The sequence below is a fragment of the Streptomyces sp. NPDC058678 genome (assembly GCF_042714835.1).
Classification (GTDB): Bacteria; Actinomycetota; Actinomycetes; order Streptomycetales; family Streptomycetaceae; genus Streptomyces.
On the sequence record NZ_JBHXSG010000014.1, the window covers coordinates 1 to 52551 of the forward strand.

A 52551-nucleotide genomic window follows, 5' to 3' on the forward strand; every position below is an offset into this window, starting at 1 on the left:
CCCCGTAGGTGGCGCTCGCGCCGTATGGAACGCCGTCGAGGGGCCGAAAACACCTCCTTGCCTCCCCGCGCCCCTCCATTGAAAATGCGCATGACAAAACTACGGGTGGCCGGAAGATCTCCGGTCACCCTCGTCATGCAGAGGGGACCCCCACATGAGAAAGCCTCTCGTCGCCGCACTCTTCGCCCTGGTGATCGCCGGGGCGGGCGCGGCACCCGCGGTCGCGGCACCCGCACCCACCGCACCCGCGGCCAAGGCGGACACGAAGACGGCCGCGTCGCCCACGCTCCAGGCCGTGACCCTCGCCGGGACCGTCGCGCTGAGCAACTGTTCCGGCTCGGTCGTCCGCTTCCCGAACTCCCTGGACACCGCCCCCGCGCTGGTGCTCACCAACGGCCACTGCCTGGAGAGCGGCTTCCCGGAGCCCGGCGAGGTGATCGTCAACCGGGCGTCCAGCCGCACCTTCGGCCTGCTCAACTCCGCCGGCACCCGCGTCGCGACACTCCGGGCCAACAAGATCGCCTACTCGACGATGACCGACACGGACGCCACGATCTACCAGCTCACCACCACCTACGCGGCGATCAGGAACTCGTACGGCATCAGCGCCCTGACGGTCCAGGACACGCACCCCACCGCCGGCACCGCGATCACCGTCGCCTCCGGCTACTGGAAGCGGCTCTACAGCTGCAGCATCGACGGGTTCGTGCACACCATGAAGGAGGGCGACTGGACCTGGAAGGACTCCGTCCGCTACACCTCCGCCTGCAACACCATCGGCGGCACCTCGGGCTCGCCGGTCGTCGACCAGTCCACCGGCAAGGTCGTCGCCGTCAACAACACCGGCAACGAGGACGGCGAGAGCTGCACGGTGAACAACCCCTGCGAGGTCGACGCGAGCGGCAACGTCACCGTCCGCCAGGGCATCAACTACGCCCAGGAGACCTACCGGTTCCCGGCCTGCTTCACGACCGGCAACCAGCTCAGCCTGAGTGCGAGCGGCTGCGTCCTGCCCAAGCCGTAAGGGGGCTCAGGGAGTCCTCCGCACCGCACGCCCCGCCAGTACGTCCGTCCGCCGGCCGTCCTCGATGACGAAACGGCCGTCGACCAGGACGTACGGGATGCCCGTCGGCAGCACCCGGGGATTCTCGAAGGTCGAGCCCGCCGCGACCGTGGCCGGGTCGAACAGCACCAGGTCCGCCCGGTGACCCTCGCGGACCAGCCCGCGGTCCGGCAGTCGCAGCCGGGCCGCCGGGCGTGCGGTGAGGTGGGCGACGCACTCCTCCAGGGACAGCACCCCCAACTCCCGTACGTACCGGCCGAGATAGTGCGGGAACGTGCCGTACGCGCGCGGGTGCGGCTTGGCGCCCTGGAGGATGCCGTCCGAGCCGCCGGTGTGCACGCGGTGCCGCATGATCGCCCGCACGTTCTCCTCGTGGCCGACGTGCTGGAGGATCGTCGACCCGAGCCGGTCCTCGAGGAGGAGCCGGCGGGTGGTGACCCAGGGAGCCTCGCCGCGCAGATCGGCGGACTCCTGGACGGTACGGCCGACGTGGTCGGTCAGCCGGGGATCCGTCACGCCGGAGATCTCGATCGTGTCCCACTCCACGGGCACCCCGTGGCAGCCGTCGGCACCGACGACCTCCAGGTGGTGCCGGATGCGCCCCGCGGTCTCCTCGTCCGTCAGCCGCTTCAGGACCTCCCGCGGGCCGCCCTCGCTCGCCCAGCTCGGCAGCAGCGCGGCCAGCGTGGTGGAGCCCGGCGTGTAGGGGTACGTGTCGAGGCTGATGTCGGCTCCGTCGGCGAGCGCGTCGTCCAGGAGGGACAGCAACTCGGGCGCGCGGCCCTTGTTCACGCCGAAGTTCATGGTGGCGTGGGCGAGATGGAGCGGACAGCCGGCTTCCCGGGTGAGCGTCACCATCTCCTCGTACGCCCGCAGGGCCCCGGCCCCGTACGAGCGGTGGTGCGGGCAGTAGTAGCCGCCGTACGACGCCACCACCCGGCACAGCTCCGTCAGTTCGGCGCCCTTGGCGTACATGCCGGGGGTGTACGTGAGGCCCGACGACATGCCGACCGCCCCCTGCTCCATCCCCTCCGCCACCGACCGCCGCATCCGGTCCAGCTCCTGAGGCGTCGCCTCGCGGTCCTCCCACCCGACGGCGAGCGCCCGGACCGTGCCCTGGGGAATGAGGTACGCCGCGTTCACGGCGATGCCCCGTCCTTCGAAACCGAAGTCGAGCCGGTCGAGGTACTCGCCGACCGACCGCCAGTCGAAGTCGATGTCGTCGCCGTCGCCGTTCCAGCCGGTGATCGCGCGGCGGACCTCGGCGAGTGTGCGGTCGTCCACCGGCGCGTACGACAGCCCGTCCTGGCCGAGGACTTCGAGGGTGACGCCCTGCGCGGCCTTGGCGCTGTGGTCGGGGTCGCGGAGCAGGGCGAGGTCGCTGTGGGCGTGCATGTCGATGAAGCCGGGCGAGAGGGCGAGACCCTCGGCGTCCAGCTCGCGGCGCGCCTTGGGGCGTTGACAGCCGGCCGCCGCGGCCTCCTGGACGATCGACGCGATCCGGCCGTGGTCGATCACCACATCGGCGCGGTACGAGGGGCCGCCGGAGCCGTCCACGACGTCCGCGTCCCGGATGACGAGCTCTTCCACGCCGGACCTCCTAGAAGAACGTACGGATGTAGTCGACGACCGTGCCGTCCGCCTCCGCGACCGGGATCAGCGGCCACTTGTCGAAGGACGTGCACGGGTGGGACAGCCCGAGGCCCAGCCAGTCGCCGACCTCCAGGTCCGCGTCCGGGGCCGTCCGCAGCCAGGCGTGCTGGTCGGACAGGGCCGTCACCTCGATGCCGGTGGCCGGACGCTCGACGCCGTTCCGGCGGACCACCTGGGCGAAGGGCAGATCGAGGTCGTACGCCGCGTCCCGCTTGCCCGCGTTCACGAAGGCCTGCTCGGCGGAGGGCCGGGACACCACCTGCGTCCAGAGCCGGAAGGCGGGCTCCAGGGCACCCTCCTCGGGGACCCGGTTGAAGGGGGTGATCTTGCGGTAGTGGCCGTCGTCGTGCGAGACGTAGGCGCCCGAGCGCAGCACCTTCAGTACGGGGGCGGAGAGTTCGGGAACCTCCGCGAAGACGTCGGCGACCGCGTCGAACCAGGCGCTGCCGCCCGCGCTGACGACGATCTCGTCGGTGTGCGTGAACCGGCCCGCCTCGTCGAAGTCCACGGCGAGCGCGATCAGCCGCCGCAGCCACGCGTGCACCCGCTCCGGGGTGGCCTGCGGAACCTCTCCCTCGTAGCCCGCGACACCGACGAGTCGCAGGGTCCGCGCCCCCGCCACGGCGTCCGCGACCGCCGCGCACTCCGCCTCCGTGCGGACCCCGGTGCGGGCGCCCTCACCGGCGGCGAGCTCGACCACGACGTCCACGGGGCGGCGGGCTCCGTGCAGAGCCGCGTCCATCAGCTCGACGCCGCGTACGGAGTCGACGTAGCAGATGAGACGGAAGTCGTCGTCGGAGTCGAGCTCGGCGGAGATCCAGCGCAGGGCGGCCGGGTCGACCAGCTCGTTGGCGAGGAAGACCCGCCGGATGCCGAACGCCCGGGCCACCCGCACCTGATGCGGCACCGCGAGCGTGATGCCCCACGCCCCGTGCTCGATCTGGCGCTGGAAGAGCTGGGGGGCCATGGACGTCTTGCCGTGCGGGGCGAAGGCGAGGCCGTGCCGGGTCGCGTACGTCTCCATGAGTCCGAGGTTGTGCGCCAGGCGCTCGGCGGACAGAGCCAGTACGGGGGTCGCGAAGCCGTCGGTGAAGAGGTTGCGGCGCCGGGCGGCCAGTTCGCCGACGGTGAGGCCGTCGGCGTCCGGGGGGAGGCCCTTGAAACGGTGGTCGACGCGTTCCGCTGCCAGGCGGGCGAGTGCTTCGCTGGCCATGGAGCCTCCCTGATCAGGTGCGTTGCGTACGCGTTGCGCATACTGCAACGCTCATTGCGTATATCGCTTACCGCTGTCTAACATCTCGGCCAACGCGGGGTCAACGGAGCCGCCGACCGCGAACGAGGTTCAGGAGCTACGACGATCGTGACCATCAGCGGACCCCGCAATGCCCCCGACGTCGTGGACGTCGTCGCGCTCGGCGAGTCCATGGTCACCTTCCTGCCCTCCCGACCGGGCCGCCTCGCCGACGTCCCCTCCTTCGACCGGGCCATCGGCGGAGCGGAGTCCAACCTCGCGTGCGTGCTGGCGGCCGCGGGGCACTCCGTGCGATGGGTCAGCCGGGTCGGCGCGGACGCCTTCGGCGCCCACCTGACCGACACGATCGGGGAGTACGGCGTCGACGTCTCCGCCGTGCACCGGGACCCGGCCCGGCCCACCGGCATCTACTTCCGCACGGCGGGGGACCGGTCCACCGACGCCCACGAGGTGGCGTACTACCGGGCGGGGTCGGCGGCCTCGGCGATGACGGTGGACAACGTGGACCCGGTGCCGGTGCGGGCGGGCCGGATACTCCACCTGTCGGGGATCACGGCGGCCCTGTCCGAGGGCTGCCTGACGCTGCTGCGCGAGCTGACCGCCCGACGGCCCGGCCGCCCCCTGGTCTCCTTCGACGTCAACCACCGCGCCGGCCTGTGGCAGGACACCGAGGGACCGCGGGTCCTGCTGGAGCTGGCACGCGGCGCCGACATCGTGTTCGTCGGGGAGGACGAGGCGGAGGAGGCGTGGGGGGTCACAGGCGGACCGCCGGCGATCCGATCCCTGCTGCCGGAACCTGCCGTGCTGGTGGTCAAGGAGGGAGCGCGGGGGGCGACGGTGTTCGAACGCGGGGGCGGAAGCGGGGACGAGGTAGCGCGTGATGCCCAGCTTCCTCTGCCTGCGGGCGAGCGTGCCGCCCAGCTCCCTTTGCCTGCGGGGGAGGGTGGCGTTCAGTCGTTCCGTGCGTCCGCGGGGGAGGGTGGCGTTCAGTCGTTCCGTGCGTCCGCGGGGGAGGGTGGCGTTCAGTCGGCCCGTTCACCCGCGGATGCGAGTGGCGCCCGGTCGGCCGAAGGCGATGCCTCGTGCGCGTCGGGCCGCGCGACCCAGCCCTCGGCAGCGGCCGTGGCCGGCGTAGTGCCGGCCGAGTCGGCCCCGCCTCGTCTCTCCGCCCCGTGTGACGCCCTCTCGGACCGTTCACCCGCGGATGCGAGTGGCGCCCGGTCGGCCGAAGGCGATGCCTCGTACGCGTCGGGCCGCGCGGCCCAGCCCTCGGCAGCGCCGGCCGGGTCGACCCCGGCTCACCGCTCCGTCCCCGACACCGTCACCTTCGTCCCCGCTCTCGATGTCGACGTGGTCGCACCCACCGGTGCCGGTGACGCCTTCGCCGCCGGATTCCTCTCCGCCACCCTGCGCGGACTGGCGCTGAGGGTCCGCCTGAGGCACGGCCACCTCTGGGCCGCCGCCACCCTCACCGCCCCCGGCGACCTCGCACCGCCTCCCACCCGCGACCACGCCGACGGCCTGGCCGGTCTCGACGACGACGCGTGGGGGAGACTTCGACTCGGCCCCGGCTGGACACAGGCCGCACAGCGGGCCGAGGAGGAGGTACGTACGCCATGAGCCAGACCGTCGACCGCGCGCTGAACATCCTGCCGCTGCTCGCCGAGGGCCCCGCCGACCTGGGGCAGGTCGCCGACCGCCTCGGAGTGCACAAGTCCACCGCCCTGCGCCTCCTCCGCACCCTGCACGAGCACGGCATGGTCTACCGCCAGTCCGACCAGCGCTACCGCCTCGGCGCCCGCCTCATCGCGCTCGCCCAGGAGGCGATGGAGAACCTCGACATCCGCGAGATCGCCCACCCGCACCTGGTACGCCTCAACGAACAGTGCGGACACACCGTCCACCTCGCGGTCCACGAGGACGACGAGGTCCTCTACATCGACAAGGTGGAGAGCCGGTACCCGGTGCGGATGTACTCGCGGATCGGCAAGCCCGTCGCCATCACCGTCGCCGCCGTGGCGAAGCTCCTCCTCGCCGACCGGCCCGAACCCGAGCGCCGCGCCCTCGCCGACAAGCTCGACTACCCCATGTACACGGCCCGTTCGACCCCCAACGCCCCCGCATTCCTGAGGGAGTTGGACAAGGTCCGCGAACAGGGCTGGGCCACCGACCTCGGTGGCCACGAGGAGTCCATCAACTGCGTCGCCGCGCCGATCCGCGGCGCCGACGGCCGGGTCGTCGCCGCGATGTCGGTCTCCGCGCCGAACGTCGTCGTCACCGCCGACGAACTCCTCACCCTGCTGCCGCTGGTCCGCCGCGTCGCGGATGCGATCAGCGGCGAGTACTCCGGCAGATCCCCCGTCAAGGAAGCCACCTCATGACCGAGAAGACCGCGCTCACCCCGAAGACCCACACCACCCCGCCCGCGAAGTTCTCCCACGGCGTGAAGAAGGGCAACATCCTCCAGGTCGCCGGCCAGGTCGGCTTCCTGCCCGCCGAGGCGGGCAAGCCGCCCACGCCCGCCGGCCCGACCCTGCGCGAACAGACCCTCCAGACCCTCGCCAACGTCAAGGCGATCCTGGAGGAGGGCGGCGCGAGCTGGGACGACGTGATGATGATCCGCGTCTATCTGACGGACGTGGACCACTTCGCCGAGATGAACGCCATCTACAACACCTACTTCGAGGAGCAGGCCCTCACCGCTCCGCCCGCGGCCCGCACGACGGTCTACGTCGGCCTTCCCGCCGGGCTCCTCGTCGAGATCGACGCACTCGCCGTCCTGGGCTAGGCCCCGGACCCGGCTGACAGCCCCTCAACTCCCGCACCCCGTACACGGCATGGCGCCCAACGACCCGACGGGCGCCGTGCCGCGATCCCCCCTGCCCGAAAGCAGTATGTACTTACCCAGAGGACCCCCCAATGTCCTATCCGCTCGCCGCGTCCACCGCCCCCGAAACCCCACCCCACACCGGAGGCCTGCTCCTCGTCATGGACGGTACGGCGGGTCTCCTGACCGTCGCCGCCCTCGGCATCGGTCTTCTGCTGTTCCTGATCATCAAGGTCCGCCTCCAGCCCTTCGTCGCCCTCCTCGCCGTCTCCATAGCCGTCGGCCTGCTCGCCGGTCTGTCGGTCACCGAACTCTTCGGCACGGTCCAGCGGTCCGACGCCGTCTCCACCATCGAGTCCGGCATGGGCGGCATCCTCGGCCATGTCGCGATCATCATCGGCCTCGGCACCATGCTCGGCGCGATCCTCGAAGTCAGCGGCGGCGCGGAGGTGTTGGCGTCCCGCCTCCTGAACCTCTTCGGCGAGAGGCGGGCGCCGCTCGCCATGGGCCTGACCGGCCTGATCTTCGGCATCCCGGTCTTCTTCGACGTCGGCATCTTCGTCCTCGCGCCGATCGTGTACGCGGCGGCGAAGCGCTCCGGCAAGTCGATCCTGCTCTACTGCCTGCCGCTGCTCGCCGGTCTGTCGATGACCCACGCCTTCCTGCCGCCCCACCCCGGCCCGGTCGCGGCCGCCGGGCTCCTCCACGTCGACCTCGGCTGGGTCATCCTGATGGGCATCGTCTGCGGCATCCCGGCCGTGCTGGCCGCCTGGGCGTACTCGGCGTGGATCGGCCGCCGCATCTTCGTCGCCGTACCGCAGGACATGGTGGAGGCGGCGGCGGAAGCCAGGCTCGCCGTGGTCAACGAGCAGCGCGCGTCGGGCGTGGAGCCGCAGGAGACTCCGGTACCGCTCGGCACGGTCCTCGGCATCATCGGTACGCCGCTGGTGCTGATCCTCGCGGCCACCTTCTCGTCGATCGCGCTGGACCCCTCCACCGGCCGCTCGGTGATCGAGTTCTTCGGCAGTCCGTTCGTGGCCCTGACGATCGCCCTGCTCCTCGCGTACTACCTGCTCGGCATCCGCCGCGGCTGGTCCCGCAAGTCCCTGGAGACGGTGTCCACGGCGTCGTTGAAGCCCGTCGGCAACATCCTGCTGGTCGTCGGCGCGGGCGGCGTCTTCGGCGCCGTCCTCAAGGCCAGCGGCGTCGCCCAGGCACTCTCCGACACCTTCAACGACGTCGGCCTCCCGGTGATCGCCCTCTCCTACCTGATCTCCGTGGTCCTGCGCGTCGCCCAGGGCTCGGCGACGGTCGCCATCGTCACCACGGCCGGCATCGTGGCCCCCCTGCTCGCCGAGGGCGACCACTCCCAGGCCTTCGTGGCCCTGGTCATCATGGCCATCTCGGCCGGCTCGATCTTCGCCTCGCACGTCAACGACGGCGGCTTCTGGATGGTGGCGAAGTACTTCGGCATCAGCGAGCGGGACACCCTGAAGACGTGGACCGTGCTGGAGACGGTTCTGTCGGTGGCGGGGTTCGTGGTGGCGGCGGTGCTGAGCGTGTTCGTGTAGGCGTCTGATAACGAAAATGGGGCTGGCTGTGTCCGACACAGGATCGTCGACCATACTGCCCGCTGTGGAGCAGCGCATAGGTTCGAGCAGCCAGCCCCTGGAAGGCGCCGGATTCGACCCGGCATTCATCCCCGGGCTCACCTCACCCGCGTCCGGCGAGCCGGCGGATGTCGATCCGGCGGACGCCAAGTCGAAGGGCGCCAAGTCGACGGAGGCCGTGGAGACGGAGGCCGTGGAGACGGAGGAAGCCGCCCCCGGGGGGACGGCAGACGTCGACGAGCCGGAGGAGTCCGAGGACTCCGAGAGGTCAGAAGAGGCCGAGGAGGCCGGACAGGCCCCCGACGGCCCGGTCTTCGAGGCCTCCGACCGCCGCGCGAAGATCGTCGCCGACCACCGGGGCGTCCGCCTGACCCTCGACGACCAGCAGTGCGAGTTCCGCTGGGACGAGATCGGCGCGGTCGAGACGGAGTCCCCCCGCTTCGGCAAGCGGTTCACCATCACGGTCCACACTCCTGACCGCCGCTGGTACCCGATCGAGATCGAGGCGACGGCCAGGAGCCGGTTCACCGAGTGGGAGTCACAGCTGGACGCGGTACTGGACGCCTACTTCGAGGAAGACGCGGCATAGGGGCACGGGAGAACCGCGCGCCTAGCCGCAGTACTGCGTCTCCTTGCCGATGGACCGGTACATGCAGTCCGAGTTCTCCAGCAGCTGCAGCACCGCGTCCCGGTTCCGCGCGGTCTCCCGCTCGATGACCTCGTCGGGCGGGTAGAAGCCCCCACCCGCACTGGACGACGGATACATCTCGAACGTGTATCCGAAGATCTTGTGCGTACCCCACAGGTAGTCGTCGATCGACCCGTCGGTGATGTACAGGTCGCTGGACTGCTCCGGCGTATAGCCGTTGCTCGCGGCCATCTTCTGCCCGATGGCCGCGAAGGCGTTCCGGTCGTCGGCCGTCATCCCGGTGGTCGTGTTCGCCGTGGTGTACCCGAAGGGCCACAGCACCAGTTCGCTGTACGTGTGGAAGTCGATGCCCGCCTTGATCTGCTGGACCCCGCCGACCACCCGGCTGCGCACGAAGTCGGCGACGACCTTGACCTCGGGCGCCGACTCGGCGGCGGTGCCCCGGTACGTCTCGGAGGACGTCGAGCCCGACGAGCCGCCGCAGCAGCCCCACCGATAGGCCCAGTTCCGGTTCATGTCCGTACCGACGTACGACGAGCCGCTGTTGGGCTGCCGGTTCTTGCGCCACGAGCGGTAGGACCCGGTGGCGATGTCGTACTCGCCGCCGTCCGGGTTGAGGTCGGGCACGATCCAGATCTCGCGGTTGTTCACCATGCTGGTGATCCGGGAGTCGGAGCCGTAGCCCGCCCCGAGCTCGCGGATCAGGTACAGCGCCATCTCCACGGTCAGGTGCTCGCGCGCGTGCTGGTGGTGGGTGAACAGCACCTCGGGCTCGGACTCGTCCGTCGCCACGTTGTCGCTGATCTTGATCGCGACGATGTCCCGGCCCTGGTACGACTTCCCGATCACGCGCCTGCTCATGATGTTCGGGTAGGCCGAGAGGCGCGTGGTGATCTCCGAGTTCATCTCGGCGTAGTTGTGGTAACGCGAGTCGGCCGAGGGGAAGTCGAGGAGCCGTACGTCGTCCTCGCCGTTCGACCGGTCCGGCACCGCGCCCGACGGGGTGACGTCGTACCCGAGTTGCTTCAGCTTCTTGACCTGGTCGGCGCGGCCGGAGATGTAGACGGAGTGGTCGTCGGCGTCGTCCACGGTCACGCCGGATTGCTGGAGTGCCGTACGGGACGCGGAGTCGGAGTGCAGGTGCACCTCGTACTGGCGGATGTCGTCGGCCGAGGGGGCCGCCTTCCGGGCGCTGTCGGCGTTCGCGGACAGCGGGGCCGCGAGGGCGAGGGCGAGAACGGCGGCGAGAGCGGCGTACCGTCTGCCGCCGCGGGTGCCCGAGCCTCGTGTGCGAAGTCGCATGAAGTCTCCTGGTTTCTCCGGGAATTCCGGGATCTCCGGAAGTGGGGAGTGGAGCGGGGGGGGGGGGGTGGTTCAGCGACGAGCTGGTGCGGGTGTGCCGCTCATCGTCCGTGCGTGGCATGAGCAGGTCAAGAGTGAATAAAGACGCGATGGCGCGAACTGTTCGGCGCGAAAAGCCGTGCAGTGTACGCGGATTGCCGTCCGGTGGGGCGGACCCCGGTGAAGTGCACTCGCGGGTGTGACCGTCGCGTGCATATATGCCGGGCTTCGGGACAAGGTGAGGCATCACCGAAACCCCCAGAGGACTGGCTGATCATGGGCGGATCAGCGCCACGACGGGACTGTCACCTGCCGGTCGAGACGACCAGCTTCGTCGACCGGCGCCGTGAACAGGCCGACGGCCGCGAGCTGTTGGCCCGAGCACGGCTGGTCACACTGACCGGGCCCGGCGGCGTCGGCAAGACCCGCCTCGCCGCACGCATCGCGGCCCGCGTCGAGCGCGCCTTCCCGGACGGTGTGCGCTTCGTGCACCTGGCCGGCCTCGACGACCCCGCGCTCGTCCCGCTCGCCGCCGCCGACGCCCTCGGCCTGCACGACCACTCCGCCCGACCACCGCTGAACGCCCTCGTCGAACACGTACGGGACCGGCGCCTCCTCCTCGTCGTCGACAACTGCGAACACCTCCTGCCCGCCTGCGCCGACCTCGCCGCCGCCCTCCTGCGCGGCACCCCCGGCGTCCGCGTCCTCGCCACCAGCCGGCACCGCCTCGGCCTCACCGAGGAACACCTGCTGGAGGTCAGACCGTTGCCCGTCCCCGACCCCGACGGCGACCTCTCCGCCGCCGACGGCTACCCGGCCCTCGCCCTCTTCGCCGACCGCGCCGCCGCCGTCGCCCCTGGCTTCCGGCTCACCGCCGCCAACCGGGCCGCCGTGGCCCGCCTGTGCCGCCGCCTCGACGGCCTCCCGCTCGCCATCGAACTCGCCGCCGTCCGCATGCGCGTCCTCAGCGTCGAACAGCTCCTGGAACGCCTCGACGACCGCTACCGCCTCCTGTCCGCCGGCAGCCCCGCCGTCCTGCCCCGTCACCAGACACTGCGTGCGGCGATCGACTGGAGCCACGAACTGTGCACCGAACGGGAGCAGTTGGTCTGGGCCCGGCTGTCGGTCTGCGCCGGCGGCTTCGACCTGGAGACGGCCGAGGTGGTCTGCGCCGACGGCGAGCGGATCCGGTCGTACGACGTCCTCGAAGCGGTCGCGGGCCTCGTCGACAAGTCCGTACTGTGCCGCGAGCCCGGCCCGGACGGCGTGCGCTACCGCCTCCTGGACACCCTGCGCCACTACGGTCTGGACGAACTACGGCAGTCGGCCGGCGAGGAGCCCGCCACCCGCCTCCGCCACCGGGACCGCATGCAGGCCGTCGCCGCCGCCTGCGAGCGGGCGTGGTTCGGTCCCGGCCAACGGGATGTCGTCGCCCGGCTCCGCGCCGACCAGGACAACCTGCGGGCGGCGCTGGAGCACAGCCTCACGGCGCCGGGGGAGGCGCTCGCCGGACTCCGGCTCGCCGGCACCCTCTGGTTCTACTGGCACGCCTGCGGCGCCCCCCGCGAGGGCCGCTACTGGCTCGATCGCGCCCTCGACGCCAACCCCGAGCCCACCCGCGAACGGGCCCGTGGCCTGTGGGTCGCCGGACTGCTCGCCGGGTGCCCCGAAGACCTCACCCGGGGCCTGCGCAGAGCCGAGGAGGCGCACGCCCTGGCGGGCAGCCTCGGTGACGGCGCCGAGGCCGCCCACGCCGACTACGTCATCGGCGTCATCCGGCTCTTCAGCGGAGACCTCCCCGCCGCCCTGGCCCACTTCGAGGCCTGCGTCGCCCGTGGCCGCGTCGCCGGTCAGCACCTCAGCCTCGTCGGCCTCGACCAGGTCGAACTCGCCTGCGCCCTCGGCTTCCTGGGACAGGCGGACCGTGCGGTCGTGGTCTGTCACCGGGCCCTTCGACTCTGCGAGGAACACGGCGAGGAGTGGGTGCGCTCCTACGTCCTGCGGATACTCGCCCTCGCTCACACCGTGAAGCGCGACTGGCCACGCGCCGAACGGCACGCCCGCGAGGCCCTCCGCCTCAAACTCGCCGTCCACGACGTCATCGGCATCGCCCTCACCCTCGACCTGGCCGCCCTCATCGCCACGCAGGGCGGCGCCCACGAACGCGCGGCCGTCCTCCTCGGCGGCGCCGACCGCGTCTGGACCGCCGTCGACCGCGACCGCTGGGGCGCCCAGACCCTGATCACCACCCGCCTCGACAGCGAACGCCGTGCCCTCGACGCGATCGGCCGGTCCCCCTTCCGACAGGCCTACGACCGCGGCGCCGGCCTCGACCTCGCCGAGATCGTCGGCTACGCCCTCCAGGAACCCGGCCTCCCCGCACACCCGCCCGCCACACCACCGTCGAACGGCGCCCCCGAAATCCGCCTCACCCGCCGCGAGACCCAGGTCGCCGAACTCGTCGCCGAAGGACTCGCCAACCAGCAGATCGCCGACCGCCTGGTGATCGCCCGCCGCACCGCCGAAGGCCATGTGGAACGCATCCTCAGCAAACTCGGCTTCAACAACCGCAGCCAGATCGCCACCTGGGTCACAGCCCAACGCTGACGACCCACGCCGTCACCCCGAGCGCCCTCGGCGCGGCACGGGTGGGAGTGGCGGCACCCCGTCAGCGGGATGCCGTCGCGCCCCCGGGGCCGTGCGCGCCGCGCAGATCGCCGGCGCGGCATGGGTGGGCGTGGCGGCCCCCCCGTCAGCGGGATGCCGTCGGCCCGAGCGCCGCCGGGGTTGTGCGCGCCGCGCAGATCGCCGGCGCGGCCATGCCGCCGAAGTCGTACCCGCAGAACCGCCGGCGCGGCCATGCCGCCGTAGCTGCGGGCAGTCGTGCCGCTGGGGCGGCACGGGTGGGCGCAGCGGCACCCCGTCAGCGCCGGACTGCGCCACCCACCCCCCCAGCCCCCACCCACCGCACCCGTCACACCAACCGCACGAAAGGGAAGGACCCCCGTGACCCACCAACGCACCCCCACCCCCACCACGAGCCCCTTCGACCACCGCATGACCGCCTTCGGTGCCGACGACGATTTCCTCGCCACCGCCCTCCCCTTCCTCGCAGAAGGCCTCGCCGCGACCGACGAACCCCCACCCGTCGCCATCGTCGCCCCCGACAAACTGAGCCTCCTGCACGACGCCCTCGGCAGTGACGCCGCGAACGTCGGCCTCATCCCGCACACCGACTGGTACACGGGATCGGCAGCCAACGCCGTCGCGCAGGGCGCCGGTTACCTCGCCGCACACGCCGGCCCCGGCGGCCGCGTCCACCTCCTCATGGAACCCGTGTGGAACGGCCGGGCCGGCCGCTCCCCGCGCGAGACCGCCGAGTGGATCCGGTACGAGGCCCTCGCCAACCTCCTCTTCGCCCCGTTCGCGACCACCGCCCTGTGCGCCTACGACACCCGCACCGCTGGCCCCGCCATCGTCGGCGCGGCCCGCCGGGCCCACCCCGACACCGGCGCCTACGAGGACCCGGCACGCATCGCCGCCGAGCTGGACGCCGTACCACTGCCGCCGCCCCCGGCCGACGCGGAGCCGCTCGCGCGGCCGGACGCCGAAGTCGTACGGCAGCGGGCGCGGGCGCGTGGACTGGCCGTCGCGGACGCGGAGTTGTTCGCCGAGTCGGTCACCGCCGCGGCGGCCGCCGTCGGCTCGGTCACCGCCACCCTCCTGTGGGGCGAGGCCCCGTCCTGCGTGTGCGAACTGCGATCCGCCCGCCGCGTCGACGACCCCCTCGCCGGCTTCGTCCCGCCACCCACCGGCGAGCTCGAACCCGCGCAGGGACTGTGGTTCGCCCGCCAGGTGTGCGCCTACGTGGACGTCCGCGACGAGGATGCCGGGACGACGGTCCGCCTTCAGTACGCGTAGCCACACGGCCGTAGCAGCCGTAGCAGCCGTACCAGCCGTACCAGCCGTACCAGCCGTAGCAGCCGTACCAGCCGAAGTAGCTGTAGCAGCCGAAGCAGCCGTAGTAGCTGTAGCACCGTAGTAATTGTGGCCGCCGTCACAGGTACGCAATCGGGTAGTCCTCCCCGTCTCCCGGCCGGCCGGGGAGGACACCCTGAAAGCATGCTGCAACTCTCCGGGGGAGCCCTCCCGGACCCCGACCCCAGATACGGCGCCTACCCCCAACCCCCCCTGGGAGCAGGTCATCTGAGCGTCGAGTACGACCCCCGCCCCACCGCCGTCCGCGAGGCCCGCGCCGAGGTCCGCAGGCAGCTGGAGGGATGGGGCCTGGCGGACCGGGAGGAGGTGCTGGACGCGGCGGAGCTCCTGGTGAGCGAACTGGCCACCAACGCCCTGCTGCACTCCGCGAGCCGCTTCCGGCTCACGCTGACCGCCGCCCACGGAGTGCTGCGCTGCGAGGTCGCCGACTTCGGCCGCCGCACTCCGCAGGTGCTCGCCGCGGGCGCCTCGGAAAGCGGCCGAGGAATGTTCCTGGTGAATGCGCTCGCCCTGCGCTGGGGCTGCCACCAGGACGGGCCGGGCAAGACCGTCTGGTTCGAGCTCGGCACGTGCGGGTCCGACGGCTGCGGTCGGCGACAGCCGTAGCACTCGCGAGTTCCGGACGCCCCGGAGTTCAGGAGGCCCGGGACGACCGTGCCGGGCTGCCCGCCCCGGAACCACAGCCCCGGCCTCCAGTGGCACGCCCAGCCGCCGGCGCCCGCCCTCCTGAACACCCGCTTTCCTTCACCGCACGCCCCCTTGTGCCCTCGCCCGCTTTACGCTTTCTTGATCGGCATGGCGGACACCACGGACAACACAACGACAGGGAAAGCCACCTCAGGACCCCGCAAGTCCAGTTGGAAGTACATCGGCCCCGGAATCGTCGTCGCCGCGACCGGCGTCGGCGCCGGCGACCTCGTCGCCACGCTCATCGCGGGCAGCAACTTCGGGTACACCCTTCTGTGGGCCGCCGTCATCGGCTGCCTGGTCAAGATCTCCCTCGCCGAGGCGGCGGGCCGCTGGCACCTGTCCACCGGCCGTACCCTCTTCGACGGCTGGGCGAGCCTCGGCCGCTGGACGACATGGTTCTTCGTCGCCTACGTCGTGATCTGGGGCTTCGTGTACGGCGCGGCGGCGATGTCGTCCAGCGCCCTCCCGCTCCAGGCGCTGTTCCCCGACGTGATGGACCTCAAGTGGTGGGGCGTCGCGTGCGGCCTGGTCGGCCTCGTGTTCGTCTGGTTCAACAAGTACGACGTCTTCGAGAAGGTCATGACGGTCCTGGTGGGCGTCATGTTCGTGGTGACGGTCTACCTGGCGATCCGCGTCACCCCGAACCTGGGCCACGCCTTCGCCGGCCTCCTGCCGGTCCTCCCCGACGAGAAGGACTCCATCCTCAACACCCTCGGCCTGATCGGCGGCGTCGGCGGCACCATCACGCTGGCCGCGTACGGCTACTGGGTCAACGCCAAGGGCTGGACCAACACGGGCTGGATGAAGGTGATGCGCCTGGACAACCGCGTCGCCTACGCCACCACCGGCATCTTCGTCGTCTCGATGCTCTTCGTGGGAGCGGAGCTCCTCCACTCGGCCAATGTCGCCATCGCGAGCGGCGACAAGGGCCTGATCCAGCTCAGCGACATCCTGGAGGACAAGTACGGCACGGCGACCGCCAAGTTCTTCCTGATCGGCTTCTTCGCCACCTCCTTCACCTCCCTGATCGGCGTATGGCACGGCGTGAGCCTGATGTTCGCGGACTTCGTGGCCCGCTACCGCTCCGACAGGGCGGCGGCGGCATCCGGCGACGAGGGGACGTCGGGCGAGGCGGCCGCCTCCGGGGAGAAGGTCGCGTCGGGCGAGCGCGAGAAGTCCTGGCCCTTCCGCGCGTACCTGCTCTGGCTGACGTTCCCGCCGATCGTGCTGCTCTTCCAGGGCCAGCCGTTCCGCCTGATCATCCTCTACGGCGTGCTCGGCGCCGCCTTCCTCCCCTTCCTGGCGGGCACGCTGATCTGGCTGCTGAACTCGGCCCGCACCCCGCGGGAGTGGCGCAACGGCCCCGTGAGCAACGGCATGCTGGCGATCGCCGGCCTGCTGTTCCTGGTCCTGTGCGTGAAGCAGGTCTGGGACCAGCCGTGGTCGGAGTTCTTCTAGCGGCTAGCGGAGCGCGTTCCACTTCGGGCTGAGGGCGATGGCCCTCAGCTGCGCGATCGTGAGGGCGGGCGTCGCGCGGGTCGCGTCGCTGTTCTGGTCGCCGGCGTTGAAGGCGCTGATCACGACCCGCCTGCCGTCCGCCCTCATGGTGTCGGCGGTCCACATGACGACCCCCGACCCGGCCTTCTCGCCGGGCCCCTGCCGGATGGTCACGCGGGTGCCGTTCGGCAGTGTCTCGGAGCCGGAGCCGTAGAGGTCGCCCGAGACGTCCCGCATGTCGGGCTGGACGTTGATCTGGACGAAGCTCCTGCCCTTGCCGTCGTCGACGACGAGGTAGGCGTACTCGGTGTCCTGACCGCCCTTGGCGACCACCTTGACGCCCTTGGGAAGCAGGCCGGTGAGGGTCTGGCTGATGGCGTCGCCGTCGACACTCGCCGGAGCGGCCACGGGCGCCGAGGGCTCGGGCTTCGCCGCGTCCTCGGGCATGGCGTCGACGGCCTGCCGCCACACCCCGGCCGACGCCAGCTCCGTCAACTGGGCCTTCGACAACGGCGGGTTCGGCCTGCTGATCGGCGCGTCCTTCTCGGCCGCGGAGTTCCACTCGCTCACCGTGACGTACTGCCCGTCAGGCGTCACCAGGTCCGCGGTCCACAGCTTGGTGTCGACCCGCCGGTCGGAATACTCGTACCCCTGGAAGATCTTGAGCAGCGACCCGTCCGCCAGCCTGCTGGAACTGCAGCTGTCGTACGGAACCTGCTCCTTGTCCGGGCACTCGGCCACCTCACGGGCTCGATCGCTCCCGGGCTCGATCCGGTCCAGGCCGAGAGACACGCTCGCGGCGCCCTTGCCGTCGTCGAACACGACACGTGCGTACGGCGGCAGATCCTCGTTCGTGCCGCGTGCGTCCGACTCGCCGAACTGGCCCTCGGGAAGCAGCTCCTGGAGCGTACGGATCATGTCGGCCCGGGACATGGGCCGGGGCGTGGCGGTGGGGCTCGCGGTGGCGGTGGGCCCGGTGGCGACGGAGCGCTGTTCCTGTTCCTGGGAGCCTTCACCGGGCAGGAGCATCAGCCCGCCCACGCCGACGAGCGTGAGACTCGCCGCCCCGCCCACGACCGCGGCCCGGCGGCGCAGCCGCAGCCGCCGGCCGCGCGCATGCCCGGCGGCGGCGAGCGCGGCGCCGTCGGGGTGGAAGGTGTGTCCGACCTGACGCAGCGCGGTGCCGAGCCGGTCCTCGAAGGGGTCGCTGTGCTGTTCGACGGGCATGGCAAACCACCGTTTCGGCGTGGTTGGAGGTGTGGGTAGGTCTCGGTAGGTCTTGTGGATCCGCGTGTCAGGGTCTGACGTACTCGGCGAGGTCCTCGCCGAGCAGCTCACGCAGTCTCCCCAGAGCCCGGGTGCAACGGGTCCGTACGGCGGCCGAGCTGGCGTTCATCGCGTCGGCGGTCTCCTCTATCGACCGGTCCTCCCAGTAGCGCAGGACGACCACCGCCCGGTCCTTGGCGGGCAGCCGCGCCAGCGCCTCCAGCAGCGTCAGCCGCAGCGAGACGTCCCCGGGAGCACCGTCGGGCCGGTCGGGCAGCACGTCGGTGGCCCGCTCGGTACTGCTGCGGCGCCGCTGGTGGGTGAGGAAGGTACGGGTGAGGACGGTCTGCGCGTACCCGGCGGGGTTGCCGACGCGGGCCACCCGGTGCCAGCTGATGTAGAGCCGCCCCAGGGTCTCCTGCACCAGGTCCTCGGCAAGATACGTGTCCCCCGCGGTGAGCAGACACGCGGACCGGTACAGATGCGCCGCACGCGCCGCGGCGAACTCCGCGTACTGATCCGCCAGGACCTTCCTCATGTGCTCCCCCTGCTCCGTGCCCCGACCCTGCCCTCACCTCATTGACGCGGTGGACCCCGCGAAATGTTTCATGCCGCCCTTCGGGCCTGCTCGGCGGCAGCGTCTGTGGGGGCATGGGGGCATCGACGGGTAGGTTGCCGGGGACCCCACGGTGAGGCGCGAGGAGTACACGGACCATGAACGACGCGGCGTACGGCCCCCAGCCTCCCTACGGCCCCCAGCCTCCCTACGGCCCCCAGCCGCCGTACGGCCATCAGCCCCCGCAGCCGCCCGCACCCCCGGGCTTCGGCCCACCGCCACCGCAGTACGGGTACGCGCCGCCGCCCCAGCCCACCCCCACCGGCCCGGAGTTCCTCGCGGTCCATCGCCACAGCTCGATCGCGGTCGACGCGTCGGGTGTCTACCTCGAGATCAACGGCCACGAGGCCGAATTCCCCTGGCCCGAGATCCGCAGCGTCCACTACAAGGCGAGCCCCTCCGGCAAGTCCCTCATGATGGCCGTCGTCCACCTCGACGGCACGATGTACGAGTGCGTCGTGGACGCGAAGCCGAGGGAGCTGTTGGGGGAGTGGTTCGCGCAGTTGGCGGCGGTGCTGGGGTATTACCGGCCGATGGGGTAGGCCGCCGGGGCGGGCGGGTGCAGCGCCACGGCCTGCGACACCGCCGCCGCGCAGCCCTCCGCGTCGTGGCCTGCGTCTGCCGTGCCTGTGAAGGGACGGGACTGGGGCTTCGGCGAAGCACGCGAACCCGGCGGCGGAACGCGCATGTGGGCGACCCTGCCGAGGACGAGCGCCGCGTCGTACGGACGGGCTACCGGAAGGGGATGTTGAGCCAGGGGCTCCCGGGGTCGGACATCAGGATGCGGTGAGCGCTGACCATGTCCTGATACCAGCTTCCGAACTCCTCGTCGTCGAAGTGGAGGCACCGCCCGAGGATGTATCCGGCGGAGAATTCCTGCCACGACCTGTACGACCGTGCCGCAGTCCGACCGGCCTTGATGACGACGGCCTCGGCCTCCTCCAAGCTCCCGAACCGGGCGCCGAGCCCCCACCGGGCCATCTTGGAGGCCCGCCCGAGGTCCCACGCGTCGACAGAGCTGACGTACCGGCCCTCGTCCAGCACCCCGTCCGCACGCATCCGTGCCTCATACCGGGTGACACGCCCGATGAGCCGCTGCACGCCCTCGATGCGGGCCTCCGTCTCCGCTGCGGGAAGCGGATCGACCTGGGTGACACCATCGGCGGTGACCACGGTCGAGCCGGCGTCCCTGCCGCGAATGACGTTGGCGGCGGCCTGACGCCAATACCCGACGTCGACGTGTCCACCGAAGTCGCGCGCGATGGTCCGGCGCAGGGTGAGCGCGAACTCCCATACAGAGCTGTGTGATGCACAGTCAATGAGCCTCCGCAGGGCGGAAAGCCATTCATCCCGATCGGTGATGCCCCACCACTCGCGGAGTCGCTTGCGCTCGTTGGGATAGCCGGTGCCGTGCCAGGCCATGGCGTTCCACCAGGAACCGTTGGTGACACAAAGGAGGGCGCCGCAGGCAAGGCCGTGGGCGACGGGGCCGTGCAGCGGACCGCCGACGCTGAGCGTGCGCAGACGCAAGGAGGGTTCTGGATCGCCTTCACTTCGTGAGTACTGTGCCCAGGCTGCGGACTGCGGCGGCGCGGCGGGGAGGAACGCCTCGCACGGGCTGCCGGGATTGATCACGATCACCGGCGGATCGGTCGGCAGCCACACCCGGGCGAACCACTTGAGGGTGTTCCAGTTGAAAACCCGGTTCGGCTCCGGTGCGGGAAGCATTCCCGCGGTGTAGACGGCCCAGATCGGACCGCCGGCTCGCGGATCATGCCCGAACACCGGGTACGTCCCACTTGCTCCGGCATCCACCTTGTCCCGCCACACCTCGAAGAACAGCCGGTTCTCCGCGAGGGTGGCGAAGTACGCCGCCCAGTCCCCACGCGACTTGGCGTCGAGCAGCGTCTGCTCGACGTCGCTCGGTGCGGTCCAGGCCGGTGATATCGGAGGTCCGAAACCTGGAGGTGGAGGGCCGAAAGACATAGGAACATCCTCAGGAATCTGTGCCGAATTCTGCGTCCAGACGTTCGCGCCAGTCTTCATGCTCCAGCCCAGAATTCGTCAAAATATCTCGAATGTCCTCGCGGGCGATTTGTGCCGCCAGCAAGAACCTGTCCACTTTGCCCTGACCGTGAATTAGTGTGGCTGCTGCGATCCTTTCCGCGCCACCAACTCCTCTATCGTAATCGTTTACGATCTCGAAAAGGATTTCTTCGACGGCTTGTCGATCTTCACCGGTGTAATCCTGGGCGATTCGCCGTTTAATGCGAGGGGTTAGTTCCACTCTTCATCCTTTGTCTTGCTGCTGCTAGTGATCAGGGGAGAGTAGGTAGTCTCCGGAGCGAACGTATCCGGCGCTTTCGAGTTGATCAAGTTCACGCTTGAAGGGCCTCGGCGATCCGACTTCGTTATATAGATTTTCGGGCGTCGCATTGGAAGCTACGTAGACATCCCTGCCTTCGGTGATAATCTTTTGCACCCACTCGTAGTTGAGTTTTCGGCTGTAAAGCTCATCCGGCACGTTGAGAACATCATGCCCCTCCCAATCGATGGCCGCTCCAGTATCGGGTCGCCTTCCGATTACGGCAATTGGGCCATTCTTGGTAGATGGCTCCCTCTGGGCGGTATCAGGCGGGCAGTCGCCGGGAGCGAGTCCCAGATGATCTGTGGCCACCTGCGGATTGTGGATATAGGTAGCCGGATTGGGTGCGGGGGCGAGGCCGAGGGGGTCGGGGGTTAGGTAGCGGGCGGTTTCGGGGTCGTAGTGGCGGAAGTAGTTGTAGTGGAGGCCGGTTTCGGGGTCGTAGTACTGGCCGGGGAAGCGCAAAGGCGTGTAGGCCGTGCTGTTGGCCGACCAGGCGGTCGTGCCCCACAGAGTGCTGCGAGTGTGCCAGGTGATCTCGCCTTGTTCGTCGATGAGTTCACTTGGGGTCCCGACGAGGTCGGTGACGATGGCGAAGAAGCGGGAGTCGATCACTTCTTGCGGGGCGTCGGCGGCTGTGATGCGTTCGGTCTGGGCGATGGGGCGCGGGCCCTGGTGGTCCCAGGTGAGGGTGACCGGGTTCGGTAGTTGCCGGGACGTCGTCGTCTGTTCGCACAGGGTCGTGCCGTCCCAGGTGAAGTCCACGCGCTCGGCGACGGTTTCGCCGTCGGCGGCCAGGCGGAGTTTGGCCGTGCGGCGGCTGAGGGGGTCGTAGGTGTAGCGCCAGCGGGTGCCGTCCGGGGTCGTCACCGAGGTGAGGCGGTCCTCGGCGTCCCACTCGTACCGCCAGGTGTCCGGCTTGCGGGACAGGCGGGTCTTCTGGCGCAGGGTGATGCGGCCGAGGGAATCGTGTTCGTAGCGGACGTGGCCCGCTCGGGTGATGCGGGTTCCCGAGTATTCGCGCGTGCCGGTCGCCTCCGCGCCGGGGTGAGCCTCCGGCCAGGATGCCGAGGTCTGGTTGCCCGCGGCGTCGTAGGCGTATGTCTCCGTCCAGTTCGCGGCGTGCACGGCCGTCACCCGGCCCACCGCGTCGAGGTCGAAGCGGCGTGTGCCGGAGAGTTGGTCGTCGATGCCGGTCAGGTTGCCGTCGGCACGGTAGGTGTAGGTGCGGGACTGGACGGTACGACCGATCGCGCCCGTCACCGACTGGGTCGTCAGGCGGCCGAGTTCGTCGAAGCCGTGCTCCAGGGTGACGGTCTCGCCGATGTGGCGGGACAGTTCGCGGCCGGCCACGTCGTAGGTGAAGTCGATGGGGCGGCCGGAGGCCACCATGCCGGTGCGGCGGCCCGCCTCGTCGTACGACCATGTCGTCGCCGCACCGGTCGGTGTTCTACGGCCTGTTCGGCGGCCCAACTCGTCGTACGTGAACGTCAGTTCACGCCCGTCGACGGTCTCTGACCGTACCCGTCCGTAACGGTCCCGCAGCAACGTCAGCGTCGTACCGTCCGGGCCGGTCGCCCGGGCGAGTCGGTCGGTCATGTCGTACGCGTACGTCGTCACCTGGCCGGCCGCGTCCTTGCGTATCACCCGGCCCAACTCGTCGCGTTCGAAGGTCACGACCTCGTCGAGCGCGTTGGTGCGGGAAGCCAGGCGGTCCGCCGCGTCGTACGTGTACGTGAGTGTGCGGTCGTCGAAGTCCGTCTCCGTGACCAGACGTCCGGCCGCGTCGTAGTCGTACGTCCAGGTCAGGCCCTGCGGGTTGGTGACCTTCGTCAGCCGCAGTTCCAGGTCGTGGTCGAACTCGTAGCGCACGCCGTCCGGGCCCGTGCGGGCCGTCAGCAGGTCGAAGTGGGTGTACTCGAAGGTCGAGACCGCGCCCATCGGGTCCGTGTGGCTGGTGCAGTTGTCCTCGCCGTCGTAGGTCCAGGTCTCGGTCGTGCCGTCCGGTGCCGTGCGGCGGGAGAGGTGGCCTTCGGTCGTCCACTCCAGGCGGGTCACCGCACCCGTCGGGTCCGTGATCGCGACGGGGCGGCCGAAGTCGTCGCGTTCGTAGCGCGTGACCGCGCCCAGTGGGTTGGTGATCTGGAGGGGGAGGCCTGCGCGATCGCATACGACGGTTGTCGTGTGGCCCAGTGGGTCGGTCACCGAGGTCAGGTGGCCCGCCTCGTTGTAGGTGAACTGCGTGGTCTGGCCGGAGGGGCTGGTCACCGAGGTGCGGTTGCCGCGTTCGTCGTAGGTCTGGCGGACGACCGTCCCGTCCGTCCTCACCACCTTCACCGGCAGGCCGAGCTCGTTGTACTCGGCCCTCGCCTCGCGTCCGTCGGGGCGGGTCAGGGCGAGGAGGTTGCCTGTCTCGTCGTAGCGGAACGTGGTCCGGTGGCCCAGGGGGTCGGTTCGGGACAGCAGGCGGTTGTAGCGGTCGCGTTCGAAGCGGAACACCGCGCCGAACGGGTCGGACTCGGAGACGACCTGGCAGGCGTCGTTGACGACATAGCGGTGGGTGTGGCCTGCGGCCGTGGTCGCGGTGGTCACACGCAGACCGGTGTCCGGGTCCGTCTCGTCGTAGGAGAGGCGCAGGGCCATGTGACCGTGTGTGCCGCCCTCGGCGACGCAGCGGTCCTGGTCGTCGTACTCGTAGGTGTAGGTCCGGTCGTTCGTGTCGGTCCAGGAGGTGACGCGGCCCGCCTCGTCGTACGTGAAACGCAGCGGCAGGCCCGAGGAGTTGACGACCTCGGTCAGGTTGCCGTCCGTGTAGCCGTAGCGCATCAGCACCTGGTCGGCCGCCGACAGGCGCAGGGCCGTGACCCTGCCCTCCTCCGTGGAGACCCGTACGTCGTAGCCGGCGCTGGAGACGATCCCGAGCGGGGTGCCCTGGGCGTCGTACTCGAAGGTGATCCAGTTGCCGTTGCGGTCGTCGATCTGTTCCAGGACCGCGAGGCCGGCGCCGCGGTCGGCGAAGTGCCACACGCGGCGCGTCTGCGGGTCGGTGACCGTGTAGCCGCCGTCCTCCCGGTCCAACGGCCGGCGCGGGCCGTGACTGGGGAGCGTGGGCAGGCCGGGTGCCGGGTGCGGATAGGCGAGGAGCAGCCCGTCCTCGGTGACGAGAACGACGCCCTCGGAGTCGATTTCGAGGCGCTGGTCGAGCGTCGACGTCCAGGAGGGGCCGAACCAGCGGCCGTGATGGCAACCCGATTCCACGCGGCGGCTGAAGACGAGAGGGAGAGCACCCGGCAGCGTCACGTCCGTCTGCGGCAGATACATCTTTCCGGTGGTGAGGTCCACCGGGTCCGTGAGGTCCGTCTCGACCTGTTCGCCGGGGTTGGTGGTGTCGTACTGTTCAGGGCGGGTTCTGGCCGTGTCCGTTGCGGAGTTGTCGGCGACCCCCTTCGCGTCATTGCGCGCTGTCCGCTCCGCCGCCTGTTCCAGCCCCTCCCTGACCGTGCTCCGCAGCCCGCCCCGCCCCAGCCCGGCCCCCTTGGTGCCGATCGCTTCGGGTACCAGCCGGCCGCCGAACTCCAGCGGGTCCTTCTTGAACTCCTCCCACGACGACTTCACCGCGCGTTCCGGGTGCGCGGCCGTGGAGACGAGGCCCGACAACGTCATGCTGACGTTCTGGGCGAAGGCGGCCGGGTGGGTGAGGTTGTACGGGTCTATCGGATTCAGGCCGCGGCTGAAGTTGATCAGGCCGGCGGTGCCCTTGGCCACGCCGCCCACGAAATGGTTGAGCTCGGTCTGGGCGGCGCCGAGGCCGTCGTCCCAGTCGGACTTCAGACGGTCGAGCGGCGGTGGCTCGGCGGGTGCATGGGCGCGGGCGGCGCGGACGGATGACGCGGCGGTGCCGGCGGCGTCGTTGCGCTGGCGGCGGGCCTCGCTGAGGATCTCCTTGGCGCGCGCGACGGCAGCCTTGTCATCGGCGTCCTTGCCGGCCTGGTAGAGGTTGATGGCGTCCCTGGCCTGCCCCTGCGCCCACTCGACGGTGTCCGCGTACGCCGTCAGTGCCCTGGCCGCCCTGTCGCAGGCGTCCGCCGCGTGCAGCCACTTGACCGGGTGCATGGCGAACTTCTCGCGGAAGGTCTCGGCGGCCTCGCCCTTCCAGGTCGAGGAGTCCAGCTTCCGCATGCCCTGACCCACGGTGTCGAAGGCGGTGCGGAAGTCCGTCAGGTGGGCGGCAGTCTTCCTGATGTCGGCAGGGTCGCCGTGGATCAGCTGGGCGGGCTGATCCGTGTGGCCGAGCTGCTGCTCGTCCGGGGTGGCTCCGAGGTCGGAGGCGATGCTGTCACCGGCGGCGTCGACCTTGTCGGCCCAGTCGTGGGCGCCCATGTCGTCCAGGCGGTCACTGACGGCGTTCGCACCCTTGTCGACGCCCTCGCCCATAAGCTTCTTGCCCGCGTCGAGGCCGTCCTCCAGCTTGCCCACAGCGGAGTTGGCGAGGTCCCCGATTCCCATCAGCCGGCGTTCCCGCCCTGTTCGTCCTCGGTGTCGCTCACCTCGGTCACACCGCGCAGGTCTGCCGGATTCAGCCCCGGCGGCGCGATCGTGTGCGAGGTCATGACGTCCTGGTTGGTGTCTGTCCAGCCCTGTTTGCTGTTCTCCCACGCCTGGTCGAAGGAGTCCGCGCTGTAGTCGGGGTTCGCGAGCGCGGTGTTCTCGTTCAGCTCCTGCCAGCTCATCCGCGTGACGTCGTCCTCGGTGGCGTACGGATTGCCCGCCGCGGAGTTGGCGACGATCTTCATCGCACCTTCGACATACTGATCCGTCTCGTAGTACGTGCCCGCCGAAAGCCGCACACCCTCCGCGAAGTCGTTCCCCTCCGCGACCAGTGCCCGCACTCCCCACTCCCAGCGCTCGCAGAACGACTCGAAAGCCGACGCCACCTCCCCATGCCCCAACTTCAACCCCGACAGCTGCAGTTCCGAGAACCCACGGCCGACCCCGGCGAGACTGTCGATACCGAGCTCCCTGAGCTCCTCCAAAGTCAGCGTGATGCCCTTGGCGATCTCACCCAGCCCGACGGCCTGCAGATCCTTACCGCCCCCCGCCCCGCCCACGCCCCCGCTCACCGCGACCCCTTCGCGTACATCTCCGTCGTCTCCCCATCCACAGCCGCCGCGTCCGGCACGATCCCCACCACCGGCGGGAACAGCACACCCTCGCCCCCGCTCCCCACATCCAGCGCCACCCCGCACGGAACACCCACCGCCGGAACAGCCACATCGAGCAACCGCGCGCCCAGGACCCGGCGATACGCCCACTCCCGCGAACCGTCACCCCTCGCGATGGCGAATCGCGCCAACGCCGACTCGTCAGAGAAGGCGTAGATCCAACGGATTCCGCCCTGGTCCCCGGTCAGCGGAAACCCGTCCTCCGTGACCGGTACGAGCACAGCGGTACGACGGAACTCACCGAGCAGCGCGGTGAACTCGCGGCGCCCACGGGCCACTTCCGCTTCGGATCGCGAAGTGTCCGAACCCGCCTGCGAGGAGTCCGACTGCACACGACCCTCGCCTCTTACGCCTCGATCCGTCATCTCCACGTAGTCGGACAGGCGGGATCTGGGCACGTGCCCGGCTGCCGCGTCGCTTCCCCCTGGATCCGCCACGGCGGGATCATCACACCCGCATCTTGGGGGTCGCAACGCGGTCACACTGACGAGTGATCAGGATGGCCGGTAGTCGACCTCGCCGGTGGCGGGATGCCGGACTCGGCCGTCGGGCGGGGCAGTTGAGGGTGTCGGTAAGGTGCGTCACCGGCCATTGATCACCGACGGAGGCCCCGTGAACGTACCGCCACCCATGCCCCCTTTCCAGCAGCAGCCTCCTGCCCCGCACCCGGCGTACGCGCCTCCGACGCCGACGCAGCCCTACCCGTACGCCGGACCGGCGCCCGTGGGAGCCATGCCCGGGCCCGGCCTCGTGTGTGAGGTGTGCGGAGCTGCGCCGGCCGCGGCGGTGACCGTTCGTGGACATCAGGGCATGGTCGTGATCATGCGGTTCCTGCGGCGGGAGGGCCTCTTCTGTCGGACCTGCGGGACGGCTGTCTTCCGTCAGATGCAGGCGGACACCCTGGTGCAGGGCTGGTGGGGGCCACTGTCGGCGATCATTACGCCGTTCGTCCTGTTGCTGAACCTCAGTGCCCGGTCCACCTTGCGCGGCCTCCCCGAGCCCACCACCGGGAGCCGGCGCCCGCCGCTCGACCCGGGCAAACCGGTGCTGCGACGCCCTGCTGGCCTCGTCGTCGCCGTGCCGCTGGCCGCGCTCGGTCTGATCGTCATGGCCATTCCGGTGCTGCTGGTCATCGGGATGGTCGTCGGGGACGATCCGCCGGAGACACTCACGGTCGGTTCGTGCGCCCGCAACGACGGTTCCTGGAGTGCCCAGGACCTGAAGCCGGAGGCCTGCGGTTCGTCCGACGCGGAGTTCGAGGTGACGGAGCCCGGGGCGGAGGGGTGCGCGGCCGGGGACTATCTCGCCGACCTGGAGTACAGCGCGGATGGTGCGACGTCGCTGTGTCTGCATTACGTTGAGCGGTGAGGACGTCCTCGCACGTCGTAAGCTCCCCCGCTGATGGTCGACACAGCTCTTGGGGGACGTACGTGGAACGACCGGACGACCGCACCGCATCCGCCCTGCGCTTCGCCTCGGAACTCGTCGCCTGGGTGGCCACCCCCTGGGCCTTGGCCGCGTACTCGTGGGTGCTCGCTGCCCTGGCGGTGGTGGTGCTGATCGGTCTTCCGACCGTCTTCTCCACCCCGGGTGACAAGGCGCAGGTGATCGTCCCGGTCCCGGGCCCGGTCACCATCCTGCTCGTGGTGCTCCAGTTCGCCGCGGCCGTGATCTCCGCGTGGGTGGTGTGGCCCACCCTTGCGGCAGTCCTTGTGTCTCTCCTCGTCGCCGCGAGCCTCGTCGCGGAGCGCCGGCGTTGGCAGTGGCTGGTCTCCAGGGATCGACGCACCAGCTGAACAGGTCCGAGAAGTCACGCCCAGGGCCGACCGGCAGCACGGTCCGGCCGGCCCTGGGTGTCCCGCTCGTCAGCGTTCGTCACGGCAACGCGTGCACGTGCGCCCCCACCGCGTTGGACCACGCGTTCCCCGCAGCCGCGTCCCAGTTGGTCGACCAGGTCATCGCGCCCCGCAGGTCGGGGTAGGTGCGAGCCGGCTTGAAGGACCCGCAGCCCGTTCCCTTCGTCAGGCAGTCGAGCGCGTTGTTCACCACGGACGGGGACACGTACCCGCTTCCGGCGCCACTCGGCGAGGCCGGCAGTCCGAGGCCCACCTGTGACGGAGCCAGCCCGCCCTCCAGCTGAATGCAGGCCAGGGCCGTCAGGAAGTCCACCGAGCCCTGGCTGTACACCTTGCCGTCGCAGCCCAGCATGGAACCGCTGTTGTAGTACTGCATGTTGACGACCGTGAGGATGTCCTTCACGTTCAGGGCGGTCTGGAAGTACGCGTTGGACGTGGACTGCATGTCGATCGTCTGCGGGGCCATCGTCAGGACCAGGGAACTCCCCGCCTTCGCGGACAGTGCCCGCAGTGCCTGCGTCATGTACGTCGCGTTGAGCCCGTTCTCCAGGTCGATGTCGACGCCGTCGAAGCTGTACGTCTGCATGAGCGCGTACACCGAGTTCGCGAAGTTGGTCGCGGAGGCCGAGTCGTTCACCGACACCGCCCCACGCTCGCCGCCCACCGAGACGACGACCTTCTTCCCGGCGGCCTGCTTCGCCTTCACGTCCGCCTTGAACTGGTCGACGGTGTAGCCGCCCAGACCGGCGGAGTCGAGGGTGAAGGTCACCGCGCCCGGTGTCGTCGTGGCGTCCGCGAAGGCCACCGCGATGATGTCGTACGGGGACTGGACGGCGGAGAGCCTCTGGACCGTCGCGCCGTTGTTGAAGTTCTGCCAGTACCCGGTTACCGCGTGCTTCGGCAGCGAGACGTCACCACCGCCCGGAGAGGCCGTGGTCGTGCCGGTCACCGCCGCCGACTTCCCCGACTCTCCCGCCGCGTTGGTCGCCGTGACCTGGAAGGAGTACGACGTCGAAGCCGCGAGGCCCGTCACGGTCGCGGACGTTCCCGTCACGGCCGTCGCCTTCGTGCCGTTCCGGTAGACGTTGTAGCCGGTCGCGCCCGAGACGTTGCTCCACGACAGGGAGACCGACGACGCGGAGGTTCCCGACACCGACAGCCCGTTCGGCGCCCCCGGGACCGTGGGCGCCGGAACCCCGCCCCCGCCCCCGTCCGGCCCGAACACCGACACGTCGTCCGCGAAGTACGCCGCCTGCCCGTACCAGCCGTGCGTGTACACCGTCACCGCGGTCGTCGACGCGCCCGTCCTGAACGAGGTCGACAGCTGCCTCCAGGACGAGGAATCCGGCGTCCACGTCGACACGTCCGTCGTGCCCGTGCCCGTCGCGCCCAGGTACGCGTACCCGCCCCGCACCCACGCGCTCAGCGTGTACGTCGAGTTCGGCTTCACCGCCACCGTCTGGGTGCAGCGGGCGTTGTCCTGCCCGGCCGGCGTCGCCTTCAGCGCGGCCGAGCCGCCGTGCGCCGGCGCGGAGACCGTCGTACCGCTGCCCGTGGAGCAGGTCCAGTCGGTCAGTCCCGACTCGAAGCCGGCGTTCTTCACGTTGTTGACGTCCGCGGCGGACGCCGGGCCCGCGCCGGCCACCGCCAGCGCGAGGGCCAGGGCTCCGGCAAGGAGCAGGCGGGTCCGTCTGGGTATGCCTGGTACGGGGTCCACTGAAGCCTCCGGTGGGGGAGAGGGGCGGAGAGGGGCGGAGATTGACGACGGTGGCCACCGTTGGACGTACAAGTTGGTCCAGACCAATTCACCTGTCAAGAGGTCGAGAGCGGGAGAGGGTCTCATCGCCGGATCAACTCACCCTCGTAGCAAATGATCTCGTGGCACATGCACCCCATCTGGACTGAAATAGCCCCCTTTTGCACTCCCAACAGGACCAGGAAGTCACAGAAACGCTGTTCTCCGGTCACAGGGGCGTGGATACAGTGCTCAGGTAGTCACGCAGTGAAGTCGACTGGGTGCGCCGGGGTAGGGCCGGGCGGGCCGACAGGCATGGGATTCGGGGAGCTGCGCGTGCCAACTGCCATCGCCGTGACCAGTGCCGACATGGCGCTGCCACCGCAGGACGATCGGACCATGCCCGCCGTGGTCCTGTCGGGCCTGGACACCGAGCCGCTCGACCGGTCGCTGGCCGTCCTGCAGTCGCTGATCGACCAGAACGGGCACGTGATCGTCGTGTGCTCGCAAGCGGTCCCGGAGAAGACGGAACGGCGGCTGCACACCGTACGTTCCCTGCTGGAGAGCGACCGGATCGCCCTGTTCCGTCCCGAACTGCCACCACTCGGACTCGCCGTCCTGGCCCGCCAGTTGAGGCAGCTCGCCTCCTGCGACCTCAGCCCTGGCGTGCTCGCCTCGGCCGGCCGGCTGCTCACCCACTACATCCACGCCGGGGCGCTCCTCGGCTCCGTGGCCAAACTCGACCGCGTCCCCGTGGGCCTGAAGTCGCACGCGAAGTCCTGGGTGCCCGGCAGCCAGTTCGCGGTGCTCGCGCATCCGCAGCCGCAGCTGGAGCGGCTCGGGCCCGGGACCACCCTCGCGGGGCCGGAGTTCGCCACCTCCATGCTGGTGGCGAAGGGGCAGCTCCAGTCCGACTGGGTCACCGCCTCGCTGGCCAAGGCGTGGCAGGTGCAGGGGCTGCGCGAGAGTCCCCTGCCGACCGAGTCCACGCAGTGGTGGGGGACCGGCAGGCTGATCGAGTTCTGCACCTTCCTGCCCGATCTGTCGGTGCTTTACCAACTGGTCACCTCGGTACGGCAGAACACCTGTCACTGGTGCGGCATCGACGTCATCGGCGACCGCTGCGTCTTCTGCTCCGCCACAGCGCCCGTGTCACCTGTTCGCGAGAACCAACTGCCCGCCGGGTAACGCCTCACGGCAGACCCGCACCCCCCGACTCCGCTCGACCGAACCCCCAATGAGGTTGCACGGTTCATGAACTCCCGTCAGCGCCGCGGCGTGATACTCCTGCTTCTGTCGGTCCTGTGCGCCCTCGGCGCGTTCGCCGGCGTGCTGTCCGTCATCAACGACGTGAAGTCCAAGGTCGGACCCGAGGTCACGGCGTACCGGCTGAAGTCCGAGGTCAAGCCCTACACCAGCCTCTCCACGGGCCAGTTCGAGAAGACCGAGATGCCCGAGCGCTGGCTGCCGTCCACCGCGGTCACCGACCTCGCCCAGATCCGCGGCAAGATCGCCGTCACCACGTTGAAGGCCGGCTCCCTGCTGCAGAGCGACATGATCGTCGACCAGCCCGCTCTGCAGCCCGGGCAGCAGGAGGTCGCCATCATGATCGACGCGGCGACCGGGGTCGCGGGCAAGATCACGCCGGGTGCGACGGTCAACGTGTACGCCACGTTCGAGGGACAGCGGGAGGGCGACCCCGCCCAGTCCAAGATCATCGTGACCAACGCCAAGGTCCTTGACGTCGGCAAGCTGACCGCCCTCAAGCCCGACGAGAGCGACCGCGCCCGGCAGGAGACCGACGCCGTCCCGATCACCTTCGCGCTCACCACCGTCGACGCCCAGCGCATCACGTACGCCGAGTCGTTCGCCGAGGAGGTCCGGCTCGCGCTGGTCGCACCCGGCACCGACACCACCGTCCCGGAACAGGACCGCACCTACGAACTCGGCAAGGACAAGTGAGAGGCCGCCATGCCCACGAGGATCCTCCCCGCTGTCGGCGACGCGGACGCGGCCCGGTCCATCACCACCCTCCTCAGCCAGCTCCCCGACGCCGAGCCGGTGTCCCCGGTGGTCGACTCCACACAGCTCATCGACACCCTGGCCCGCCTCGCCGCCGAGTCGATCGACGAACTGCCCGAGGTGGTCGTCGTCCACGAGCGCATCGGCCCGGTTCCCGCCCTGGAGCTCATCCGTGAAGTCGCCCTCCGCTTCCCGGCCGTCGGCGTCATCCTCGTCACCTCCGACGCCAGCCCCGGCCTGTTCCAGGCGGCGATGGACTACGGCGCCCGCGGCCTGATCGCCCTGCCGCTGGGCTACGAGGAACTGGCCATCCGCGTGCAGGCGGTCGCCCAGTGGTCGGTGGGCGTACGGCGTCACCTGGGCGCCGGCGGCGACGTGTTCACCGGCGTCGGCGGGACCGTCGTCACGGTCAGCGGCGCCAAGGGGGGCGTCGGCACGACCCTCACCTCCATCCAGCTCGCCCTCGCCGCCCAGGCGTCCGGCCGCAGCACGGCCCTGGTCGACATGGACCTCCAGACCGGTGACATCGCCTCGTTCCTGGACGTCCAGTTCCGTCGCTCGGTCGTCGACCTGGCCGCCATCACCGACATCTCCCCGCGCGTCCTCGCCGACGCCGTCTTCCGCCACGACACGGGCCTCGCGCTGCTGCTCGCCCCCGGAGAGGGCGAACGCGGCGAGGAGGTCACCGACCGGGCCGCCCGCCAGATCGTCAGCGCCCTGCGCTCCCGCTACGACGTCGTCGTCGTCGACTGCGGCTCCCAGCTCGGCGGCGCGGGCGCGGCCGCCGTGGAGATGGCCGACACGGCGTTGCTGGTCACGACGCCGGACGTGGTCGCGGTCCGGGGCGCCAAGCGCACGGTACGGATGTGGGACCGGCTGCAGATCCGCAAGGCCGAGGAGACGACCGTCGTCGTGAACCGCCACACCCGCGGTACGGAGATCCAACCCCCGCTGATCCAGAAGATCACCGGCACCCCCGTCGCCGGCACCGCGATCCCGGCCAACTTCAAGGAACTGCAGAGCGCGGTGGACGCCGGCCGCCTCCACGAACTGGACAACAGGAGCACGGTGAAACAGGCCCTCTGGGGCCTCGCGGGCGAGCTCGGACTGGTCAAGGGGTCCGAGGCGCCCGGCCACCGCGCGGGCCGGCTTCGCGGCGGCGACCGGACGGCGATCGGCTTTCGGCGGCGCAGAGAGCTGGGGAGGTAGCGGTGCGCCTCGGGACGCGCCTCGGGATCCGCCAAGGGATGCGCGACGGATCGCACCGCCGCCGGCGCGGGGACGACGGCCAGGTCACCGTCGAGTTCCTCGGCATGACCCCGCTGATCATCCTCACGCTGGTGCTGATGTGGCAGTTCGTGCTGCTGGGATACACGTACACGCTCGCGGGGAATGCTGCGGACGAGGCGGTGCGGGCGGCGACGGCGGTGCCGGAGGGGGAGCGCCAGGGCGCGTGCGTGCAGGCGGGCATGGACAAGCTCCCGGACGCGTGGGGCGGCACGGTGGACTGCGGCACGGCCGGCGGCTACGTCACGGCCGACGTCACGCTCCAGGTCCCCGTCCTCTTCCCGGGCTCGATCGGCTTCCCGTTCGAGGTCAAGGGCCACGCGGGGGCCGTGGAGGAGGTGAAGGACTGAGATGTCGTACGACGGGAAAGGACGGGTCCGCAATGAACGTCTCCGCGACGGACGTCTCCGGAACGGGCGCCTCCGCGAGGGACGTCTTCGGGAGGGACGTCTCCGCGACGCACGGGTCCGTGAGGGGCGCCTCAGTGAGGGACGTCTTCGGGACGCACGGGTCCGTGAGGGGCGCCTCCGGAACGGACGCCTCAGCGAGGGACGCCTCCGCGACACACGGGTCCGTGACAGGCGCATCCGGAACGGACGTCTCCGCACCGGACGCCTCCGCACAGGCCGCGACCGGGGCCAGGTCGCCCTCGAATACCTCGGGTTCATCCCGATCCTGATCCTCGTGGCACTGGCCGGCGTCCAGATCGGGCTCATCGCCTACACCGCCCAGCAGGCCGGAACGGCGGCCAGGGCCGGAGCGCGCGCCGCCTCGCTCGACATGGGCGCCCAGGAAGGCTGCCAGAACGCGGTCAGCGGCTGGCTGGCGGACGGCACCGACTGCTCCGCAGCCTTCGGCGCCGACGAGGTCACCGTCACCGCCACCGTCGACATCCCGTCCGTCGTCCCCGGCTGGGACTTCGATCCCGCCCAGAAGACCGCCACCATGCCGGTCGACCACTGAGGAAGCACCCATGAGTCTGCGGTCACGCATCAACTCCCCCGAGGAGAACGGCAGCCGGGGCGAGGACGGCCACCTGGTCGCCTCCTACCGGGCCAAGCTGCTGGAGGAGATCGACCTCGCGGAGATGAGTTCGCTGGCGGCGGCCGAGCGCCGGGCCCGTCTCGAGCGGGTGCTCGGGCACATCATCAGCCGGGAGGGCCCGGTCCTGTCGACGGTGGAGCGCTCCCAGCTGATCCGCAGGGTGGTCGACGAGGCGCTGGGCCTCGGCATCCTGGAGCCGCTCCTCGAAGACGCGTCGATCACCGAGATCATGGTGAACGGCCCGGACTCGATCTTCGTCGAACGCGGCGGCCGGGTCGAGCAGTTGCCCCTGCGCTTCCCCTCCCACGACCAGCTGATGCAGACGATCGAGCGGATCGTCTCGACGGTCAACCGGCGGGTGGACGAGTCGAACCCCATGGTCGACGCCCGCCTCCCCTCCGGCGAGCGCGTGAACGTGATCATCCCGCCGCTGTCCCTCACCGGCGCCATCCTCACCATCCGCCGCTTCCCCCGTTCCTTCACGCTCCAGGAACTGGCGGGCTTCGGCTCCCTCGACGACCACATGCTGTATCTGCTGGCGGGGCTGGTGCAGGCGAGGTTCAACATCATCGTGTCGGGCGCGACCGGCACCGGAAAGACCACGCTTTTGAACGCCCTGTCCGGGCTCATCCCCGAGGGCGACCGCATTATCACCATCGAGGACTCGGCCGAACTCCAGCTCCAGCAACGGCACGTGGTCCGCCTGGAGTCGCGCCCGCCGAACGTGGAGGGCCAGGGCCGGGTCACCATCCGCGACCTGGTCCGCAACTCGCTGCGCATGCGCCCCGACCGGATCGTCGTCGGCGAGGTCCGCGGCGGGGAGTCCCTGGACATGCTCCAGGCGATGTCCACGGGCCACGACGGCTCCCTGGCCACCGTGCACGCCAACAGCGCCGAGGACGCGCTGATGCGGCTCAAGACCCTGGCATCGATGTCCGAGGTCGAGATCCCTTTCGAGGCGCTGCACGACCAGATCAACAGCGCCATCGACGTGATCATCCAGCTGACCCGGTTCGCCGACGGCGTCCGCCGCATCACGGAGATCGCGCTGCTCGACAGCCACGGCAGCGAGCCGTACCGCATCGCCACGGTCGCCCGCTTCAACGCCCAGCCGATGGCGGCCGACGGCCGGATCTACGGCCGATTCGAGTACTTCCCGATCCCGCGCGGCACCGCCGACCGCCTCTACATGGCGAGCCAACCCACGCCCCAGGCCTTCGGCGTGGCCCAGTCCGCAGATCAGCTAGCCACCCGAGTAGCCAGGTAGGAACCACCCCCATGGATCTCCAGACCCTCCTCACCCTCACCACCGGCATCACGCTGCTGACCTGCGTACTCGCCGTCATCGGCGTCCACACCTACGCCAAGGGCAGGGCGCAGCGGGCCGCACTCGTGGAACGCCTCGCGGCGGCCGGCCAGATACCGCTCACCGGCCGCCGACGCCACTTCCGCAACCTGGACCGCCGACTGCGCCGTATGAAACTCGGCCGGAAGCTGGAACTCCGCCTCGCCGCGACCGGCCTGGACATCACCCCCGGCGAGTTCTTCGCCGGCATGCTCGCCGCGGTCGTCGGCCTCTGGCTGATCGGCCAGGCCACGCTGGCCCCCTTCTTCGGGCCGATCGCCGGACTGCTGGGGATCTGGGCGGCGGTCCAGTTCCTCAACTGGCAGCGGCAGCAACGCATCGAGAAGTTCATCAACCAACTCCCCGAAATGGCCCGCATCCTGGCCAACGCGACACAGGCGGGACTGGCCCTGCGCACGGCGATCGGAATGGCCGCGGACGAGCTGGAGGCCCCCGCCGGAGAGGAACTCGCCAAGGTGGCGAACCAGTTGGCGGTGGGCGCGACGCTGGACGACGCGCTGGGCGAGATGGCCGAACGGCTGCCGTCCCGCGAACTGGTCGTCCTGGTCACGACCCTGGTCCTGTCCAACCGGGCGGGCGGCCAGGTGGTGAGCGCGCTGCGCAACCTCACGGAGACGCTGGAGGAGCGCAAGGAGACCAGGCGCGAGGTCCGCACACAGCTGTCCCAGGTGAGCATGACCTCGTACGCCGTCCCGGTCCTGGGCGTGGGCTCGCTCTTCCTCATGAACGGCGTGAAGGACGGCGCACTGGACCGCATGACGGGCTCACCGGTCGGCCAGGGGGCGGTCATCGTCGCGTTCGCCCTGTACGCGGTGGGCTTCATCCTCATCCGCCGCCTGTCCCGCATCGACGTCTGAGCGGCGGGGGATCACACCATGGCACTCTTGCTCGCCCTGCTGATGGGCCTCAGCGTCTGGGGCGTCTTCGCCGGCATCCGCATGTACCGGGCCGACGCGAAACTGCCCAGCGACCTCGCGCTGGCCCTGGAGGTCGGCGCCACCCGCACCGGCGCGGTGGACTCACTGATCGACCGCCTGGGCATGCGCTACGCCCCCGCGGTGCTGCGGCTGATGGGCCCCAAGCAGGTGGCGAAGTACCGCCGCAAGATCGACCTCGCGGGCAACCCCGGCGGCCTGACGATCGACCGCTACGCGGCCCGCAGGGCGGTCTACGGCTTCCTGGGCGGCGTCGGCTTCCTGGTCTTCCTGCTCCGGGGCGATCTGCTGGTGGCCCTGTTGCTGCTGGCCTTCGGCGCGTTCTGGACGGAGGTCGGCATCTGGTCGGCGATCCGGATCCGCAAGGACGTCATCGAGCGGACCCTGCCGGACTTCCTGGACGTGCTCGCGGTGGTGGTGAGCGCGGGACTGGGCTTCCGGCAGGCACTCGACCGGGTGGCGTCGAAGTACGAGGGACCCTGGGCCGACGAACTGCGCATCACCCTGCGCCAGATGGACCTCGGCATGAGCCGCCGCCAGGCCTTCGCGGAACTGCGCCGGCGCAACGACTCCGAGCAGGTGGCGATGTTCGTCACGGCACTCCAGCAGGGGGAGGAGCTCGGCGCGCCGATCGTCGACACCCTCGTCTCCCTGGCCAAGGACATGCGCCGCACGGACGCCCAGAACGCCCGCCGCAAGGCCGCGCGGGCGGTCCCCAAGGCCACGATGATGATCACGACGTTCATGGTCCCGGCCACGATGATCCTGCTGGGGGCGGGCCTGCTGCTGGGCTCGGGCACGGACTTCGGGTCCATTACGGGGGAGTAGGGGGGCATGTTGACGGTGAGGAAGCCGGGGCGGGAGGCGCAGCCCTCCGCGGCGACGATCGGCCGCGCGAGCGCCGACGGAGACCAGGCCCCACAGGGGGCCCACCTCGACGCACCCGCACTCTCCGTCCAGGTGAACGCCCTCCAGGCCATGTGCCGCCAGGTCTTCGGCTTCCGCCTCGCCATGATCGCCCTGGCCGCCCCCGCCGCCCTCCTCAACGCCAACCCCGGCCTGGGCGTCCGCCTGGTCGGCGCGGCCGTGGTGGTCACCTTCATGACCTCCTACGTCCTCTTCAGAGACTGGGAACGCTTCGGCCCCCTCCTCCTCCGCCACCCCACCCTCCTCGCCGCCGACACCCTTCTCGGCTCCCTGCTCCTGGTCTCCGCGGGCCCGGACACCACGCTCGCCTACGTCAGCGTCTGCACACCCCTCCTCGCCGGCCTCCTCTACGGCTGGCGAGGCGCAGCCGTCTTCGCGTCGGTCCAGTCCCTGGTCCTCCTGCTGGTCTACGCGACCCTCGAAGACGGGCCCCACATCGGCCTGGCGGAGCGGCTGCTCCTGCCCGGACTGTGCGTGATCACCGGCGCCGTGGGCTCCACCCTGCGGGGGCTCATGCTCCGCTTCGGCACGGCGACGCAGGCGCTGGCCACCGTCAAGGCCCGTCTCGCCGTCACCGAGGCGGTCGGCGCCGAACGGGCCCGCCTGGCACGGGAGATGCACGACTCCGTCGCCAAGACCCTGCACGGCGTGGCCCTCGCGGCGGACGGCCTCGCCGACTCGGCGAGCTCGGCGGACATGGACCCGGCCCGGGTGAAGCAGCAGGCAGAACTGGTCGCCCGCGCCGCCCGCCGCGCCGCCGCCGAGTCCCGCGAACTCCTCACCGACCTGCGCCGCGAGTCGGACCCTGCCCACTGCACGGACGTACTGGCCGAACTGGCCGCTCACACCGAGGACTTCAGTTCCCGTACGGCCCTCCCGGCCACCTTCCACCCCACCGGCGAGGGCAACACCGGCCCGCCGCTCGTCCCGCCCGCCGTGGCCCGCCAACTCCTCTCCATCGCCACGGAGGCCTTGGAGAACGCCCACCGCCACGCGTCCGCGACGCACGTGGAAGTACACGCCGGCGTCCACGGCGACCTGCTCCGCATCAGCGTGCACGACGACGGCCGCGGCCTCCCCCCGGACACCACCCTCGAACACCTCCGCAGATCCGGCCACTTCGGCCTGGTCGGCATGGTCGAACGCGCGGCGAAGGTCGGCGCCCGCATCGACATCGGCCGGGGCGCCCACCCGAGCGGCACGGAGGTCCTGGTGGAACTCCCCCTGGCAGCCGTGACCCCGAACCAGCCCGCAACCCCCCATCCAACGACCCTTTGAGAGGAGGCCGAAAGATGCCGGACCGACAGACATCACCCCGCACCCCCCTGCGCGTCGTCGTGGCGGACGACAACCCGGTGGTACGCGCAGGCCTCACCGCCCTGCTCTCCGGCCGCGCGGACATCACGGTCGTCGCGGAGGCCGCCGACGGCCACGAGGCCTGCGCGGCGGCCCGCGACCACCGCCCCGACGTGGTCCTCCTGGACGTCCGCATGCCCGGCATGGACGGCATCTCGGCCCTCCCGCACCTCGTGCGGATCGCGCCCGTGCTGATGCTGACCTACAGCGCAGAGCCGGAGACCGTCCAGGAGGCCCTGCGCCGAGGTGCCGCCGGGTACCTGGTCCACGGCGAGTTCACGGTGAAAGAGCTTGTCACGGCCGTATGGGCGGCGGCAGCACGGGAGGGTGCGACTGCATACGAAAATGCGGAAGCAATCATTCCGCAGAAGAGCGATGAACTACCGTCTCCACCAGGGCATTTCGGGCTGCGAGGCCTCCCGTCTCCAGGTAATCCAAGTAATTTCCGCAAAGTACTTTCGCAACTGCAACCAACTGTGGGACAGTCGTCGAGGTTGCGGTTCCGGCTGAGTACCAGGGAGGCGGAGATCATGGACCTCATCGCATCGGGGATGAACAACCAGCAGATCGCCGCCACCTGCTTCATCAGCGAGAAGACGGTCAAGAACCACATCAACCGCATCTTCGCCAAGCTCCACAGCACGAGCCGCTCCCAGGCCGCCGCGAAGTGGCTGGGCACGGCACCGAGTTCGTACCGGGGACTGGGGTGACCTGTGGCGACCGGGAATTGGGCCCAGGGGCCCTCGGCAGGGCGGGGTGTTCCGGCTTACGGTTCGCGTGTCGAAGGCGACGACAGCGGAGGGGAACACCATGAGCAACTGGATCAACACGACCGTCACGTACCTTCAGGCCCGCGCTGCCCGCGACGACAGGGGGCAGACCGCGGTGGAGTACCTGGGGATCATCGCGGTGGTGGTGGCTATCGTGTTGGCGATCACGGGGACGGACATCGGCACCACGATCTACGACGCGATCACGGACAAGATCACAGAAGTCACCGGCGGCTGATGTGGTCGTGGCCCCATAGAAGCCATGACGCAGGGCAGGCCTTTCCCATCTACATCACTGTGGTGGCGGGTCTGCTCTTTCTCGCGTTCGCGTACCTAGCGGTCGGCCAGGCAGCGGCGAACCGGAACGGCGCCCAGACGGCCGCCGACGCGGCGGCTCTGGCGGCGGCTCTGGATACCCGGGACCAACTCGCGGACAAGTGGGTGGAGGACGTACTCGATCCCACCCAGTGGCAGGACATCTTCGACGGTGAGATACCGGGACTCGTCGACTCCTGCGGGCGTGCCGACGCGCTTGCCACCCAGAACGATGCCGCCGTGAACGGCTGTGGGTGGCCGACGCCTCTGGAGTACACGGTCGAAGTGGAGACCAACAAGCCCGTCGGGGACTCGATCGTTCCTGGTACGGAGAACATGAAGTCCGTGGAGTCCGCCACCGCAGTGATCGAGCCGCTGTGCACGTTCGAGCTTCCCGGGGACGATGTCGGGGACGACGTTCTGCCCCAGCTCAACTGCAGGGACAGGGACTGGGACCTGGATCCGGACGACCTCACCGTTCTGCCGGAACCCGAGGACCTCTTCGATGTCCATCTGGCCGACTGACGAGCGAACGACGAGTGATGAAGGAAGCGGAGAGATGAGCATTCGGTTCACAGCGAGGGCCCGCAGGGGGATGGTCGCATTGACCGTAGCGGCCGGTCTGGCCGTCGGTGTGGTCGGCTGCGGCGGAGGTGGCGACGACGACAAGAAGCCGGACACCCCGGCGTCCACTTCGAAGGAGAGCGAGTCCAAGCCGAGTGCTCAGGATGGGCAGTCCGACGAGCCCTTGGCCGAGTTGAAGGGTCAGGACGGTTTGGTTCTCCAAATCACCTCTGCCGAGCGTGATTCCGGCGGTTTCGTCACGGTGAACGGCAGCCTGAAGAACGACGGAGACAAGAGCGTGTTGGTTCCCGGAGCGGTGCGTGGCGATGAGACCGAGATCATCAGAAACGGTCGGTCACTCGGCGGCGCCACGCTTGTCGACTCAAAGGGCAAGAAACGGTACTACGTGCTCCGCGACACAGACGGCCGTCCGTTGACGACGACGGGCTTCTCCACCCTCAAGGCGGGCGAAAACCTGGCCGTGTTCATGCAGTTCCCGGCGCCGCCCACGAGTACGACCGAAGTGGCCTTCCAACTGCCGACATTCGCCTCCGCCACCATCCAGATCTCTGGGTGAGGCCCCCATGACCCCCAAGCCCCCCCGCCTCGCCCTGACCCTCACCGCCGCCTCCGTCATGCTCGCCACGAACCTCTTCACCGCGACCAGCGTCCACGCCGACGACACCCCCAGCGTCCCCCCGGGCACCGAACCCACCGCCTCAGCCCCCGTCAACGTCGACGCCAACGACCCCGACCTCAAGCTCCCCGAGGGCGCCACCCTCGCCGAGGCCAAGGTTCTCGACATCAAGCAGGTCGTCGAAGACCAGAGCGGTGACGAACGCCGTGAGGACACGAACGCGGACGTGAAGTTCGCGCTCCAGGCAGAGGTGTTGTTCGGCAAGGACAGCGCGAAGCTGAGCGCCGAGGCCAAGGCCCGTATCTTCGCGATCGCCGATGAGATCAAGACCCAGAACGCGACGAAGATCCGTGTCTTCGGCTTCACGGACAATCTCGGCTCCTCCGCCCACGGCGACGTCCTGTCCAAGCAGCGGGCCAACGCCGTGCAGGACGTCCTGGACCAGGAACTGAACGACCCGAACCTGGTCTTCGAGGTCCGCGGCTACGGCGAGGAGTACCCGATCTCCTCGAACGCGACGGAGTCCGGCCGTAAGAAGAACCGACGGGTGGAGGTCTCGTTCCCCCGGTCGGAGAACTGATCCGCGGCGGCACCGGAGGTGGTGCCAGGTACACCGTCGGCCGGGTGGGCAGAGCCATGGTGGGGTGACCAGGGCGTTCGTAGCCTCGTCGGCATGACTGATGACGAGCTGACGACTCACCACGAAGAGCAAGAGCCCTCGCGGCGCCGCGCGCTGCGCCTCGCCGCAACGGCCGGCGGTGCCGCACTCGCTGTCGGCGTCGGCGCGGGGACCGCGCGGGCGACCGACACCGGCCGCGCCACGGGACGTACGCAGTCCGGAGTCCGTACGTACGTCCTGGTCCACGGCACCCACAGCGCGGGCGTGTTCTGGACGGCGATCGGCAGGGAGCTGGCGTTGCGCGGGCACCGCGTCGTCGCGGTGGACCAACCGCTGCACGGAACCGAGAAGTTCATACCGAGGGCGTACCAGGCGCAGGACCTGCGGGCCCTCGCGACCGAACCCTCCCCGGTCGCCGCGCTCACCCTGGACGACTTCGAGCGGCGGGTGACGGGCGCCGTACGGCGGGCCGCGCGGCTCGGCGGTCCCGTCGTGCTGGTCGGGCACAGCATGGGAGGCGTGTCGGTCAGCAGGGTCGCGGACGCCGTGCCCGGACTCCTCGCGCACATCTGCTATCTGGCCGCCTTCTGCCCGAGCCGCAGCATGCCGTCGCTCGACGCGTGCGCGGCGTCGCCCGAGGGGCAGCGCTCCATCACGCCGGTGGAGCAGATCGTCGGGGACCCGGAGAAGCTGGGTGTGCTGCGCCTCAACTGGCGTACCTCCAGCCGCCGCGACCTCGCCGTGTTCAAGGAGATGATCTGCGCGGAGTACACGGACGGCGAGTTCCTGAGGGTGCTGGAGGGCATGCAGACGGACGAGTCGGTGACGGCGTACGCGGGCCGGGCGGTGGGCCGCGCCCACACGTGGGGCCGGATTCCCCGCACGTACATACGCTGCGGCAAGGACAGGACCGTGTCCCCGGAGCTCCAGGACCGCATGATCGCGGAAGCCGACGAACTCACCCCGGACAACCGCTTCACGGTCCACAACCTCCCGAACGCCGGCCACCTCGGCCCTTCGGACCCGACCCGCGTCACGGACCTTCTGCACGGTCTCCCGGTGTAGCCCGGCCGCCCGGCCTACTTCCCCTCCGCCTCGATCGCCATCCGCACCCCGACCCGCACCCCCCACCCCGCCATCCCCCCGGCCTCCGCCTCCAGCACATGCCGGGCCCGCACCCGCGGCAGCCCCAACCGGCCCGGCCTCATGGTGCGTACGGCGATGACCTTGAGCCTCCGGTCCAGGTACGCGACGTCGATGGGCATGCGCATTCGGAAGGTGTGGACGCTGTTGGCGGGGGACAGGAGCATCGCTCCGTCGACCGAGTCCCGGCCGAGCAGGCCTTTCGTACGGGCCCGGTACGAGGCGGCGATCTCCAGTGGAACCCTGACGACCGCCCCGCCCTCGCCGGGTACGACCAGCTTCCCTCGCCCGTCACGCCACCGCGCCATACCCGGCCCCCCGCCTTCCCGCTGCGCCTTCGACCTCATCCTCCCCGGCGATGATCACGCGCAACACCCCGACGGGTCAGCCCGGCCGGTGATCCCCCGTCCCCCCGTCGATGAGCTCCCGCAGGATGTCCATGTGGCCCGCGTGTCTCGCGGTTTCCTCGATCATGTGGACCAGGACCCAGCGCAGGGACACGGAGTCGTCCCGGCGCCATGCCGGGTGGCCCAGGGTGTCCAGGGGCAGGGTGGAGATCATGTGGTCGGCGGCGGTGCGGGCGCGGCCGTAGAAGTCGACGATCCGGGTCTTCGGCTCGTCCTCGCCCACCCACATGTCCTCGGCGCTGTACGGGTCGAACCACAGGGGCTCCACCACGCCGCCGAAGGCCTGCACGAACCAGCCGTACTCCACCGACCCGAGGTGCTTCACCAGCCCGAGCAGGTTCGTGCCGGAGGGGGTGATCGGCCGGCGCAGCTGCTCGTCGTCAAGTCCCTCCAGTTTCCACAGCACCGCGTCCCGGTGGCGGTCCAGGCTCGCGCGCAGCGTCTCCTTCTCCCCGCCCGCGTGCGGCATGCCCGAAGTGCCTGCTACGCCCTGAACATCCTGGCTCGTCATGCCATAAAAACTAGCAGCGCCCACTGACAACGCCCTGCGACGATCACCTCATGGCAGAGCAGCGCGGCATGACGGAACACGGCACGGGGGAGCAAGGGCGACGTGGCTTCGAGGAGCTCGTCGCCGAGGGTGCCGCCGTCCCCACCGAGGGGTGGGACTTCTCCTGGTTCGAGGGGCGGGCCACCGAGGCGCGGCCCTCCTGGGGCTATGCGCGCTCGATGGCGGACCGGCTGGCCGCCGCGACGGCCGCGCTGGACCTCCAGACCGGCGGAGGGGAGGTCCTGGACTTCGCCCTCGGTGCCGTCGCCCCGAAGGCGCCCGCGCTCACCGTCGCGACCGAGGGCTGGCCGCCGAACGTCGCCAAGGCCACCACCTTGCTCCGCCCGCGGGGCGTGGCCGTCGTCGCCTCGCCGGACGACGCGCCGCTGCCCTTCGCGGACGCGGCCTTCGACCTGGTGGTGAGCCGCCACCCGGTCCGCCCCAACTGGCTTGAGATCGCCCGTGTCCTGGAGCCCGGCGGCACCTACTTCGCCCAACACGTCGGGCCCGCGAGTGTGTACGAGCTCATCGAGTGCTTCCTCGGGCCCTTGTCCCAGGAACAGCGCAGCGGCCGTCATCCCGACCGCGAACGCGCCGACGCCGAGGCCGCGGGCCTGGAGATCGTCGACCTGCGTGCGGAGCGCCTCCGCATGGAGTTCCGCGACATCGCCGCCGTCGTCCATTTCCTGCGCAAGGTCGTCTGGATGGTCCCCGGCTTCACCGTGGACGCGTATGAGCCCCGGCTACGGGACCTGCACGAGCAGATCGAGTCCGAGGGCCCCTTCGTCGCCCACAGCACCCGCCACCTCTTCGACGCCCGCAAGCCGAAGCCGTAAGGCTCACGCCCGCCTTCACCCGCGCGCTCACGCATGCGCCCCCACCGTCACCTCCCCGACCACCAACTCGGCCCGTGACTCCAGTACGCCGCCCACCCGCTCCGCCTGCTTTCCCAGCTCCCGCTCCTGTCGCGCCGTCAGGCGTCCCAGCGGTTCCACCGTGACGGTCGTACGGCGGCCCTGGCGCCGCTGGTGCCACACCCCCGCCACCACGCCGTCGACGAGCAGCACTGGATAGTTCCCGGCCTGCCCGCCCGCCAGCGCCCGCCGGTACGCGGCCCCGGGGAACAGCAGCTCACGGGGCTGCGCGGCGATGCCGTAGGCGTCGAAGTAGGGCAGCAGCCGCACGCCCCGGACCGGTCCGTCGGGGAAGGCCGTGTCGCCGGCAGCCACCCACGCCGACGCGCCCTCGAACGCGACCTCCTCGATCTCGCCCGCCTGCGCGAGCTCCCTGAACAGACCACCGGCCCAACCGCCGGGCGCGGCGAGCCACTTGGCGAAATACGCCGGTGTCGCGGGGCCGTAGGCGCGCAGATATCGCCGTACGAGCTCACGCACCGCGTCCCGGGGCGGCAGCGGGTCGAAGTGCGGCGGGCGGGTGTACGTCACCTTGCGGCCCCGGTTCGGGCCGAAGCACAGGGCGCCCGACTGGCCGGCCCGGTGCAGCGCCTGCCGCCAGCGCGGCCACAGGTCCTGGAAGGCGGGCATCACCGGGTCGCCGGCCCAGGAGCCGGTGCGGGCGACGATCTCCGCGGTCAGCTCGTCGACGGTCAGGCACACGCCGTCGAGGGCGTCCCCGATCGCCGCCACGATCTGCCCGGCCTGCTCCTCGGTGACCCGCACGTCCGGCGCGAAGGGGCTCGCGCCGGACGGCACGGCCGGCAGCGCGGCGCTCCACATCGGCAGGTCACGCAGGGTGAGCAGATGCACGGTCCCGCGCGGACCGTGCGTCTTCACCAGTGATCGGTCCTCCCGGAGCGCCGCCCGTACGTCCGTCCGGGTCGTCCCGGTGCCCCGGACCCCCACCGACACCTCCGCCGCGGACAGCACCTGCGCGTGCGCGGCGAGCATCGTGCCGACGATGTCGGCGGCCGGAGTACCCCTCTCCGCAGGAGCGGCCAGGAACTGACGTTCCAGCCGCCGGGCACTGGCCTGGTCCCACGTGATTCTCACGGTCATGGGTCGACGGTAGGGCGGAACGAGGTCAGATCCTGTCCTAGTAGTCCGACCCTGGCATTCCGGAAGCGGGTGATCGGTCCCCTTCACCGCCGTGGATCCATGGCTCCTCACGGTTTCCACATTGTTATCGCAGGCGGCTCGCGCCGGACGTAGGTTCTCCCGTAGGTTCAGACCAAGGTGATTCGCGCAAGCAAAGCTGCGCGGGCGGTACCGCGCGGCGGAGGGGGCTGCGCGGTGCCGCGTCAAGGCCGCACACGTCCGGGTGTCACCCGGGAGAGGGAAGCGCACCAAACCTCCTGGATCTCCCCGGATCCCGCCCGATCCCCTGAGAATCCGCTGTGTTCCGGCCATGAACCCACCCCGGAAAGGGCCTCGAACGGCCATCTGGCCGTCGCCGCCCGACTCCGGAGAGTAGTTGTGGCACGCCGATGCACGCAGCATCACTTACGAAGGGTTATGGTGGAAACCCCCCCTCGGGCCGGTCCGTATCCCCCCCACGGACCGGCCCGTTTTTTCTGCCCGGACGGGGCACCCGTAACAGAGGCGACCACCGCGCGTCCCTCAGGGGGGCGCACTCACTCCCACGGGTGGCGCCCCAACCCGCCCGCATCCCGGACCACGCGCCCGCGATACCCTTCGCTCCGCGGGGACCGCCACCGTACGGAGGGGCTGACAAACACGTGAACCTGCGCGACAAGCTGCGCAGCCTGCTCGTCAGGCTGTACGCACGCCGGGTGGAAGGTCACCTGGACCACGCCCAGGTGCCCAAGCACATCGGCGTCGTCATGGACGGCAACCGGCGCTGGGCGAAGGCCGCGGGTTCCACCACAGCCCAGGGCCACCGGGCGGGTGCCGACAAGATCGAGGAGTTCCTCGGCTGGTGCACCGAGACGGACGTCGAGGTCGTCACCCTCTGGCTGTTCTCCACGGACAACTTCGACCGGCCGCAGGAAGAGCTCGTCCCGCTCTTCGGGATCATCGAGGACGTCGTCCGCTCGCTGGCCGCCGACGGCCGCTGGCGCGTCCACCACGTCGGCACGCTCGACCTGCTGCCGGAGGGCATGCAGCGCACCATCAAGGAGGCCGAGGAGGCCACCGAGAAGGTCGGCGGAATACTGGTCAACGTCGCCATCGGCTACGGCGGCCGCCAGGAGATCGCCGACGCGGTCCGCTCGATGATCCTCGACGCCGCCGACAAGGGCACCTCGATGGAGAGCCTCGCCGAGTCCGTCGACGTCGACATGATCGGCCGCCACCTCTACACCGGCGACCAGCCCGACCCCGACCTGGTGATCCGTACCAGCGGAGAACAGCGGCTGTCCGGATTCATGCTGTGGCAGACGGCCCACTCGGAGTACTACTTCTGTGAGGTCTTCTGGCCGGCCTTCCGCAAGGTCGACTTCCTGCGTGCCCTGCGTGACTACGCGGCGCGCCACCGGCGTTACGGCGGCTGAGGCGCGCGTCTCGCCGAAGGGCCCCCGTATACCCCGTTTGGGGCGGAAGTAACGAGGAGTTCATCAGCGCGCCGTCGTATGCACTGGCATGGCGGCGCATGTTCGAGGGCATAAGCCAAGCAGGTCGACGCCCGAACCACGGGTGTCGTATCTCAGCGGACGGCACGGGGCCGTCCGCCCGGGAGGCCCTTTGCACCAGCCCGACCGTGCGGTCACAGCACGGACGACGCGGAGGGCCGGTTTTCGGCCCGTGCAGGGCGGCCGACGACCGGCCCAGCTCCACTCCGTCGCTCCCCGACCTCATCCGAGGGGGTACGTCCTTCCGTGGTGACCAGCACAAAGCGCCACAAGCCAGACCGGCGCACTTATGTTCTCGACACCAGCGTCCTGCTGGCCGACCCGCACGCCCTGAACCGCTTCGACGAGCATGAAGTCGTGCTGCCGATCGTCGTGGTCACGGAGCTGGAGGCCAAGCGGCACCATCCCGAACTCGGCTACTTCGCCCGGCAGGCACTGCGCCTGCTCGACGAGTTCCGTGTCCGGCACGGCCGCCTCGATGCCCCCATTCCGATCGGGGACCTCGGCGGGACCGTCCGTGTCGAGCTCAACCACTCGGACCCCAGCGTGCTGCCCAGCGGCTACCGCCTCGGGGACAACGACTCCCGCATCCTCGCGGTCGCCCGCAACCTGCAGGCCGAGGGGTTCGACGTCACAGTCGTGTCGAAGGACCTCCCGCTCAGGATCAAGGCCTCGTCCGTCGGGCTCCTCGCCGAGGAGTACCGCGCCGAGCTCGCCATCACGGACTCCTCCGGCTGGACCGGAATGTCCGAACTGACCCTGCCCGGCGAGCAGGTGGACATCCTCTTCGAGGAGGGGCACGTCCACGTGCCCGAGGCCGCGGACCTGCCCGTGCACACCGGCCTGACCATCCAGTCCGAGCGCGGCAAGGCGCTCGGCCGGGTCACGCCCGAGGGCAACATCCGGGTGGTGCGCGGGGATCGCGAGGTGTTCGGCATCAAGGGCAGGAGCGCCGAGCAGCGCATCGCGCTCGATCTGCTCCTCGACCCGGACGTCGGGATCGTGTCCATGGGCGGCCGGGCCGGCACCGGCAAGTCCGCGCTCGCGCTGTGCGCGGGTCTGGAGGCGGTCCTGGAACGCCGCCAGCACCAGAAGGTGATGGTCTTCCGGCCGCTGTACGCGGTGGGCGGGCAGGATCTCGGCTATCTGCCCGGCTCGGAGTCCGAGAAGATGAGCCCCTGGGCACAGGCGGTCTTCGACACGCTGTCCGCGGTCACCAGCCGCGAGGTCATCGAGGAGGTCACCGCACGCGGGATGCTGGAGGTGCTCCCTCTCACCCACATCCGCGGCCGCTCCCTGCACGACGCGTTCGTGATCGTGGACGAGGCGCAGTCGCTGGAACGGAACGTCCTGCTGACCGTTCTGTCCCGGATCGGCGCGAATTCACGGGTCGTTCTGACCCATGACGTGGCGCAAAGGGACAATCTGCGAGTCGGTCGCTACGACGGTGTCGTCGCCGTCGTGGAGAAACTGAAGGGGCATCCGCTCTTCGCCCATGTCACGCTGACGCGATCCGAGAGGTCCCAGATCGCGGCCCTTGTGACCGAAATGCTGGAGGACGGGCACATCTGACCCTCACGCCCCATCTGGGGGTGGTTTCACAGCAGTTGGCGCCGTCCGGAAAGGCAGTGAGCCTAGCCGGGCGGCGCCTTCGCGTGTGGAGGTTTCTCGATTTCCCCAGGCCCAAACGGCATGTGAGCTTTCACACGCAACTCGGAATTGCCTTGCGGTGTCGGGTTACGGCAGAGTCTCACTCCTGTCAGGCCCCGCATACGGCACACCTGTACCCCCAGCGGTACGGCACCACAGAAGCGCCACATCAACTCCATATCGTCGCCGTATGCCGCCCGCGTCACCACACGGCGCTCCCCCCGGGGAGTTGCCCCACCGGGCCCGCGCCTCCGTGACCCGCAGTTGGGAGGCCAGTGCAAGGGGCACGATTGCGTCCGCCAGGGTCACCGAGGCGGGCGATGCTGGAAGGAAACCGTGTGAGCCCGATTTCGGTCCGGGGATTCGCAGTGGCCTCCGCCACGGCGGTCACCGCTGTCGGAAGCGTTGTTGGAGTTGCCTCGGGCAGCACCGCGCAGAACAACGACGCCGAGGCGACGGCAGCCGACTCGACGCTCCTCGCAGACATCCCCGCGGGTCAGCAGGCCCAGGTACAGACCGCCTCCCTGACACAGCAGGCGGACGTACAGGCCATCGCCGCGGACGCGAGCGCCAAGAAGGTGGCGGAGGAAGCGGCCCGCAAGGCTGCCGCCCAGACCGCGATCGAGAAGAAGGAAGCCGCCGAGAAGGCTGCCCAGGAGGCCAAGGAACGCGCCGAGGCGAAGACCAAGGCCAGCCGGGACTCCTCCAGCTTCCCCATCCAGAACTCCTACACCATCGCGCAGATCCAGGCGATGGCGCAGTCGATGGTGCCGAGCGGCCAGTTCCAGTGCTTCAGCAACATCGTGGACCACGAGTCCACCTGGAACTACCGGGCGGTCAATCCCTCCTCCGGGGCCTACGGTCTCTTCCAGGCCCTGCCGGGTTCCAAGATGTCGTCGGTCGGCTCCGACTGGCAGACCAACCCGGCCACCCAGATCAAGTGGGGCCTCAACTACATGGACAGCCGGTACGGCAGCCCGTGTGAGGCCTGGTCGTTCTGGCAGGCCAACCACTGGTACTAGCCGACACCCGCTCAACCCGGCACAGCCCCTCCCCGTCCTAGGGGGAGGGGCTTTCGCCATGTACGGTCGGTGCCGACGACGCCAGGGGGAGTGGTGGGGAGAGACGGGGGAGAGGGACGGATCATGTCACGCGTGCCAGGGTGGCTCGGACGGGTCGGCGCCAGACTGACCGACATGGGTGAGCGGTTCGGCGAGCGCCGGGCCGAGGCGGAGCGGGAGCACGCGGAGGCGGAGGAGCGGGACCTGCCCACCGACCACCTCCCGCCGCCCGCGGACCCGGTGCCCGTGCTCGTGGTGGACCGCCCTGATCCAGCACTGGCCGTGCCCTGGGGGATGCGCGTCGCCGCCGAGGCCGGCTGGCGTCTGCTCGTCCTCGCGGGGACGCTCTGGGTCCTCATGCGGGTCATCAGCGCCGTACAACTCGTCGTGCTGGCCTTCGTGGCGGCACTGCTCATCACGGCCCTGCTCCAGCCGACAGTGGAACGGCTGCGGAGGCTCGGCTTCCCGCGCGGGCTCGCCACCGCCCTCACCGCGGTCCTCGGGTTCGTCGTGATGGGCCTCATCGGCTGGTTCGTGACCTGGCAGGTCATGGAGAACATCGACAACCTCTCCGACCAGATCCAGGACGGCATCGACGAGTTGCGCAAGTGGCTGCTCAACAGCCCCTTCCACGTCACCGACAAGCAGATCAACGACATCGCCGAGAACCTGCGCGAAGCGGTCGGCGCGAACACCGACCAGATCACGTCGGCGGGTCTGGAGGGCGTGACGGTCGTGGTCGAGGCGCTGACCGGCATACTGCTGGCCGCCTTCTCGACGCTGTTCCTGCTGTACGACGGCCGGCGCATCTGGCAGTGGACCCTGAAGCTGGTCCCCGCGGCGGCCCGGCCGGGTGTGGCGGGCGCGGGCCCGAGGGCCTGGCGGACGCTGACGGCGTACGTCCGCGGCACGGTGATAGTCGCCCTGATCGACGCCATCTTCATCGGCCTGGGCATCTACTTCCTCGACGTCCCGATGGCCGTCCCGCTCGCCGTCTTCATCTTCCTGTTCGCCTTCATCCCCCTCGTGGGCGCGGTCGTGTCCGGCGCGCTGGCGGTGGTCGTGGCGCTGGTGACGCAGGGCGTCTTCACGGCGGTCATGGTGCTGGCGGTGGTCCTGGCGGTCCAGCAGATCGAGGGTCACATCCTCCAGCCGTTCATCCTGGGCCGCGCGGTCCGGGTGCACCCGCTGGCGGTGGTCCTGTCGGTCGCCGCGGGCGGGATGGTCGCCGGCATCGGGGGTGCGGTGGTGGCGGTGCCGCTGGTGGCGGTGACGAACACGGTGGTCGGCTATCTGCGGTCGTACTCCCATGAGGTCGCGTTGAAACAGTCGCCGCGTCCGAGGGGTGCCACGGCGATGGGGACGGCCTTGAACGAAACGCCCCCGAACGAAACGCCCCCGAACGAAACGCCCCCGCCGTCATAGCTCGTGGCCAGGAGCCCGGGTACGGGGGCACTCGGCAGCGGTCACGACAACGCCGGGAGCCCCGCTTCCGCTTCCCGCGTCGTGCCGACGGTCGGGGCGCTTGCCGGGAGGCGGGCCGCGAGGACGCTGGAAACGGGCGCCTGTTAATCGGTCGAACAAGCGCCGAACACAGACAGTCGGGCAGTCGGAAAGTGCAACTTCCGACAGTCGGGGACAGCTCGGAATACCGCGTCCGGAATATGCGCCCGGCCTGATACACCTTCCTCCCTCAGCACCACGCGTCAGGCGTAGGTGCGCAAGGCCGAGGGGCGCGATGCCGGGCTACGAGCTGCTCCCGCCGGCCGTGACCGGGTGCGGCCGCGAAGTGCTGCGCCGGGGTGCTGCGGGACGCCGGACCACCCGGAGCCGAGTCGATCAGCGCCGAGCGGCGGACCCGGCTGACTCGGCATTCCGGCGCCTCGCGCCGACCGGCGCCCGCGCACGGGGCGACGCGGGGGTCGCCGCCGCACACGACGCGGCCCGCGCGATCGTCTCGCGCCCCATCGACGGCTGCGAACGCACCCGCCGGGCCGAGCCGTTCGCCCAGGTCCCGGTGGGTGCGTTCGCCTGCCGTTCGCTGCGAGAGGCGGTCTGCGAACTCACCGCCGTCGCCGCCTTGCCCGTCCCGTACGCCGAACGCGTCCGGCCTGGGTTTCCTCACCGTGAACCCGGCGGCTGTGAACCCAAGAAGCCGAGCCGATCAGATGCGAACAGAAACAGGGAAGTGGGATACATGGATCACAAAGCCCTCGCGCTGGAAATGCGCGGCTTGCGCGAGCAGGTCGCCGGGATCACCGGCACCGCCGTCGCCGCCTCCGACGGACTGCTGATCGCCGCCGACACCGCCGACACCGCCGACACCATCGACCCGGAGGGCCTCGCCGCGCTCGCCGCGGCCGGCCTCGGTCTCGCCCGCCGTACCGCCGAGGCGACAGCGCGTGGCGCGCTGAGCCGGACGGTGACGTACGGCAGCAACGGCTGCGCCGCCTTCTACGCAGTCGGCGAGACCGCGCTGATGGTCGTCCTGGGCGACGAGGGGATCGACGTGGACCGGCTTCACCTCGCGACCCGGCCGACCCTGCGCCGTATCGAGTCGATCCTCACCGGCCGGGCGACCTCTCCGACCGGGTGAGGGAGCAGTGGGTGCCGCCCCGGGACCCGGGGGGCCCACAGCCCCCGAACCCGCCCCCCCCCCGCCGGCCCCCAGAGTCTGAGCACCGGCGGCCGGCGACGCCGCGGCACCCCC

The 52551-nt window shown here is 70.2% G+C and carries 48 protein-coding genes; 34 read left to right on the forward strand and 14 right to left on the reverse strand.

All coding sequences use genetic code 11. The features are described 5' to 3' along the window. Nucleotides 1–154: 154 nt before the first annotated feature. Nucleotides 155–1024 carry a trypsin-like serine peptidase gene (locus ACFWWR_RS15300; RefSeq protein ID WP_383857966.1) on the forward strand — a complete coding sequence of 290 codons (870 nt, stop codon included), beginning with the start codon at nucleotides 155–157 and terminating at the stop codon, nucleotides 1022–1024. A gap of 6 nt (nucleotides 1025–1030) precedes the next feature. Here ACFWWR_RS15300 and ACFWWR_RS15305 read toward each other — a convergent pair whose 3' ends face one another. Further along, complete coding sequence (locus ACFWWR_RS15305; protein ID WP_384303604.1) at nucleotides 1031–2653, reverse strand: amidohydrolase family protein; 1623 nt, start codon at nucleotides 2651–2653, stop codon at nucleotides 1031–1033. 10 nt (nucleotides 2654–2663) lie between these two features. Beyond that, complete coding sequence (locus ACFWWR_RS15310; protein ID WP_384303606.1) at nucleotides 2664–3929, reverse strand: amino acid deaminase; 1266 nt, start codon at nucleotides 3927–3929, stop codon at nucleotides 2664–2666. A 147-nt stretch (nucleotides 3930–4076) separates the two neighbouring features. Between ACFWWR_RS15310 and ACFWWR_RS15315 the strand changes: the two genes are divergently transcribed. From ACFWWR_RS15315 to ACFWWR_RS15335, 5 genes are all read left to right on the forward strand, one after another. Then, nucleotides 4077–5588 carry a PfkB family carbohydrate kinase gene (locus ACFWWR_RS15315; protein WP_384303608.1) on the forward strand — a complete coding sequence of 504 codons (1512 nt, stop codon included), beginning with the start codon at nucleotides 4077–4079 and terminating at the stop codon, nucleotides 5586–5588. Beyond that, nucleotides 5585–6349, forward strand: coding sequence for an IclR family transcriptional regulator (locus ACFWWR_RS15320; protein WP_383857977.1), 765 nt, complete (start codon nucleotides 5585–5587; stop codon nucleotides 6347–6349). Before ACFWWR_RS15315 ends, ACFWWR_RS15320 begins: the two co-directional genes overlap by 4 nt. Next, nucleotides 6346–6756 (forward strand): RidA family protein, encoded by a 411-nt coding sequence (locus ACFWWR_RS15325; RefSeq protein WP_383857980.1) that lies wholly within the window; start codon nucleotides 6346–6348, stop codon nucleotides 6754–6756. The genes ACFWWR_RS15320 and ACFWWR_RS15325 overlap by 4 nt, the downstream gene beginning before the upstream one ends. Before the next feature lie 131 nt (nucleotides 6757–6887). After that, nucleotides 6888–8366, forward strand: a complete 1479-nt coding sequence (locus ACFWWR_RS15330) for a GntP family permease (protein WP_383857983.1) — start codon at nucleotides 6888–6890, stop codon at nucleotides 8364–8366. A 64-nt stretch (nucleotides 8367–8430) separates the two neighbouring features. Beyond that, on the forward strand, nucleotides 8431–8994 hold the full coding sequence (locus ACFWWR_RS15335) for a hypothetical protein (RefSeq protein ID WP_383857985.1): 564 nt from the start codon (nucleotides 8431–8433) through the stop codon (nucleotides 8992–8994). Between the two features lie 21 nt (nucleotides 8995–9015). On the opposite strand, the gene ACFWWR_RS15340 is transcribed toward ACFWWR_RS15335, so the two are convergent. Further along, the gene (locus tag ACFWWR_RS15340; protein ID WP_383857987.1) at nucleotides 9016–10356 is read right to left on the reverse strand and encodes a M14 family metallopeptidase; all 1341 of its coding nucleotides are present in this window, start codon (nucleotides 10354–10356) and stop codon (nucleotides 9016–9018) included. Between the two features lie 315 nt (nucleotides 10357–10671). Between ACFWWR_RS15340 and ACFWWR_RS15345 the strand changes: the two genes are divergently transcribed. From ACFWWR_RS15345 to ACFWWR_RS15360, 4 genes are all read left to right on the forward strand, one after another. Next, a complete protein-coding gene (locus ACFWWR_RS15345) occupies nucleotides 10672–13002 on the forward strand; it encodes an ATP-binding protein (RefSeq protein WP_384303610.1) in 2331 nt (776 codons plus the stop codon). Nucleotides 13003–13401: 399 nt separating this feature from the next. Continuing rightward, nucleotides 13402–14316 (forward strand): anti-sigma factor RsbA family regulatory protein, encoded by a 915-nt coding sequence (locus ACFWWR_RS15350; protein WP_384303612.1) that lies wholly within the window; start codon nucleotides 13402–13404, stop codon nucleotides 14314–14316. 201 nt (nucleotides 14317–14517) lie between these two features. Beyond that, the gene (locus tag ACFWWR_RS15355) at nucleotides 14518–15000 is read left to right on the forward strand and encodes an ATP-binding protein (RefSeq protein WP_217235596.1); all 483 of its coding nucleotides are present in this window, start codon (nucleotides 14518–14520) and stop codon (nucleotides 14998–15000) included. A gap of 189 nt (nucleotides 15001–15189) precedes the next feature. Beyond that, a complete protein-coding gene (locus tag ACFWWR_RS15360; protein ID WP_383857995.1) occupies nucleotides 15190–16542 on the forward strand; it encodes an Nramp family divalent metal transporter in 1353 nt (450 codons plus the stop codon). A 3-nt stretch (nucleotides 16543–16545) separates the two neighbouring features. Here ACFWWR_RS15360 and ACFWWR_RS15365 read toward each other — a convergent pair whose 3' ends face one another. Together ACFWWR_RS15365 and ACFWWR_RS15370 are read right to left on the reverse strand one after the other, a co-directional pair. Beyond that, nucleotides 16546–17808, reverse strand: a complete 1263-nt coding sequence (locus ACFWWR_RS15365; RefSeq protein WP_384303614.1) for a hypothetical protein — start codon at nucleotides 17806–17808, stop codon at nucleotides 16546–16548. A 67-nt stretch (nucleotides 17809–17875) separates the two neighbouring features. Beyond that, nucleotides 17876–18385, reverse strand: a complete 510-nt coding sequence (locus tag ACFWWR_RS15370; RefSeq protein WP_383858000.1) for a SigE family RNA polymerase sigma factor — start codon at nucleotides 18383–18385, stop codon at nucleotides 17876–17878. 176 nt (nucleotides 18386–18561) lie between these two features. Between ACFWWR_RS15370 and ACFWWR_RS15375 the strand changes: the two genes are divergently transcribed. Further along, the gene (locus tag ACFWWR_RS15375; RefSeq protein WP_384303616.1) at nucleotides 18562–19005 is read left to right on the forward strand and encodes a hypothetical protein; all 444 of its coding nucleotides are present in this window, start codon (nucleotides 18562–18564) and stop codon (nucleotides 19003–19005) included. A 190-nt stretch (nucleotides 19006–19195) separates the two neighbouring features. Here the strand turns inward: ACFWWR_RS15375 and ACFWWR_RS15380 are convergent, their stop codons facing one another. The 5 genes from ACFWWR_RS15380 to ACFWWR_RS15400 are packed head-to-tail and all read right to left on the reverse strand — an operon-like array spanning nucleotide 19196 to nucleotide 26415. Continuing rightward, nucleotides 19196–20449, reverse strand: a complete 1254-nt coding sequence (locus ACFWWR_RS15380; RefSeq protein WP_384303618.1) for a DUF1266 domain-containing protein — start codon at nucleotides 20447–20449, stop codon at nucleotides 19196–19198. Between the two features lie 10 nt (nucleotides 20450–20459). Then, entirely contained in the window at nucleotides 20460–20750 is a 291-nt protein-coding gene (locus ACFWWR_RS15385; RefSeq protein ID WP_384303620.1) for a hypothetical protein, read from the reverse strand. Nucleotides 20751–20774: 24 nt separating this feature from the next. Beyond that, nucleotides 20775–25334: a putative T7SS-secreted protein gene (locus ACFWWR_RS15390; RefSeq protein WP_384303622.1), complete on the reverse strand. Its 4560-nt coding sequence runs from the start codon at nucleotides 25332–25334 to the stop codon at nucleotides 20775–20777. Beyond that, entirely contained in the window at nucleotides 25334–25948 is a 615-nt protein-coding gene (locus ACFWWR_RS15395; protein WP_384303624.1) for a hypothetical protein, read from the reverse strand. The genes ACFWWR_RS15390 and ACFWWR_RS15395 overlap by 1 nt, the downstream gene beginning before the upstream one ends. After that, nucleotides 25945–26415: a hypothetical protein gene (locus tag ACFWWR_RS15400; protein ID WP_384303718.1), complete on the reverse strand. Its 471-nt coding sequence runs from the start codon at nucleotides 26413–26415 to the stop codon at nucleotides 25945–25947. The genes ACFWWR_RS15395 and ACFWWR_RS15400 overlap by 4 nt, the downstream gene beginning before the upstream one ends. A 445-nt stretch (nucleotides 26416–26860) precedes the next feature. On the opposite strand from ACFWWR_RS15400, the gene ACFWWR_RS15405 reads away from it, so the two are divergent. Both ACFWWR_RS15405 and ACFWWR_RS15410 read left to right on the forward strand, forming a co-directional pair. After that, nucleotides 26861–27418 carry a hypothetical protein gene (locus ACFWWR_RS15405; protein ID WP_384303626.1) on the forward strand — a complete coding sequence of 186 codons (558 nt, stop codon included), beginning with the start codon at nucleotides 26861–26863 and terminating at the stop codon, nucleotides 27416–27418. Nucleotides 27419–27480: 62 nt separating this feature from the next. Next, entirely contained in the window at nucleotides 27481–27846 is a 366-nt protein-coding gene (locus ACFWWR_RS15410; protein WP_384303628.1) for a hypothetical protein, read from the forward strand. A 79-nt stretch (nucleotides 27847–27925) separates the two neighbouring features. Here the strand turns inward: ACFWWR_RS15410 and ACFWWR_RS15415 are convergent, their stop codons facing one another. Beyond that, nucleotides 27926–29623 (reverse strand): chitinase, encoded by a 1698-nt coding sequence (locus ACFWWR_RS15415; RefSeq protein ID WP_384303630.1) that lies wholly within the window; start codon nucleotides 29621–29623, stop codon nucleotides 27926–27928. Between the two features lie 333 nt (nucleotides 29624–29956). Between ACFWWR_RS15415 and ACFWWR_RS15420 the strand changes: the two genes are divergently transcribed. The 15 genes from ACFWWR_RS15420 (at nucleotide 29957) to ACFWWR_RS15490 (ending at nucleotide 42548) form a co-directional block, all read left to right on the forward strand. Next, the gene (locus tag ACFWWR_RS15420) at nucleotides 29957–30829 is read left to right on the forward strand and encodes a hypothetical protein (RefSeq protein ID WP_384303632.1); all 873 of its coding nucleotides are present in this window, start codon (nucleotides 29957–29959) and stop codon (nucleotides 30827–30829) included. 66 nt (nucleotides 30830–30895) lie between these two features. Next, nucleotides 30896–31603 carry a Flp pilus assembly protein CpaB gene (gene cpaB, locus ACFWWR_RS15425; protein WP_383858026.1) on the forward strand — a complete coding sequence of 236 codons (708 nt, stop codon included), beginning with the start codon at nucleotides 30896–30898 and terminating at the stop codon, nucleotides 31601–31603. A gap of 9 nt (nucleotides 31604–31612) precedes the next feature. Continuing rightward, complete coding sequence (locus ACFWWR_RS15430; protein ID WP_383858029.1) at nucleotides 31613–32872, forward strand: CpaE family protein; 1260 nt, start codon at nucleotides 31613–31615, stop codon at nucleotides 32870–32872. 38 nt (nucleotides 32873–32910) lie between these two features. Continuing rightward, entirely contained in the window at nucleotides 32911–33300 is a 390-nt protein-coding gene (locus ACFWWR_RS15435; RefSeq protein WP_383858032.1) for a TadE/TadG family type IV pilus assembly protein, read from the forward strand. A gap of 235 nt (nucleotides 33301–33535) precedes the next feature. Continuing rightward, entirely contained in the window at nucleotides 33536–33913 is a 378-nt protein-coding gene (locus tag ACFWWR_RS15440) for a TadE/TadG family type IV pilus assembly protein (protein ID WP_384303721.1), read from the forward strand. A gap of 10 nt (nucleotides 33914–33923) precedes the next feature. Further along, entirely contained in the window at nucleotides 33924–35261 is a 1338-nt protein-coding gene (locus tag ACFWWR_RS15445) for a CpaF family protein (RefSeq protein WP_383858035.1), read from the forward strand. Between the two features lie 11 nt (nucleotides 35262–35272). Further along, the gene (locus ACFWWR_RS15450; protein WP_383858037.1) at nucleotides 35273–36217 is read left to right on the forward strand and encodes a type II secretion system F family protein; all 945 of its coding nucleotides are present in this window, start codon (nucleotides 35273–35275) and stop codon (nucleotides 36215–36217) included. An 18-nt stretch (nucleotides 36218–36235) separates the two neighbouring features. Continuing rightward, complete coding sequence (locus tag ACFWWR_RS15455; RefSeq protein ID WP_383858040.1) at nucleotides 36236–37123, forward strand: DUF5936 domain-containing protein; 888 nt, start codon at nucleotides 36236–36238, stop codon at nucleotides 37121–37123. A 6-nt stretch (nucleotides 37124–37129) separates the two neighbouring features. Next, nucleotides 37130–38500, forward strand: a complete 1371-nt coding sequence (locus ACFWWR_RS15460) for a sensor histidine kinase (RefSeq protein ID WP_384303634.1) — start codon at nucleotides 37130–37132, stop codon at nucleotides 38498–38500. A 14-nt stretch (nucleotides 38501–38514) separates the two neighbouring features. Further along, entirely contained in the window at nucleotides 38515–39288 is a 774-nt protein-coding gene (locus tag ACFWWR_RS15465; RefSeq protein WP_384303636.1) for a response regulator, read from the forward strand. 100 nt (nucleotides 39289–39388) lie between these two features. After that, nucleotides 39389–39586, forward strand: coding sequence for a Flp family type IVb pilin (locus tag ACFWWR_RS15470; protein WP_217241595.1), 198 nt, complete (start codon nucleotides 39389–39391; stop codon nucleotides 39584–39586). Next, nucleotides 39586–40188: a pilus assembly protein TadG-related protein gene (locus ACFWWR_RS15475; protein ID WP_384303638.1), complete on the forward strand. Its 603-nt coding sequence runs from the start codon at nucleotides 39586–39588 to the stop codon at nucleotides 40186–40188. The genes ACFWWR_RS15470 and ACFWWR_RS15475 overlap by 1 nt, the downstream gene beginning before the upstream one ends. A 34-nt stretch (nucleotides 40189–40222) precedes the next feature. Beyond that, entirely contained in the window at nucleotides 40223–40804 is a 582-nt protein-coding gene (locus ACFWWR_RS15480) for a hypothetical protein (protein ID WP_384303640.1), read from the forward strand. Nucleotides 40805–40811: 7 nt separating this feature from the next. Then, on the forward strand, nucleotides 40812–41444 hold the full coding sequence (locus ACFWWR_RS15485; protein ID WP_383858057.1) for an OmpA family protein: 633 nt from the start codon (nucleotides 40812–40814) through the stop codon (nucleotides 41442–41444). Nucleotides 41445–41537: 93 nt separating this feature from the next. Then, nucleotides 41538–42548 (forward strand): alpha/beta hydrolase, encoded by a 1011-nt coding sequence (locus ACFWWR_RS15490; RefSeq protein WP_384303642.1) that lies wholly within the window; start codon nucleotides 41538–41540, stop codon nucleotides 42546–42548. A 14-nt stretch (nucleotides 42549–42562) separates the two neighbouring features. Here the strand turns inward: ACFWWR_RS15490 and ACFWWR_RS15495 are convergent, their stop codons facing one another. Together ACFWWR_RS15495 and ACFWWR_RS15500 are read right to left on the reverse strand one after the other, a co-directional pair. Then, nucleotides 42563–42934, reverse strand: a complete 372-nt coding sequence (locus tag ACFWWR_RS15495) for a DUF192 domain-containing protein (RefSeq protein WP_383858062.1) — start codon at nucleotides 42932–42934, stop codon at nucleotides 42563–42565. A 76-nt stretch (nucleotides 42935–43010) separates the two neighbouring features. Further along, nucleotides 43011–43544, reverse strand: coding sequence for a DinB family protein (locus ACFWWR_RS15500; RefSeq protein WP_384303644.1), 534 nt, complete (start codon nucleotides 43542–43544; stop codon nucleotides 43011–43013). 50 nt (nucleotides 43545–43594) lie between these two features. On the opposite strand from ACFWWR_RS15500, the gene ACFWWR_RS15505 reads away from it, so the two are divergent. Continuing rightward, nucleotides 43595–44419 carry a methyltransferase domain-containing protein gene (locus ACFWWR_RS15505; protein ID WP_384303646.1) on the forward strand — a complete coding sequence of 275 codons (825 nt, stop codon included), beginning with the start codon at nucleotides 43595–43597 and terminating at the stop codon, nucleotides 44417–44419. A gap of 27 nt (nucleotides 44420–44446) precedes the next feature. Here the strand turns inward: ACFWWR_RS15505 and ACFWWR_RS15510 are convergent, their stop codons facing one another. Next, on the reverse strand, nucleotides 44447–45598 hold the full coding sequence (locus ACFWWR_RS15510; RefSeq protein WP_384303648.1) for a winged helix DNA-binding domain-containing protein: 1152 nt from the start codon (nucleotides 45596–45598) through the stop codon (nucleotides 44447–44449). 680 nt (nucleotides 45599–46278) lie between these two features. Between ACFWWR_RS15510 and ACFWWR_RS15515 the strand changes: the two genes are divergently transcribed. The 5 genes from ACFWWR_RS15515 (at nucleotide 46279) to ACFWWR_RS15535 (ending at nucleotide 52437) form a co-directional block, all read left to right on the forward strand. Next, complete coding sequence (locus ACFWWR_RS15515; RefSeq protein ID WP_383858073.1) at nucleotides 46279–47052, forward strand: isoprenyl transferase; 774 nt, start codon at nucleotides 46279–46281, stop codon at nucleotides 47050–47052. Nucleotides 47053–47376: 324 nt separating this feature from the next. Beyond that, the gene (locus ACFWWR_RS15520; protein ID WP_383858076.1) at nucleotides 47377–48702 is read left to right on the forward strand and encodes a PhoH family protein; all 1326 of its coding nucleotides are present in this window, start codon (nucleotides 47377–47379) and stop codon (nucleotides 48700–48702) included. A 416-nt stretch (nucleotides 48703–49118) separates the two neighbouring features. Continuing rightward, a complete protein-coding gene (locus tag ACFWWR_RS15525) occupies nucleotides 49119–49802 on the forward strand; it encodes a transglycosylase SLT domain-containing protein (protein ID WP_383858079.1) in 684 nt (227 codons plus the stop codon). 123 nt (nucleotides 49803–49925) lie between these two features. Beyond that, a complete protein-coding gene (locus ACFWWR_RS15530) occupies nucleotides 49926–51266 on the forward strand; it encodes an AI-2E family transporter (protein ID WP_384303650.1) in 1341 nt (446 codons plus the stop codon). Nucleotides 51267–52038: 772 nt separating this feature from the next. Next, entirely contained in the window at nucleotides 52039–52437 is a 399-nt protein-coding gene (locus tag ACFWWR_RS15535) for a roadblock/LC7 domain-containing protein (RefSeq protein ID WP_383858085.1), read from the forward strand. The last annotated feature ends 114 nt before the right edge of the window (nucleotides 52438–52551 follow it).

Excerpts from the sequence above, each read along its gene's own strand:
- ACFWWR_RS15430 (WP_383858029.1), top strand. The coding sequence starts at position 31,613 with ATGCCCACGAGGATCCTCCCCGCTGTCGGCGACGCGGACGCGGCCCGG.
- ACFWWR_RS15400 (WP_384303718.1), bottom strand. The coding sequence starts at position 26,415 with ATGACGGATCGAGGCGTAAGAGGCGAGGGTCGTGTGCAGTCGGACTCC.
- ACFWWR_RS15325 (WP_383857980.1), top strand. The coding sequence starts at position 6,346 with ATGACCGAGAAGACCGCGCTCACCCCGAAGACCCACACCACCCCGCCC.
- ACFWWR_RS15330 (WP_383857983.1), top strand. The coding sequence starts at position 6,888 with ATGTCCTATCCGCTCGCCGCGTCCACCGCCCCCGAAACCCCACCCCAC.
- ACFWWR_RS15420 (WP_384303632.1), top strand. The coding sequence starts at position 29,957 with ATGGGATTCGGGGAGCTGCGCGTGCCAACTGCCATCGCCGTGACCAGT.
- ACFWWR_RS15300 (WP_383857966.1), top strand. The coding sequence starts at position 155 with ATGAGAAAGCCTCTCGTCGCCGCACTCTTCGCCCTGGTGATCGCCGGG.
- ACFWWR_RS15460 (WP_384303634.1), top strand. The coding sequence starts at position 37,130 with ATGTTGACGGTGAGGAAGCCGGGGCGGGAGGCGCAGCCCTCCGCGGCG.
- ACFWWR_RS15490 (WP_384303642.1), top strand. The coding sequence starts at position 41,538 with ATGACTGATGACGAGCTGACGACTCACCACGAAGAGCAAGAGCCCTCG.
- ACFWWR_RS15435 (WP_383858032.1), top strand. The coding sequence starts at position 32,911 with ATGCGCGACGGATCGCACCGCCGCCGGCGCGGGGACGACGGCCAGGTC.
- ACFWWR_RS15345 (WP_384303610.1), top strand. The coding sequence starts at position 10,672 with ATGGGCGGATCAGCGCCACGACGGGACTGTCACCTGCCGGTCGAGACG.
- ACFWWR_RS15455 (WP_383858040.1), top strand. The coding sequence starts at position 36,236 with ATGGCACTCTTGCTCGCCCTGCTGATGGGCCTCAGCGTCTGGGGCGTC.
- ACFWWR_RS15495 (WP_383858062.1), bottom strand. The coding sequence starts at position 42,934 with ATGGCGCGGTGGCGTGACGGGCGAGGGAAGCTGGTCGTACCCGGCGAG.
- ACFWWR_RS15360 (WP_383857995.1), top strand. The coding sequence starts at position 15,190 with ATGGCGGACACCACGGACAACACAACGACAGGGAAAGCCACCTCAGGA.
- ACFWWR_RS15370 (WP_383858000.1), bottom strand. The coding sequence starts at position 18,385 with ATGAGGAAGGTCCTGGCGGATCAGTACGCGGAGTTCGCCGCGGCGCGT.
- ACFWWR_RS15475 (WP_384303638.1), top strand. The coding sequence starts at position 39,586 with ATGTGGTCGTGGCCCCATAGAAGCCATGACGCAGGGCAGGCCTTTCCC.
- ACFWWR_RS15500 (WP_384303644.1), bottom strand. The coding sequence starts at position 43,544 with ATGACGAGCCAGGATGTTCAGGGCGTAGCAGGCACTTCGGGCATGCCG.
- ACFWWR_RS15465 (WP_384303636.1), top strand. The coding sequence starts at position 38,515 with ATGCCGGACCGACAGACATCACCCCGCACCCCCCTGCGCGTCGTCGTG.
- ACFWWR_RS15505 (WP_384303646.1), top strand. The coding sequence starts at position 43,595 with ATGGCAGAGCAGCGCGGCATGACGGAACACGGCACGGGGGAGCAAGGG.
- ACFWWR_RS15405 (WP_384303626.1), top strand. The coding sequence starts at position 26,861 with ATGGTCGTGATCATGCGGTTCCTGCGGCGGGAGGGCCTCTTCTGTCGG.
- ACFWWR_RS15480 (WP_384303640.1), top strand. The coding sequence starts at position 40,223 with ATGAGCATTCGGTTCACAGCGAGGGCCCGCAGGGGGATGGTCGCATTG.
- cpaB (WP_383858026.1), top strand. The coding sequence starts at position 30,896 with ATGAACTCCCGTCAGCGCCGCGGCGTGATACTCCTGCTTCTGTCGGTC.
- ACFWWR_RS15485 (WP_383858057.1), top strand. The coding sequence starts at position 40,812 with ATGACCCCCAAGCCCCCCCGCCTCGCCCTGACCCTCACCGCCGCCTCC.
- ACFWWR_RS15535 (WP_383858085.1), top strand. The coding sequence starts at position 52,039 with ATGGATCACAAAGCCCTCGCGCTGGAAATGCGCGGCTTGCGCGAGCAG.
- ACFWWR_RS15340 (WP_383857987.1), bottom strand. The coding sequence starts at position 10,356 with ATGCGACTTCGCACACGAGGCTCGGGCACCCGCGGCGGCAGACGGTAC.
- ACFWWR_RS15445 (WP_383858035.1), top strand. The coding sequence starts at position 33,924 with ATGAGTCTGCGGTCACGCATCAACTCCCCCGAGGAGAACGGCAGCCGG.
- ACFWWR_RS15530 (WP_384303650.1), top strand. The coding sequence starts at position 49,926 with ATGTCACGCGTGCCAGGGTGGCTCGGACGGGTCGGCGCCAGACTGACC.
- ACFWWR_RS15470 (WP_217241595.1), top strand. The coding sequence starts at position 39,389 with ATGAGCAACTGGATCAACACGACCGTCACGTACCTTCAGGCCCGCGCT.
- ACFWWR_RS15310 (WP_384303606.1), bottom strand. The coding sequence starts at position 3,929 with ATGGCCAGCGAAGCACTCGCCCGCCTGGCAGCGGAACGCGTCGACCAC.
- ACFWWR_RS15510 (WP_384303648.1), bottom strand. The coding sequence starts at position 45,598 with ATGACCGTGAGAATCACGTGGGACCAGGCCAGTGCCCGGCGGCTGGAA.
- ACFWWR_RS15450 (WP_383858037.1), top strand. The coding sequence starts at position 35,273 with ATGGATCTCCAGACCCTCCTCACCCTCACCACCGGCATCACGCTGCTG.
- ACFWWR_RS15365 (WP_384303614.1), bottom strand. The coding sequence starts at position 17,808 with ATGCCCGTCGAACAGCACAGCGACCCCTTCGAGGACCGGCTCGGCACC.
- ACFWWR_RS15390 (WP_384303622.1), bottom strand. The coding sequence starts at position 25,334 with ATGGGAATCGGGGACCTCGCCAACTCCGCTGTGGGCAAGCTGGAGGAC.
- ACFWWR_RS15320 (WP_383857977.1), top strand. The coding sequence starts at position 5,585 with ATGAGCCAGACCGTCGACCGCGCGCTGAACATCCTGCCGCTGCTCGCC.
- ACFWWR_RS15375 (WP_384303616.1), top strand. The coding sequence starts at position 18,562 with ATGAACGACGCGGCGTACGGCCCCCAGCCTCCCTACGGCCCCCAGCCT.
- ACFWWR_RS15355 (WP_217235596.1), top strand. The coding sequence starts at position 14,518 with ATGCTGCAACTCTCCGGGGGAGCCCTCCCGGACCCCGACCCCAGATAC.
- ACFWWR_RS15380 (WP_384303618.1), bottom strand. The coding sequence starts at position 20,449 with ATGTCTTTCGGCCCTCCACCTCCAGGTTTCGGACCTCCGATATCACCG.